The sequence below is a fragment of the Streptomyces sp. NPDC051315 genome, from assembly GCF_044455165.1.
In the GTDB taxonomy this organism is placed as follows: domain Bacteria; phylum Actinomycetota; class Actinomycetes; order Streptomycetales; family Streptomycetaceae; genus Streptomyces.
The window spans coordinates 114,183-170,495 of the sequence record NZ_JBITEN010000007.1 but is presented as its reverse complement, the minus strand read 5'-3'; the positions used below and the strand labels follow the sequence as shown (position 1 = coordinate 170,495).

General features: G+C 72.0%; 47 protein-coding genes, 1 tRNA gene and 3 pseudogenes (1 of these 51 cut by a window edge). 20 read left to right on the top strand and 31 right to left on the bottom strand.

What is annotated here, in order from left to right; genetic code table 11:
- Positions 1–52 precede the first annotated feature (52 nt).
- Entirely contained in the window at positions 53–1,468 is a 1,416-nt protein-coding gene (locus tag ACIBBD_RS15805) for a hypothetical protein (RefSeq protein ID WP_399419955.1), read from the bottom strand.
- Between the two features lie 268 nt (positions 1,469–1,736).
- Between ACIBBD_RS15805 and ACIBBD_RS15800 the strand changes: the two genes are divergently transcribed.
- On the top strand, positions 1,737–2,123 hold the full coding sequence (locus ACIBBD_RS15800) for a hypothetical protein (RefSeq protein ID WP_399419954.1): 387 nt from the start codon (positions 1,737–1,739) through the stop codon (positions 2,121–2,123).
- A 152-nt stretch (positions 2,124–2,275) separates the two neighbouring features.
- A complete protein-coding gene (locus tag ACIBBD_RS15795; RefSeq protein WP_399419953.1) occupies positions 2,276–3,154 on the top strand; it encodes a spermidine synthase in 879 nt (292 codons plus the stop codon).
- A gap of 49 nt (positions 3,155–3,203) precedes the next feature.
- Here the strand turns inward: ACIBBD_RS15795 and ACIBBD_RS15790 are convergent, their stop codons facing one another.
- Positions 3,204–3,734 (bottom strand): hypothetical protein, encoded by a 531-nt coding sequence (locus tag ACIBBD_RS15790; protein ID WP_399419952.1) that lies wholly within the window; start codon positions 3,732–3,734, stop codon positions 3,204–3,206.
- Positions 3,735–3,856: 122 nt separating this feature from the next.
- On the opposite strand from ACIBBD_RS15790, the pseudogene ACIBBD_RS15785 reads away from it, so the two are divergent.
- From ACIBBD_RS15785 to ACIBBD_RS15775, 3 genes and pseudogenes are all read left to right on the top strand, one after another.
- Positions 3,857–4,552, top strand: a pseudogene (locus ACIBBD_RS15785) (response regulator transcription factor); the annotation flags it as partial.
- Positions 4,553–4,677: 125 nt separating this feature from the next.
- Positions 4,678–6,087, top strand: coding sequence for a sensor histidine kinase (locus ACIBBD_RS15780; protein WP_399419951.1), 1,410 nt, complete (start codon positions 4,678–4,680; stop codon positions 6,085–6,087).
- Positions 6,088–6,196: 109 nt separating this feature from the next.
- On the top strand, positions 6,197–7,663 hold the full coding sequence (locus ACIBBD_RS15775; RefSeq protein WP_399419950.1) for a cellulose binding domain-containing protein: 1,467 nt from the start codon (positions 6,197–6,199) through the stop codon (positions 7,661–7,663).
- 197 nt (positions 7,664–7,860) lie between these two features.
- Here the strand turns inward: ACIBBD_RS15775 and ACIBBD_RS15770 are convergent, their stop codons facing one another.
- The 4 genes from ACIBBD_RS15770 to ACIBBD_RS15755 form a co-directional block, all read right to left on the bottom strand.
- Complete coding sequence (locus tag ACIBBD_RS15770; protein WP_399419949.1) at positions 7,861–9,297, bottom strand: GH1 family beta-glucosidase; 1,437 nt, start codon at positions 9,295–9,297, stop codon at positions 7,861–7,863.
- 290 nt (positions 9,298–9,587) lie between these two features.
- On the bottom strand, positions 9,588–10,496 hold the full coding sequence (locus ACIBBD_RS15765; protein ID WP_399419948.1) for a carbohydrate ABC transporter permease: 909 nt from the start codon (positions 10,494–10,496) through the stop codon (positions 9,588–9,590).
- A gap of 11 nt (positions 10,497–10,507) precedes the next feature.
- Positions 10,508–11,518: a carbohydrate ABC transporter permease gene (locus ACIBBD_RS15760; protein WP_399420124.1), complete on the bottom strand. Its 1,011-nt coding sequence runs from the start codon at positions 11,516–11,518 to the stop codon at positions 10,508–10,510.
- Positions 11,519–11,523: 5 nt separating this feature from the next.
- Complete coding sequence (locus tag ACIBBD_RS15755; RefSeq protein WP_399419947.1) at positions 11,524–12,888, bottom strand: extracellular solute-binding protein; 1,365 nt, start codon at positions 12,886–12,888, stop codon at positions 11,524–11,526.
- A gap of 360 nt (positions 12,889–13,248) precedes the next feature.
- Here ACIBBD_RS15755 and ACIBBD_RS15750 point away from each other — a divergent pair, with 360 nt between their 5' ends.
- Positions 13,249–14,304, top strand: a complete 1,056-nt coding sequence (locus tag ACIBBD_RS15750; RefSeq protein ID WP_399419946.1) for a LacI family DNA-binding transcriptional regulator — start codon at positions 13,249–13,251, stop codon at positions 14,302–14,304.
- A 662-nt stretch (positions 14,305–14,966) separates the two neighbouring features.
- On the opposite strand, the gene ACIBBD_RS15745 is transcribed toward ACIBBD_RS15750, so the two are convergent.
- The 5 genes from ACIBBD_RS15745 to ACIBBD_RS15725 all read right to left on the bottom strand — a co-directional run bounded on the left by ACIBBD_RS15745 (position 14,967) and on the right by ACIBBD_RS15725 (position 18,413).
- Positions 14,967–15,503, bottom strand: a complete 537-nt coding sequence (locus tag ACIBBD_RS15745) for a GNAT family N-acetyltransferase (protein WP_399419945.1) — start codon at positions 15,501–15,503, stop codon at positions 14,967–14,969.
- Between the two features lie 42 nt (positions 15,504–15,545).
- Positions 15,546–15,618, bottom strand: a tRNA-His gene (locus tag ACIBBD_RS15740).
- A gap of 75 nt (positions 15,619–15,693) precedes the next feature.
- The gene (orn, locus tag ACIBBD_RS15735) at positions 15,694–16,296 is read right to left on the bottom strand and encodes an oligoribonuclease (RefSeq protein ID WP_399419944.1); all 603 of its coding nucleotides are present in this window, start codon (positions 16,294–16,296) and stop codon (positions 15,694–15,696) included.
- A gap of 141 nt (positions 16,297–16,437) precedes the next feature.
- Positions 16,438–17,694 carry a helix-turn-helix domain-containing protein gene (locus ACIBBD_RS15730; protein WP_399419943.1) on the bottom strand — a complete coding sequence of 419 codons (1,257 nt, stop codon included), beginning with the start codon at positions 17,692–17,694 and terminating at the stop codon, positions 16,438–16,440.
- A gap of 377 nt (positions 17,695–18,071) precedes the next feature.
- The gene (locus ACIBBD_RS15725) at positions 18,072–18,413 is read right to left on the bottom strand and encodes a hypothetical protein (protein WP_399419942.1); all 342 of its coding nucleotides are present in this window, start codon (positions 18,411–18,413) and stop codon (positions 18,072–18,074) included.
- Positions 18,414–18,719: 306 nt separating this feature from the next.
- Between ACIBBD_RS15725 and ACIBBD_RS15720 the strand changes: the two genes are divergently transcribed.
- Positions 18,720–19,247: a universal stress protein gene (locus ACIBBD_RS15720; protein WP_399419941.1), complete on the top strand. Its 528-nt coding sequence runs from the start codon at positions 18,720–18,722 to the stop codon at positions 19,245–19,247.
- A 150-nt stretch (positions 19,248–19,397) separates the two neighbouring features.
- Positions 19,398–19,709 (top strand): annotated as a pseudogene (locus tag ACIBBD_RS15715) (hypothetical protein).
- Positions 19,710–19,859: 150 nt separating this feature from the next.
- Here ACIBBD_RS15715 and glmS read toward each other — a convergent pair.
- Both glmS and ACIBBD_RS15705 read right to left on the bottom strand, forming a co-directional pair.
- Positions 19,860–21,677, bottom strand: a complete 1,818-nt coding sequence (gene glmS / locus ACIBBD_RS15710; RefSeq protein WP_399419940.1) for a glutamine--fructose-6-phosphate transaminase (isomerizing) — start codon at positions 21,675–21,677, stop codon at positions 19,860–19,862.
- 24 nt (positions 21,678–21,701) lie between these two features.
- Positions 21,702–21,959 (bottom strand): hypothetical protein, encoded by a 258-nt coding sequence (locus ACIBBD_RS15705; protein WP_399420123.1) that lies wholly within the window; start codon positions 21,957–21,959, stop codon positions 21,702–21,704.
- A 171-nt stretch (positions 21,960–22,130) separates the two neighbouring features.
- Between ACIBBD_RS15705 and ACIBBD_RS15700 the strand changes: the two are divergent.
- A pseudogene (locus ACIBBD_RS15700) lies at positions 22,131–22,477 on the top strand (phosphoesterase); the annotation flags it as partial.
- 76 nt (positions 22,478–22,553) lie between these two features.
- On the opposite strand, the gene ACIBBD_RS15695 reads toward ACIBBD_RS15700, so the two are convergent.
- The 11 genes from ACIBBD_RS15695 to ACIBBD_RS15645 form a co-directional block, all read right to left on the bottom strand.
- The gene (locus ACIBBD_RS15695; RefSeq protein ID WP_399419939.1) at positions 22,554–23,438 is read right to left on the bottom strand and encodes a DUF4429 domain-containing protein; all 885 of its coding nucleotides are present in this window, start codon (positions 23,436–23,438) and stop codon (positions 22,554–22,556) included.
- Between the two features lie 131 nt (positions 23,439–23,569).
- Positions 23,570–25,339: an IucA/IucC family protein gene (locus ACIBBD_RS15690; protein ID WP_399419938.1), complete on the bottom strand. Its 1,770-nt coding sequence runs from the start codon at positions 25,337–25,339 to the stop codon at positions 23,570–23,572.
- Positions 25,336–25,887 carry a GNAT family N-acetyltransferase gene (locus ACIBBD_RS15685; RefSeq protein WP_399419936.1) on the bottom strand — a complete coding sequence of 184 codons (552 nt, stop codon included), beginning with the start codon at positions 25,885–25,887 and terminating at the stop codon, positions 25,336–25,338. The genes ACIBBD_RS15690 and ACIBBD_RS15685 overlap by 4 nt, the downstream gene beginning before the upstream one ends.
- On the bottom strand, positions 25,884–27,167 hold the full coding sequence (locus tag ACIBBD_RS15680) for a lysine N(6)-hydroxylase/L-ornithine N(5)-oxygenase family protein (RefSeq protein WP_399419935.1): 1,284 nt from the start codon (positions 27,165–27,167) through the stop codon (positions 25,884–25,886). Before ACIBBD_RS15680 ends, ACIBBD_RS15685 begins: the two co-directional genes overlap by 4 nt.
- The gene (gene desA, locus ACIBBD_RS15675) at positions 27,151–28,593 is read right to left on the bottom strand and encodes a lysine decarboxylase DesA (RefSeq protein WP_399419934.1); all 1,443 of its coding nucleotides are present in this window, start codon (positions 28,591–28,593) and stop codon (positions 27,151–27,153) included. The genes ACIBBD_RS15680 and desA overlap by 17 nt, the downstream gene beginning before the upstream one ends.
- 171 nt (positions 28,594–28,764) lie before the next feature.
- Complete coding sequence (locus ACIBBD_RS15670) at positions 28,765–29,616, bottom strand: siderophore-interacting protein (protein ID WP_399419933.1); 852 nt, start codon at positions 29,614–29,616, stop codon at positions 28,765–28,767.
- A gap of 112 nt (positions 29,617–29,728) precedes the next feature.
- Positions 29,729–30,778 carry an ABC transporter substrate-binding protein gene (locus tag ACIBBD_RS15665; protein ID WP_399419932.1) on the bottom strand — a complete coding sequence of 350 codons (1,050 nt, stop codon included), beginning with the start codon at positions 30,776–30,778 and terminating at the stop codon, positions 29,729–29,731.
- A 766-nt stretch (positions 30,779–31,544) separates the two neighbouring features.
- A complete protein-coding gene (locus ACIBBD_RS15660; RefSeq protein WP_399419931.1) occupies positions 31,545–32,705 on the bottom strand; it encodes an acyl-CoA dehydrogenase family protein in 1,161 nt (386 codons plus the stop codon).
- Positions 32,705–33,664 carry a hydroxymethylglutaryl-CoA lyase gene (locus ACIBBD_RS15655; RefSeq protein ID WP_399419930.1) on the bottom strand — a complete coding sequence of 320 codons (960 nt, stop codon included), beginning with the start codon at positions 33,662–33,664 and terminating at the stop codon, positions 32,705–32,707. The genes ACIBBD_RS15660 and ACIBBD_RS15655 overlap by 1 nt, the downstream gene beginning before the upstream one ends.
- Positions 33,661–35,595: an acetyl/propionyl/methylcrotonyl-CoA carboxylase subunit alpha gene (locus ACIBBD_RS15650; protein WP_399419929.1), complete on the bottom strand. Its 1,935-nt coding sequence runs from the start codon at positions 35,593–35,595 to the stop codon at positions 33,661–33,663. The genes ACIBBD_RS15655 and ACIBBD_RS15650 overlap by 4 nt, the downstream gene beginning before the upstream one ends.
- An 11-nt stretch (positions 35,596–35,606) precedes the next feature.
- A complete protein-coding gene (locus ACIBBD_RS15645; protein ID WP_399419928.1) occupies positions 35,607–37,223 on the bottom strand; it encodes a carboxyl transferase domain-containing protein in 1,617 nt (538 codons plus the stop codon).
- Positions 37,224–37,319: 96 nt separating this feature from the next.
- On the opposite strand from ACIBBD_RS15645, the gene ACIBBD_RS15640 reads away from it, so the two are divergent.
- Positions 37,320–37,916: a TetR/AcrR family transcriptional regulator gene (locus ACIBBD_RS15640; protein ID WP_399419927.1), complete on the top strand. Its 597-nt coding sequence runs from the start codon at positions 37,320–37,322 to the stop codon at positions 37,914–37,916.
- 83 nt (positions 37,917–37,999) lie between these two features.
- On the opposite strand, the gene ACIBBD_RS15635 is transcribed toward ACIBBD_RS15640, so the two are convergent.
- Both ACIBBD_RS15635 and ACIBBD_RS15630 read right to left on the bottom strand, forming a co-directional pair.
- The gene (locus tag ACIBBD_RS15635; protein WP_399419926.1) at positions 38,000–38,395 is read right to left on the bottom strand and encodes a DUF2267 domain-containing protein; all 396 of its coding nucleotides are present in this window, start codon (positions 38,393–38,395) and stop codon (positions 38,000–38,002) included.
- Positions 38,396–38,510: 115 nt separating this feature from the next.
- Positions 38,511–38,873 (bottom strand): J domain-containing protein, encoded by a 363-nt coding sequence (locus ACIBBD_RS15630; RefSeq protein WP_399419925.1) that lies wholly within the window; start codon positions 38,871–38,873, stop codon positions 38,511–38,513.
- Positions 38,874–39,113: 240 nt separating this feature from the next.
- Between ACIBBD_RS15630 and ACIBBD_RS15625 the strand changes: the two genes are divergently transcribed.
- On the top strand, positions 39,114–39,512 hold the full coding sequence (locus ACIBBD_RS15625; protein WP_399419924.1) for a hypothetical protein: 399 nt from the start codon (positions 39,114–39,116) through the stop codon (positions 39,510–39,512).
- A gap of 522 nt (positions 39,513–40,034) precedes the next feature.
- Here the strand turns inward: ACIBBD_RS15625 and ACIBBD_RS15620 are convergent.
- Positions 40,035–40,457: an Hsp20/alpha crystallin family protein gene (locus tag ACIBBD_RS15620; RefSeq protein ID WP_399419923.1), complete on the bottom strand. Its 423-nt coding sequence runs from the start codon at positions 40,455–40,457 to the stop codon at positions 40,035–40,037.
- A gap of 414 nt (positions 40,458–40,871) precedes the next feature.
- On the opposite strand from ACIBBD_RS15620, the gene ACIBBD_RS15615 reads away from it, so the two are divergent.
- The 5 genes from ACIBBD_RS15615 to ACIBBD_RS15595 all read left to right on the top strand — a co-directional run bounded on the left by ACIBBD_RS15615 (position 40,872) and on the right by ACIBBD_RS15595 (position 45,120).
- Positions 40,872–41,294, top strand: coding sequence for an Hsp20/alpha crystallin family protein (locus ACIBBD_RS15615; RefSeq protein WP_399419922.1), 423 nt, complete (start codon positions 40,872–40,874; stop codon positions 41,292–41,294).
- A 46-nt stretch (positions 41,295–41,340) separates the two neighbouring features.
- On the top strand, positions 41,341–41,520 hold the full coding sequence (locus tag ACIBBD_RS15610) for a hypothetical protein (protein ID WP_399419921.1): 180 nt from the start codon (positions 41,341–41,343) through the stop codon (positions 41,518–41,520).
- An 834-nt stretch (positions 41,521–42,354) separates the two neighbouring features.
- Positions 42,355–43,512 carry an acyl-CoA dehydrogenase family protein gene (locus ACIBBD_RS15605; protein WP_399419920.1) on the top strand — a complete coding sequence of 386 codons (1,158 nt, stop codon included), beginning with the start codon at positions 42,355–42,357 and terminating at the stop codon, positions 43,510–43,512.
- Positions 43,513–43,546: 34 nt separating this feature from the next.
- A complete protein-coding gene (locus ACIBBD_RS15600) occupies positions 43,547–44,413 on the top strand; it encodes an acyl-CoA thioesterase (RefSeq protein ID WP_399419919.1) in 867 nt (288 codons plus the stop codon).
- A 305-nt stretch (positions 44,414–44,718) separates the two neighbouring features.
- On the top strand, positions 44,719–45,120 hold the full coding sequence (locus tag ACIBBD_RS15595) for a hypothetical protein (RefSeq protein WP_399419918.1): 402 nt from the start codon (positions 44,719–44,721) through the stop codon (positions 45,118–45,120).
- A 96-nt stretch (positions 45,121–45,216) separates the two neighbouring features.
- Here the strand turns inward: ACIBBD_RS15595 and ACIBBD_RS15590 are convergent, their stop codons facing one another.
- Both ACIBBD_RS15590 and ACIBBD_RS15585 read right to left on the bottom strand, forming a co-directional pair.
- Complete coding sequence (locus tag ACIBBD_RS15590) at positions 45,217–46,005, bottom strand: phosphatase (RefSeq protein ID WP_399419917.1); 789 nt, start codon at positions 46,003–46,005, stop codon at positions 45,217–45,219.
- Between the two features lie 90 nt (positions 46,006–46,095).
- Complete coding sequence (locus ACIBBD_RS15585; protein WP_399419916.1) at positions 46,096–47,556, bottom strand: helix-turn-helix domain-containing protein; 1,461 nt, start codon at positions 47,554–47,556, stop codon at positions 46,096–46,098.
- Positions 47,557–47,918: 362 nt separating this feature from the next.
- Here ACIBBD_RS15585 and speB point away from each other — a divergent pair, with 362 nt between their 5' ends.
- Both speB and ACIBBD_RS15575 read left to right on the top strand, forming a co-directional pair.
- Positions 47,919–48,899: an agmatinase gene (gene speB, locus ACIBBD_RS15580; RefSeq protein WP_399419915.1), complete on the top strand. Its 981-nt coding sequence runs from the start codon at positions 47,919–47,921 to the stop codon at positions 48,897–48,899.
- Positions 48,896–50,581 (top strand): thiamine pyrophosphate-binding protein, encoded by a 1,686-nt coding sequence (locus tag ACIBBD_RS15575; protein WP_399419914.1) that lies wholly within the window; start codon positions 48,896–48,898, stop codon positions 50,579–50,581. The genes speB and ACIBBD_RS15575 overlap by 4 nt, the downstream gene beginning before the upstream one ends.
- A gap of 444 nt (positions 50,582–51,025) precedes the next feature.
- On the opposite strand, the gene ACIBBD_RS15570 is transcribed toward ACIBBD_RS15575, so the two are convergent.
- The gene (locus tag ACIBBD_RS15570) at positions 51,026–51,829 is read right to left on the bottom strand and encodes an endonuclease I family protein (protein WP_399419913.1); all 804 of its coding nucleotides are present in this window, start codon (positions 51,827–51,829) and stop codon (positions 51,026–51,028) included.
- 237 nt (positions 51,830–52,066) lie between these two features.
- On the bottom strand, positions 52,067–54,370 hold the full coding sequence (locus tag ACIBBD_RS15565) for an ArnT family glycosyltransferase (RefSeq protein WP_399419912.1): 2,304 nt from the start codon (positions 54,368–54,370) through the stop codon (positions 52,067–52,069).
- 155 nt (positions 54,371–54,525) lie between these two features.
- Here ACIBBD_RS15565 and ACIBBD_RS15560 point away from each other — a divergent pair, with 155 nt between their 5' ends.
- Together ACIBBD_RS15560 and ACIBBD_RS15555 are read left to right on the top strand one after the other, a co-directional pair.
- On the top strand, positions 54,526–55,380 hold the full coding sequence (locus ACIBBD_RS15560; RefSeq protein WP_399419911.1) for a serine hydrolase: 855 nt from the start codon (positions 54,526–54,528) through the stop codon (positions 55,378–55,380).
- 73 nt (positions 55,381–55,453) lie between these two features.
- A protein-coding gene (locus tag ACIBBD_RS15555; RefSeq protein WP_399419910.1) for an esterase-like activity of phytase family protein crosses the window boundary here: on the top strand, positions 55,454–56,313 show its 5' portion. Its footprint extends 175 nt past the window's final position; the window shows 860 of its 1,035 coding nt (coding positions 1–860); it begins with the start codon at positions 55,454–55,456; its stop codon lies off the right edge, out of view.

Sequence of the window (56,313 nt, the reverse complement as noted above, 5' to 3'; positions counted from 1 at the left end):
CCTCGCCCTCGCCCGGGCGGGGCGCCCGCTCGCCCCGCCTGCCCGACCGTCCCTAGACCGTGCGGGGCGTCGACGCGTGCCGTTCCAGGAACGCCGACACCCCCGACGCCCGCCGATGCGGCAGCAGCACCCGCGCGGTGCCCGCCAGCATCGTCTGGATCCGGGACGACTGCACCTGCTCCAGCAGATCCAGCACCCGCATCCCCGCCGCCGCGGCTTCGTCCGGCCGCCCGCCGCGCGCGAGGTCGTCCGCCAGCTCCGCGGTGTACAGCGCGATGTTCCGGGTGAAGTGGGGATCCTGGAGCCGCGCCGCCCGCCGCGCGTGCCGGGCCGCGCGCGGCCAGTCGCCCAGGGCGGACCAGCACTGCGCCTCCAGCCCCTCCAGCTCGGCCTCCCCGTAGAAGCTCATCCACTCGGGGTCGGCGTCACAGGGGCCCCGCCCGTAGAGAACTTGGGCACGCGCGAGTGCCCGTTGGCAGCCGGTGCGGTCGGCGAGCCCGGCCCAGCCGCCCGCCTCGCGCAGCGCGAGCAGCGACATCAGCCGGGACGAGCCGAGGGGACGTGCGACGCGCTGGGCGGCCTGGGCCGCGCGCACGGCCTCGCGCGGCCGGCCCGCGTCGCGTGCGAGGAACGCCGTGTTGCAGAAGGCGTGCGCCTCCAGCGCCTGGTCGCCGGTCATCCGGGCGGTCGCCAGGGCCTCCGCGTAGTGCGAGCGCGCGTCGTCGAACCGGCCCGAGTCGTGCGCCAGCCAGCCCACCGAGATGGCGAGCTCACCGGCCCCCGAGTGCAGTCGGTCGGCGGTCGCCTGCCGGGTCGCGCCGGCGTCCAGCAGCGCGTACGCGGCGCGCAGCGGCGTCGCCGCGCGCCGGTAGAGGCCGTCGGCGCCGTGCCGGTCGTCCAGCAGCCGGATCCTGCGGACCGCTTCTTCGAGGGCGCTCGCCTCGCCCGCCCCGGCGCGGCGCACGGGACGTTCCGCCGCCGATGCGTCCAGGGCGAGCCCGATGGGGCCCAGCGAGGCGGCGGCCACCGTGGCGCCTCCGCCGGTCATGAATGCGCGACGCAGCACGTCGCTCTCCTCGTGGTTGTGGTGCGTGTCGTACGGGTCCTGCGTGTCATACGGCTCGTTCGCTCCGCTCGTCTCATCGGCGCCCGGCGTGTCCCCGGCGCCGCGCGCCCCGCGTCCGCGTACGGACGAACGGGGCGCGAACCCCAGATCGGTGAGCGTGCGGCCGGGGAACATGTGCAGAAACACCCGCTCGTACGCGTAGTTGGGGCACCGGATCTCCCCGGCCTCGACCCGGCCGATGTAGCGCGCGTCGCAGCTGACCCGCTCGCCGATCTCGCGGGCGGCCCGCCGTACCAGCGCGGCGAACTCGGTCGGCGAGCGCTGTCCGCGCAGCTGCCGGAAGGCGAGGTTGGGCCGTGGTGGCTGGTTGGGCCGGGGCGGGGGCAGCGTGGACGACGCCATGGCCGGGTCCTCTCGTGCGAACCGTCGAACCATGCCGGATCCAGTCTGGGTTGACCGTTGCTTTTCGGGGCGCCCACCCTGGTCTCCGGCGGGCAAGAACGTACCTTCTGCGACCGGGCCGCCACGCAGTGTTTGGCTACAAACCGGATATCTCATCCAGCATCTGCCATGAACTGCCATCCTTTGCGGCGGACTTCCGCCGTAGCCGTTGACGGCGTCCCGCGTTGAACCCTGTGGACTGCAAGAGGGCTGCGTGGTGGAGGCCGGCATGGTGACCAGCCAGAGCAACGATCCTTGTGCGCCGTCGGTGACGGCCTGTGAACTCGTGACGGTGCCGACCCGGCACGGGCTGGAGGCGGTCGACATCCTGCTCCGGGGACCCGGGGACACGGTGGGGCCCGTGCTGCACGACGACGGGGGCGGCACACTCGCCTTCCTCGTGCCGCCGGGCACCGCGGCCGCCTGGGACGTCCCGGGAAGCACCTGCACCGAGACCGACGGCAGAGGACTGAGACTCGACCCCGAGCCCCCGGTCGAGGGCTCGGACTGGCTGGTCCCGCCCGGCGAGACGGACCTCGCGACGGATCCGGCGGTACTGCGTCGGGCGTTGGGGGAAGCGGCACGGACGATCGAGGCGGCGGACAACTGCCGGTAGGGCCGGCCGCGGGCGGACCGTCGTCGGTCACGGACGCCGTACGCCGCCGGGCAGGTACCGGCGGGCGGGCAGGTACCGGCGGGCGGGCAGGTGCCCGTGGGCGCGGTCGGCCGCCGCTCGGTGCGGGGTGCCCCGCCTGCGAAAATGCCCGTATGGGAAAGTCCAGGAACACCCGGCGGGCCCGGCGGGAGCGGGAGGCCGACGCCACCGTCGCCGAGACCGTCGACGGCGGGCTCGCACAGCTCGTACCCGACCGGGACCGGACGCGGGCCCGGACCCTGCTCATCGACGGCGCGCCCCAGTCGCACGTGGACCTCGACGACCCGTCCTTCCTCTCCTTCGAGTACCAACGGCGCCTCGGACACGTCATCGACCTCGCCGCACCGCCCGGCAAGCCCCTGCACGTCGTCCACCTCGGCGGCGGTGCCCTCACCCTCGCCCGGTACGTCGCCGCCACCCGCCCCCGCTCCACCCAGCAGGTCGTCGAGCGCGACGCCGCCCTCGTCCGACTGGTCCGCCGCGAACTGCCGTGGGACCCGGGTGCGCGCATACGGGTCAGGTCCGTCGACGCCCGGGAAGGGCTGGCCAAGGTGGCCGACGGGTGGGCGGACCTGGTCATCGCCGACGTGTTCAGCGGGGCCCGGACACCCGCGCACCTGACCTCGACCGAGTTCCTCGACGAGGTCCGCCGCGCCCTCAGGCCCGGCGGGCTCTACGCCGCCAACCTCGCCGACGGCCCGCCGCTCGCCCACCTGCGCGGCCAGATCGCCACCGCCGCCGCCCGCTTCCCGGAACTCGCCCTCGTCGCCGACCCGACCGTGCTGCGCGGCAAGCGGTTCGGCAACGCCGTCCTCGTCGCCTCCGACCTGACCCTGCCGGTCGCCGAACTGACCCGCCGGGCCGCCTCCGACCCGCACCCCGGCCGGGTCGAGCACGGCAAGCCGCTCACCGACTTCACCGGCGGGGCCGTACCGGTCGTGGACGCCTTGGCGGTGGCCTCACCGGCCCCTCCGCCGTCGGCGTTCGGATAGTCCCGATGGTTCCGACCAGCCGGCCGGCCCCGGGGGCGCCGACCCGGCGTCAGTAGGTGCCGACCTCCACCCGCGGCGGCCCGTCGTGCCACGTGCAGAACACCGACACCCGGTCCGCGCCCGAGGAGAACTCCACCCGGATCCAGGTCTCCGTCTTCCACACCTGCATGGACCAGCCCGCGCCCGGCGTGGCCGAGACGAGGCTCGCGGAGGTCCTCCCGAGGTCGAAGACCACCCGGCCGCCGTCGGTGTCGTAGCTCTTGACCTGGCCGGTGGAGCTCGGGGGAGCGGAGGCCTCCGGCTCCGCGTCCGACGGGGAGGGCGGGCGTGGGGTCCGGCTCGGCGTCGGGGGCGGGCTGTCCGACGGGCTCGCGGAGGGAGCGGAGGGGGTGGGGCGGCCGGTGGCCGGTGCCGGGGACGTCGGCTCCCGCGTGGTCATGTCCCCCGCCGTCAGCGGCAGGGCGCGCGGCGGGTCGTACGCCGTGCCGGTCATGACCGTGTGGACACCCCACCACGACAGCGTGACCGCCGCGCCCGTGGCGAGCGACCAGGCCAACAGGTGTACGAGTCCTCTGCGCATCGCGGGCCATCTTGCCCCACGGGCCTCACCCGTGTCGCACGGACGGTCCACCGGTTGTCCACAGGGGGCGAGTTGTCCACAGGCTCGAATGCCCCTCGCCCGCATGGCGTACGGTGCGGCGCATGGCAAGTGTGCTCGTGGTCGAGGACGACCAGTTCGTACGCTCGGCGCTCATCCGGCACCTGACCGACGCCTCGCACACCGTGCGCAGCGTCGGGACGGCACTGGAGGCGCTGCGCGAGGTCGCCCATTTCCGCTTCGACGTGGTCATCCTGGACCTCGGACTGCCGGACCTGGACGGCTCCGAGGCCCTGAAGATGCTGCGCGGCATCACGGACGTGCCCGTCATCATCGCCACCGCCCGCGACGACGAGACGGAGATCGTCCGGCTGCTGAACGCGGGCGCGGACGACTACCTGACCAAGCCCTTCTCCGTGGAGCACCTCTCGGCACGCATGGCGGCCGTCCTGCGCCGCTCCCGCGCCGGCACCGGGGACGCCCCGCCGTCCACCGTCCTGCGCGTCGGCGGCCTCACCGTCGATCCGCTGCGCCGCCAGGCCGAGCTGGACGGTGTCCGTCTCGACCTCACCCGGCGCGAGTTCGACCTGCTCGCCTTCCTCGCAGGCCGGCCCGGTGTCGTCGTCCCGCGCCGGGAGCTGCTCGCCGAGGTCTGGCAGCAGTCCTACGGCGACGACCAGACCATCGACGTCCATCTGTCCTGGCTGCGCCGCAAACTGGGCGAGACGGCGGCCCGCCCGCGCTATCTGCACACCCTGCGGGGCGTCGGCGTGAAACTGGAACCGCCCACCGTGGAACCGCCCTCCACCGAACCGTCCGTCACCCGACCGCCCTTCGCCGGGCCGCCCTCCGTCCACCCCCCCACCGCCCGACCGCCCTTCGCCGGGCCGTCCACCACGGCGCCTCCCGGAGGGGAGCCGCAGCGATGAGATGGGCACTGGTCAAGGTCTGTCTGGCGGTCACCACGATGGTCGTGGTGGCGTTCGCCGTCCCCCTCGGGCTGGTCATCAAGGAGATGGCCCGCGACCGTGCCTTCTCCAACGCCGAGCGGGAGGCCGCGGTCGTGGTCCCCGCGCTGTCCATCACCACCGAACGCGACCAGTTGGAGCGGGTCGTCGCCGCCGCCGGCTCCGACGACGGGATGGCGGTGCACATCCCCGCGAGCGACGGCCGGGCCGCCGTCGACCTCGGCCGGCAGCGCGCCGCCGCCGCCGACGTCGCCGCCGTCCGCGACCTGGGCCGCGTCTCCACCACCGAGGTGCCCGGCGGCTCCGCCCTGCTCCAGCCCGTCGCGCTCAGCTTCGGCACCGTGGTGATCGAGGTGTACGTCCCCGAGTCCGAGGTGAGCAACGGCGTGGCCACGGCCTGGGCGGTGCTCGCCGCGGTCGGTGTCGCGCTGGTCGTCGGTTCGGTCGCCGTCGCCGACCGGCTGGGCGTACGGATGGTGCGGCCCGCCCGGCGACTGGTCGAGGGCGCGCACGAACTGGGGGAGGGGAAGCTGGGCGCACGCGTGCCGGAGGACGGCCCGAAGGAACTGCGGCTCGCGGCGGTCGCGTTCAACGCCATGGCCGACCAGGTCGTCCAACTGCTGGCCAACGAGCGGGAGCTGGCCGCCGATCTCTCCCACCGGCTGCGTACGCCGCTGACCGTGCTGCGGCTCAACGCGGCCTCCCTCGGCGACTCCCCGGCCGCCGAGCAGACCCGGGCCGCGGTCGCCCAGCTGGAGCGCGAGGTCGACACCATCATCCGCACGGCGCGCGAGGCGAAGCCGCAGACCGCGGCGGCCGGGCCGGGCGCCGGATGCGACGCGGCCGAAGTCGTGCGGGAGCGGATGGCGTTCTGGTCGGCGCTCGCGGAGGACGAGGGGCGCAAGGTGCGGGTGGCCGGCGTCGACCGCCCGGTGCGCATCCCCGTGGCCCGCGCCGACCTCGCGGCCGCGCTGGACGCCCTGCTCGGCAACGTCTTCCGGCACACCCCCGAGGGCACCGCCTTCGCGGTCGACGTGCACAACGCGGAGGACGCGGTGATCATGCTGGTGTCGGACGCGGGCCCCGGCATACCCGACCCCGAGGCGGCGATGGCCCGCGGCCGGGGTTCCGGAAGCGCCGGGTCGACCGGGCTCGGCCTGGACATCGTGCGCCGGCTCGCGGAGTCGACCGGCGGGGACGTACGGGTCGGGTCGTCGGTGCTGGGCGGGGCCGAGGTGCGGATATGGATCCAGCTCGACGGACGGGCCGGGCAGGGGCCGGTGCGCAGGGGGCACCGTGGGGCGGTGCGCAGACGTCGGCCGGGCAGGCCGGCCTCTCCCTTTAACCGGACCCGATCCCTCCCTTAAGCGCGCCCTAAGATCGCCGACCCCCGCCCCGATCAGGCGTTTTGTCCGCTTGGGGCTCGCTAGCGTGCTGCCGCACCCCACCCCCGTGAACAGCGAAGGCAGGCACGCCATGAGCACGCACCGGCGCAGGATCAGTGGCAGGAACAAGGCGATCGGCGGCGCGGTCGCCGCGGCCGTGGTCGGTGGCGGAGCCGTCCTGCTCACCGGCACCGCGCAGGCCGCCGGTGTGGGCGCCGCCTACACGAGGACCAGCGACTGGTCGACCGGCTACACCGCCCAGTACGTCGTCACCAACAACAGCGGGCAGGCGAAGGCCGACTGGACGCTGGAGTTCGACCTGCCGGCCGGGACCGGGCTCGGTTCCCTCTGGAACGCCGAGTCGAGGGTGGGCGGGCAGCACATCACGGTGACGCCCCCGAAGTGGGACACCGACGGTCTGGCCCCCGGCGAGTCGGTCACCGTCGGCTTCGTCGTCAACGGCACGGGCGATCCGACCGGTTGTCGCGTCGACGGCGTCACGTGCTCGGTGGACGACGGCGCGACACCCGAACCGAGCGGCCGCCCGACCCAGACCCCGACCCCGACCGCGCCCACCACCCCGAGCGCCACCGCCTCCGTGACGGCGACCCCCACCCGGACGGCCACCGCCTCCCCGTCGCCGAGCACCGGCACCGGCACGCCTGCCTCCGCCGCCTTCACCCCCTACGTCGACACCTCCCTCTACCCCGCCTTCGACCTCCTCGCGAGCGCGAGCGCGACCGGGGTGAAGAACTACAACCTCGCCTTCGTCACCGACGGCGGTGGCTGCACGCCCAAGTGGGGCGGGGTCACCGACCTCGCGAGCGACGCGGTGGCCGCGCAGATCGGCGCCCTGCGCGCCCAGGGCGGTGACGTCCGGGTCTCGTTCGGCGGCGCGGCCGGCGCGGAACTGGCCACGGCCTGCTCGTCGGCGGACGCGCTGGCGGCGGCGTACGGCAAGGTCGTGGACGCCTACGACCTGACCAAGGTGGACTTCGACGTCGAGGGCGGCGCCCTGCCGAACGCGGCCGCGAACACCCGGCGCGCCCAGGCCGTCGCCAGGCTCCAGCAGAGGCACCCGGGCCTGGACGTCTCCTTCACGCTTCCGGTGATGCCGGAGGGCCTGACCCAGGACGGCGTGAACCTGCTGGCCGACGCCAGGGCCAACGGCGTGAGGATCACCACCGTCAACATCATGGCGATGGACTACGGTCCGGCGTACAGCGGCGACATGGGCACCTATGCCGAGCAGGCGGCCACCGCCACCCAGGCCCAGGTCAAGAGCGTCCTCGGGCTGAGCGACTCCGCCGCCTGGAAGACCGTGGCCGTCACGCCGATGATCGGCGTGAACGACGTGACGTCGGAGATCTTCACGGTCGAGGACGCCACCCAGCTCGTCGAGTTCGCCGAGACCAAGGGACTCGGCTGGCTGTCGATGTGGTCCGCGACCCGCGACAAGCAGTGCCCGGGCGGCACCAAGCCCTCGGCGGACGCGACCTGCAGCTCCATCCTCCAGGACCCGAACGCGTTCTCGAAGGCGTTCGCCACGTTCCGGTAGTCACGGCTCGAACGGCCGTCCGAAGCGTCCGTCGATCGTCCCCGGGCGGCTCTGGTCCCGGCGCCCACCCACCACCACGCCCTCCCCGTCGTCGCCGCGCTCGCCCACACCGAGGACGTGACCGGCGCCGGCGAAGCAGCGGGGCGCGGCACGCCCCCACGACGTGCCGCGCCCCTTCCCCCGCTCCCCCGGGAGGGTCAGGCGGTCTCGAGTGCCGGCAGGGATCCCGTGCGGGCCGCCTGGCCGTACCAGAGGGCGCTCGACTTGGGGGTGCGGGCCAGCGTCGCGTAGTCGACGTACACCGCGCCGAACCGCTTCTCGTAGCCGTACGCCCACTCGAAGTTGTCCAGCAGGGACCACAGGAAGTAGCCGCGGACGTCGGCGCCCTCGGCGATCGCCCGGCGGACGGCCCTGAGGTGGCCGTGCAGGTAGGCGATCCGGTCGGGGTCGTGGACCCGGCCGTCGGAGTCGGGCTTGTCGTCGTAGGCCGCGCCGTTCTCCGTGATGTACAGCGGCAGGCCCGGCGCCTCCTTGGTGTAGCGCATGATCAGCTCGTGCAGGCCCGTCGGGTCGATCGTCCAGCCCATCTCGGTGCGTTCGCCCGGCGTCTGGTGGAAGGCGACGTCGTCCGCGGCCGGCCAGGGGGAGTGGTCGCTGCTGCCGTGGCCGTCGGCCCGCGGGCCCTTCGGGTCGGCGTCCGCCGCCGAGACCAGGGTGGGCGTGTAGTAGTTCAGGCCCAGCGCGTCCAACGGCTGGTTGATCGCGCGCAGGTCGCCGTCGAGGACGTACGACCAGTCCGTCAGCGACGACGTCGCCGTCAGCAGGGTCTCCGGGTACGCGCCCCGCAGCAGCGGGCCGTGGAAGACGCCGTTGGCCAGGTCGTCGATCTTCCGGGCCGCCGCGAGGTCGCCCGCCGTCTGCGAAAGGGGCCGTACGACGGAGGAGTTGAGGCTGATCGCGACCGAGTTGCGGGCCGGCATCACCGACCTCAGGGCGGACGCGCCCAGGCCGTGCGCCAGGTTCAGGTGGTGGGCCGCCCGCAGCGACGCGGCCGGGTCGGTACGGCCCGGCGCGTGCACGCCGGACGCGTAGCCCAGGAACGCGCTGCACCAGGGCTCGTTGAGCGTGATCCAGTGCTCCACGCGGTCGCCGAGCGCCTCGCCGACGATCCGCGCGTACTCGGCGAACCGGTACGCCGTGTCGCGTTCCGGCCAGCCGCCCGCGTCCTCCAGCTCCTGCGGGAGGTCCCAGTGGTAGAGGGTGATGGCCGGCTTGATGCCCTTGGACAGCAGCTCGTCGACCAGCCGGCGGTAGAAGTCCAGGCCCACCTGGACCGCCGGACCGCGGCCGGTCGGCTGGACCCGCGACCAGGAGACGGAGAAGCGGTAGGCCGACAGGCCCAGCTCCGCCATCAGCGCCACGTCCTCGCGGTAGCGGTGGTAGTGGTCGACAGCGATGTCACCGGTGTCGCCACCGGCGGTCTTGCCCGGCGTATGGCTGAAGGTGTCCCAGATCGACGGGGTGCGGCCGTCCTCCCGCACCGCCCCCTCGATCTGGTACGCGGACGTCGCGGCGCCCCAGAGGAAGGCGGGAGGAAAGGTCACCGGATTCACCGGCTGTGCGGACTCGGTCATGGAAGCGCTCCCATGGGTGGTCGTCGAGGTCATCGAGACCGACGAAGGATGGGGGGAAGAGGTGCGGGGGGTGCGGAAGGGGCCGAGGCGGCGGTGACCCGGCCCCTGGAAGGTGTCGCTGGGTCGGTGGGACGAGAGTCCCGGGCGGCCGGGGACGAGAGCCCCGGCCGGCGGGACGTGAGCCCCGGCCGGCGGGACGTGAGCCCCGGCCGGCGGTGGACGTGAGCCCGTACGGCGCCGGGCGCGATCCCTGACGCCACGGGGCGTGCGTCTCCGTACGGCGCGGCGCGTCAGCCTTTCACCGCGCCCTGCATGATGCCGCCCACGATCTGCTTGCCGAAGATCGCGAAGACCAGCAGCAGCGGCAGCGTGCCCAGCAGCGCGCCCGCCATGATCAGGGACTGGTCGGGCGTGTACCCGCGGCCGAGGCCCGCGACCGCCACCTGCACGGTCGGGTTGCCGGTCTGGCTCAGCACCAGGAACGGCCACAGGAAGTCGTTCCAGGTCTGGACGAACATCAGCATGCCGAGCACCGCCATCGCGGGGCGCGCGGCCGGGAACACCACGTGCCACACCACACGCCAGCTGCTCGCGCCGTCCACCCGGGCGGCCTCGATGATCTCGTCCGGCAGTGCCTGGATCAGGTACTGCCGCATGAAGAACACCCCGAAGGCGCTCACCAGCGACGGCAGGATCACCGCCTGGAGCTGGTCGGTCCACTCCAGTTTCGCGACCATCATGTACAGCGGGATCACACTCAGCTGCGGCGGCACCATCATCGTGCCGATGACGATCAGCATCATCGCGCCCCGGCCGCGGAACCGCAGCTTGGCGAAGGCGAACCCGGCGATCGTGGAGAGGAAGACGATCGTCGCGGCCGAGGTCCCGGCCACGATCGTCGTGTTCACGAACGCCGTGCCCAGGTTGGCGTCGTTCCAGGCCACGTCCAGGTTGTGGAAGAGGTTCGAGCCGAACCAGAACGGCGGCGGGGTCTGCGCCAGCCGGTTGTTGTCGCGGGACGCCGCGATCGCCGTCCACACCAGCGGGAACAGCGAGCCGACGGTGAACAGGGCCAGGATCACGTACGCGATCGGCCCGGCGTGCATCTGGCCGCCGGCCCGCGCCGACTTCGGGCGGCGCACCCGGCGGGCCTCGGGAACGGCATCCCGCGGCTCGGGCTTCGTCAGGGTCGTCGTCACGGCCGTACTCCTTAACTACTGGCGCGCAGCCGGCGCGAGATGACGTAGTTGACGATGCCGATCACGATCAGGATCAGGAACATCGTCCAGGCGATCGCGGAGGCCCGGCCCAGGTGCTGGTTCACCCAGCCCTGCTCGTACAGGTACAGGCCCAGCGTCTGGAACTGGTGCTCCGCACCGCCCGAGGCGCCCTTGTTCGCGTCGAACAGCAGCGGTTCGCCGAACACCTGGCTCGCGCCGATCGTCGAGACGACCACCGTGAACAGGATCGTCGGCCGCAGCGACGGCAGCGTCACGTGGAAGAACTGCTGCCAGCGACTGGCGCCGTCCAGCGCCGCCGACTCGTACAGGTCCTGCGGGATCGCCTGCATCGCCGCCAGGTAGATCAGCGCGTTGTAGCCGGTCCAGCGCCAGACGATGATCGAGGAGACCGCGATCTGCGACGGCCACTTGTCGTTCTGCCAGTCGATCGGGTTGATCCCGACCATGTCCAGCACCCAGTTGATCATGCCGTAGTCGCGCCCGAAGAGCAGCACGAAGACGAGCGAGGCGGCCGCGATCGACGTCGCATAGGGGGCGAGCATCGCGACCCGGTAGAAGGTCGAGGCGCGCAGCTTGTAGTTGAGGATGTGGGCGAGCCCCATCGCCATCAGAAGCTGCGGCACGGTCGAGATGATCCCGATCGTGAGCGTGTTCTCCGCCGCGTTCCAGAAGAAGTCGTCGTCGAAGATCCGGGTGTAGTTGCGCAGCCCCACCCAGCTCATGTCGGTGGGCGCGGTCATCTCCACCTGGTGCAGCGACGCCCAGCCCGTGTAGATCAGCGGGAACAGGCCGAAGGCGAGGAACAGCAGGAAGAACGGGGAGACGAAGGCGTAGGGGCTCCAGCGGATGTCGCGCTGCCAGCGCCGGGAGAGCCGGGCCCGGCGCCGTTGTTCCGCCTCCGTGGGGACGGCGGACGGGCGGCCCGGGGCCGCGCCCCCCTCCTTGACGGGGGGCGCGGCGGTGTCGTGGCGGGTGGCCATACGGGTCACTTGTCCAGGTTGTTGTCGATGGTCTTGGTCGCCGTCTTCCAGGCCTCCTCCGCCGACTTGCCCTTCGTCACGAGGATGACGCCGTTGTCGGTCAGACCCTGCTGGATGATCTGGTCCTTCGGGCCGATCACCTGGACCGGGGCGGCCTTGGCGGCCTCCGCGAAGATCGTGCCGATGTTGGCGTCACCGGTCATGTCGTTCTTGGCGGTGGTGACTTCGGGCATCGTGTACGCGCTCGGCGCGCTCGGGAAGGAGCCCTGCACCTTGAACAGCTTCGCCTGCTGCTCGGGCGCGGTCAGCCAGGCGACCAGCTTCTCGGCCTCCTTCACGTTCTTGCCGCTCGAGGGCACGCTCAGGAAGGAACCGCCCCAGTTGCCCGACTTCGGCGCCACCGCGACGGCCCACTTGCCGAAGGACTCCGGCTTCGACTTGCCCTTGAGGGTGCCGAGCATCCACGGCGGGCAGGCCACCGTGGCGAACTTGCTGTTCGCGATCGTCTGGTCCCAGGCGGGCTGGAACTGCGTCTGCGCCTGGACCAGGCCCTCCTCGGCGGCCTTCGCGGTCAGGTCGAAGGCGTTCTTGACGGCCGGGTTCGACTTGTAGATGACCTCGCCGGCGGAGTCGTAGAACTTCTCCTTCTCACTGCTGAGGATCGCGTTGATCAGACCGCCGGGGGAGTCCATGAAGAAGGTGCCCTTGGGCGCCTTCGCCTTGTACTGCTCACCGACCGAGACGAACTTGTTCCAGTCGCCCGCCCACAGCTTGCCGACCTCCGCCGGGTCGGTGGGCAGACCGGCCTGCTGGAAGAGGTCCGTGCGGTAGCAGATGGCCATCGGACCGACGTCGGTGCCCAGACCGATCGTCTTGCCGTCCTTCGTCGTGGCCTGCGCCCACTTCCAGTCCAGCCAGTTGCTCTTGTTCACGCCCGAGACCTTGGACAGGTCCTGCAGCTTGGCGCTCTGGGTGGCGGTGACCTCGGCGATGTTGGCGACCTCGACCGCCTGGATGTCCTGCAGACCGCTGTTGGTGGTCAGGTGGTTGACGAGCGCCGGGTAGTAGTTCTCGTTCCGCTCGATGACGTTCTCGGCGATCTTGATGTTCGGGTTGAGCTTCTCGTACTCGGCGTAGAGGCCGGCCTCCTTGAAGCCCATCGTGCCGAAGAGCCCCAGCGTGATCGTGGTCTTGCCCTTGCCATCGCCGGACGACGACCCGTCGGAGCTGTCGTCGCCGCCGTCGTCGGCACAGCCGGCCAGCAGCCCGGCGCCCAGCGTCGCGACGGCCGCCAGGACCAGCGCCTTGCGGGCGATGGGGGTGCCCCCGCTCGAGCGAAGCCGAGAATGGGGGAGGGTACGTGCTCGCATTGCGTCCTCCTGTTGCCCTGACGTGCCGACCCCCCGGCCAACTGCATTGTTGGGCCCGTTAGTTTCTCGCTGCGGCTCGGGCGGGGAACGTGCGGGATGTGTATGTGTCAGGTACCGTGGGAGCGCTCCCACAGGTGATGTGTTGAAGAGTCGTCGGTTCGGGCGGGGGTGTCAAGGGTGGGGGCGCGGAGAGATGCGTTCAGTTATCCGGCTGTTAGCTAACTCCATGGCGATGCTTTTCGGCCGGGGGGCGCCGGCCCGCGGTGCGCGCCCCGCGACCTCCGGTGCGCGGACGTGCGAACAGGCGGGACTGTTAGATTCCAGGCCAGCGGGATGACGAACGGCGGGAAGGCGGAGCCCATGGCAAGCCACGGAGCGCGGGGCCGGAGCGGTGGCCGGCCGACCCTCGAAGAGGTGGCCGCACGCGCCGGCGTGGGCCGGGGCACGGTCTCCCGGGTGATCAACGGCTCGCCCCGGGTCAGTGACGCCACCCGCGCGGCCGTGGAGGCCGCGGTCGCCGAGCTCGGGTACGTCCCCAACACCGCCGCCCGCGCCCTCGCCGCCAACCGCACGGACGCCATCGCCCTCGTCGTCCCCGAGCCGGAGACACGCTTCTTCGCGGAGCCGTACTTCTCGGACATGCTGCGCGGTGTCGGCGCCGAACTCGCCGACACCGAGATGCAGTTGCTGCTGATCTTCGCCGGGAGCGACCGCGAACGGCAACGGCTGGCCCAGTACCTGGCGGCGCACCGGGTGGACGGCGTCCTGCTGGTCTCGGTCCACGCGGACGACCCCCTGCCGGACCTCATCGCCCAGTTGGAGATCCCGGCCGTGATCAGCGGCCCCCGCTCCGCCGCGGAGACGCTCCCCTCGGTCGACTCCGACAACTACGGCGGCGCCCGCTCCGCCGTGGAGCACCTGCTGGCGCGGGGCCGCCGGCGCATCGCCCACATCACCGGCCGCCTCGACGTCTACGGCGCCCAGCGCCGCGTCGACGGCTACCGGGACGCCCTGCGCGACGCGGGGTACGAGGCGGAGGCGGGCCTCATCGAGCCGGGCGACTTCACCGAGGAGGGCGGCCACCGCGCGATGACCGACCTCCTCGCCCGCACCCCCTCGCTCGACGCGGTCTTCGCCGGCTCCGACGTCATGGCGGCCGGCGCCCGCCGGGCCCTGCGCGAGGCGGGCCGCCGTATCCCGGAGGACGTGGCCCTGGTCGGCTACGACGACTCCGCCATAGCCCGCCACATGGACCCGCCCCTGACCAGCGTCCGCCAGCCCATCGAGGAGATGGGGCGCAGAATGCTGGACCTCCTCCTCACGGAGATCGCGGATCGCCGTCCGGCGGTGTCGCGGGGGCTGGAGCGCAGGCAGGTGGTCCTGGCGACGGAGCTGGTGGGGCGGGCTTCGTCGTAGGGCGCCGGTGTCAGGTGGCCGGCCCCGTCGCGGCTGCGGTGACGTCGGGGGAACACCGGTCGGCGCCCTGCGCGCCGCGCGCCTGCGATTGAGCGCCCGGCACTTCGCCCGGTACCGAGCCCGCAGAGGCGGCCCGTGCCGTAGTCCGTCCCGCCAGGCGCCGTGCGCGCCGTATGCCCGGGGTCGAGTGCCCGGCTCTCCGCGCGAACCGAGTCCGCGGGGCGGCCCGTGCCGGAATCCGTCCCGCCCGGCGCCCTGCGCGCCGCGCGGCCGCAGTCGAGGGCCCGGCTTTCCGCCCGGTACCGAGCCCGCAGAGGCGGCCCGTGCCGTAGCCCGTCCCGCCAGGCGCCGTGACCGGCACCCCGTGCCTGCCCGCGCCTGGTCGGCGCGCCTGCGTCAGCGGCTCGTGCTTGATTGCGCCCTGAGCGGGAGCCTGGAGAGCGGAGCGGCCGGTCCTGGGCCGGTGAGTCGGCCGGTCCTGGGCCGGTGAGTCGTCCGGCCGGTGTGCCGGGGAGCGGCCTGTGTCTGACTTCGTCCGGCCGGTGTGCCGGGGAGCGGCCTGTGTCTGGCCCGGTGCCCGACTGCGCCCGGCCCGGCTCCGCGCCGGCCCCGACGCGCGCCCACCCGCCGACCTCGTCCGACCGCCCCCGTGAGGGCCGGCGTCAGCGCAGCTGACGGCGCCACCGCACTTCCCCGTCCCGTTCCACCCCGGTCGGCGTCAGCCCCGCCGCCGCGGCGACCGCGGCGGACGCGTGGTGGTCGGGGTGGATGTGGGCGATGACCGTGCGGACGCCCCGGGTCCGGAGCCGGTCCACGAGTCCCCGGGCCGCCTCCGAGGCCAGGCCGCGGCCCTGCCAGGGGGTGCCGATCACCCAGGCGATCTCGGCGGTGGTGGCCCGGTCGGTGAGCGTGGCCTGGACGGTGCCGGTGAGCGGGGCCGGGGCTTCGCGCAGCCGCAGGACCCAGTTGCACCAGGAGACGGCCGGGTCGGGGGAGCCGGCGGTGAGCCGGTCGTAGCGGGCGCGGAGGGCCGCGGGATCCAGCGGGGCGCCGCCGATGAAGGTGTGGAGGGCCGGGTCGGACAGGACAGCGGCCATCTCCTCGGCGTGTTCGACGCGGAGGGGGAGCAGGTCGAGGCGGGGGGTGCGGATCGGCTCGGCGTGCGGGGATGCGGGGATGGCGGCCTCCCGGAAACGCATCAGCCGGTGACCTTCTCGGAAGGTCACCGGCTGATGACTCAGGGTGAGTGACGGGACTCGAACCCGCGGCATCCTGGACCACAACCAGGTGCTCTACCAGCTGAGCTACACCCACCATGTCGGCGGCTCGGGTTTCCCCGACCGGCCGAGAAAAAGTGTACAGGGTCCGAAGGGGTGCTCGCGCACGCCTTTACCGGGCGGGCAGGACGTGCCTCGCGGCGATCGCCTTCGCGGTGTCGGAGTCCGGTCCCGGCTGCGGTACGAAGATGGCCTCGCGGTAGTAGCGCAGTTCGGCGATGGACTCGCGGATGTCGGCGAGGGCGCGGTGGTTGCCGTTCTTCTCGGGGCTGTTGAAGTAGGCCCGCGGGTACCAGCGGCGCGCCAGCTCCTTGATGGAGGACACGTCGACGATCCGGTAGTGGAGGTAGTCCTCCAGCGTCGGCATGTCACGCAGCAGGAATCCGCGGTCGGTGCCGACGGAGTTGCCGCACAGGGGAGCCTTTCCGGGCTCCTTCACGTGCTCGCGCACATAGGCCAGCACCTGCTCCTCGGCGTCGGCCAGCGTCGTGCCGCCCGCGAGTTCGTCGAGCAGCCCGGACGCGGTGTGCATCTGACGCACCACCTCCGGCATCGTCTCCAGCGCCGAGTCCGGCGGCCGGATGACGATGTCCACACCTTCACCGAGCACGTTCAGCTCGGAGTCGGTGACGAGGGCGGCAACCTCGATGAGCGCGTCGTCGGACAGCGAGAGGCCGGTCATCTCGCAGTCGATCCACACCATGCGATCGTTCATGCGACCACCCTAAGGCTGACGTCCGCCGATGGGATGCCCCCCCCGTCGGTGCGGACGACCCCGGGGACCGCACGTGATCCGGCGCGGACGCACACGGGCAGGGGCGGCCGGGGGCGGAACCCGCCTCCGGCCGCCCCACCCTCACATCCCGCTACGCGGTCCCGGCAGCCCTGCCCGCGACCCGGCGTACGCGTCCCGCGCGTGGTCCGACAAGGAGGACGCGGACGACGCGGACGAGCCCACCGCCCCCGCACCGGCCCCCGCCGTCCGCCGCAGCTGCGGCGGCACGCCGGTCTCCGGATGCAGCGCCGGACCCATCTGCGCCGGGGGCGCCGCGACCGGCGCCGACGGCTCGGCGTCGACCGGCGGGCGTTCGCCCTGTGGCCGGCGGGCCCGGTACGCCGCCCGGTACGCGGCCGGCGACGAGCCCAGCTGGCGCCGGAAGTGGCCGCGCAGGGCCACCGGCGAGCGGAAGCCGCAGCGGCCGGCGACCTCGTCGACGGAGTAGTCCGACGTCTCCAGCAGCCGCTGTGCCTGCAGCACGCGCTGAGTGATCAGCCACTGCAGCGGCGCGCTGCCGGTGAGCGAGCGGAAACGCCGGTCGAAGGTCCGCCGGCTCATGTACGCGCGGGCCGCCAGCGTCTCCACGTCGAACTGCTCGTGGAGGTGCTCCAGCGCCCAGGCGACGACCTCGGCGAGCGGGTCGGCGCCGATCTCCTCCGGTAAAGACCGGTCGAGGTAGCGCTCCTGCCCGCCCGACCGGCGCGGCGGTACCACCAGGCGCCGGGCCAGCGCGCCCGCCGCCTCGTTGCCGTGGTCCGTGCGCACGATGTGCAGGCACAGGTCGATCCCGGCCGCCGTTCCCGCGGACGTCAGCACGTCGCCGTCGTCGACGAACAGCTCCCTGGGATCCACGTGGACCGACGGATAGCGCTTGGCCAGCGTTGGTGCGTACATCCAGTGCGTGGTGGCCGGGCGGCCGTCGAGCAGGCCCGCCGCCGCCAGCACGAAGGCGCCGGTGCACAGGCCCACGATGCGGGCGCCCTCCTCGTGTGCCCGGCGCAGCGCGTCGAGCGCCTCCGCCGGTGGCGGGGAGGTGATCGAACGCCAGGCCGGCACGACGACGGTGCCCGCCCTTGAGATCGCCTCCAGGCCGTGTGGTGCGGTGAGTTCCAGGCCCCCTGTGGTCCGCAGCGGGCCGTCCTCGCCGGCGCACACCAACAGGCGGTAGCGCGGCACGCCGGCGTCCTGGCGGTCAATCCCGAACACCGACAGCGGAATGGAACTCTCGAAGATGGGGCCGCCGCTGAACAGCAGCACCGCGACGATCTCCTTGCGACGTCGCCCGGACAGTTTCCGGGCCGCGGCTTCCGGCGCGGCAGTGGAGTCGTGGCTCATCCTGCTAAGCCCCCCTCGGTGGTCGCGGCTCCTCGGTTGTGTCGCTCCTGCACGTTTCCCCTCGGTCCTGCACGAGTCCCCCGCCGTAGACAGTCAAGATCGAATCTACTGTGTCGCGTGATGCCGGAGTGGCCAGTTCAGCACCCGGCACATTGTCGACATGGCAACTTGGCGTGAAGCATTCGATCACGAAGCGTTGCACTCGTGGGGGGCGCAGGGAAGTGCGCCTTGTCGCGGTGGCCAATCTCCGTAGGGTGCGCAGGCCCCCTGAGGTCCTTTCCGTGCAGGTGGAACGGGGGGTGGGGGGTGGTTGCGGCAAGAGATGCGCGGTATCCGGAAGTTGGCTGAAAAGCTACGGACGCGTGCGTGAAAACCGGTCAGCCGACCGGTGTGCTTCCGCCGCTGTGACGACCGCCACGGTGTGACCCCGTTCCGGTGCGATGATGGCGTCCGCGGTGGGGTGCGCACGGTGTGTGCGGGCCGTCGTGGTCGCCGGCGGGCGGCCGGGACGCGCAGCGTTCGGACCGGCGCAGCAGCAGCCGGCAGGCGGCCGTGACGGCGGCGAGGCCGAGGGCGGTGCCGGCGGCGCCGGCCAGGGAGGTGCCGTACCAGAGGAGGACCACCGGGACGAGGACACAGCTGAAGGCCGCCCAGCGGATCAGGTCGGTGGTCCTGTCGTCGCCGGCGCGGGCCTTCGGGGTCGGGCGGGATGAGGGCATGGGGCGGGCTCCTCCTGGGCGGTGGTTCACGGAGATCAACGCCCGTTCGGCGGGTCGGTCACTCACCCGGTGCGTCCGGCACGAGCGAAGCCCGCGCAAACCGCCTGTACGGGGCAGCAACCATTGCGTTACGGGCGCCCCCTCGTGCATGCTCCCTGGAACCCCCACGGACCACGCGCGGGATCTGGGCCGACGAGGCGTGCCGCCGTACCCTTGGGGGTATGGGGTTGGGAAGATGATTCCCGGACACAGCTCCGCCGCTCCAGCTCGTCCCACCCGTATAAGGATCGATACGCCGAGACAGCCATGGCCGGTCACGAATTCTTCGAACCCGCGGACCGCAAGCGGCCGGTCGCCGACCCCACGGCGGCCGATCCCCTGGCGGCGGAAGAGACACGCCCCGCCTGCGATCCCGCCTTCCAGCACGGTGTCGTCGTCGGCTTCGACGGCTCCACCTCCAGTGAGCGCGCCCTCGCGTACGCCATCGGCATGGCTCATCGCTCCCGCTCGGGTCTGATCATCGTGCACGTCGCCAACCGGCTGCCCACCACGGTGTGGGCCGGCTGTGAGCCGCCGGTCTTCGTCGACGTGCCGGACCACCGCACCGAGGTGCTCGGTCTGGAGCTCGCCTGCGCGGACTACCTCGCCGAGGTGCCGTGGATCCTGGTCGAGCGCGGCGGTGACATCTGTCACGAACTCGAAGAGGTGGGGCGGGAGTACGAGGCCGACGCGATCGTCGTCGGCTCCACGCACGGCATCGTCGGGCGGATCTTCGGCTCCGTCGCCGGGCGGCTCGCCAAGCGGGCCAAGCGGCCCGTCATCGTTATTCCGTAACTCGCTCTTGCCCCAGGCCGGATGAGCCCTGGGTGCCCTCAACTCCCTTTGTGCGCCGCATGAATCCACCCGCGCGTAGAGGTGTTTGTGCCTTTGTGAAGGGCATATATCGCTCACCGCGCCACCGCGCACGCGTGAAGGGAGCCCACCGTGGACGACGACGTCTCTGCGCCGGGCACCACCACGATGGTCGGCCGACTCGCCCTGGCCGTGCCCCTGTTGGCGTTCGGACCCGGGTACACCGACCTGATCGACGGCGGGCGGCGGCGGACGCCGTATCCATCACCCACCACGTCGGCGGGGTCACGCTGTTCGCCGCCGGTGACGGCCTCGCGCGGGCCGGACCGGTGCGCGGTCGCCGCCGGCGCGGTGGCCTGGTACGCGGCGACCGCGGCGCCGGCGCACCGGCCCGCGGCGTTCTCGCGGCGCGCTGCCCGCCCGGGTGTGACGGCCACGGGTTGATCGGCAGCGGTCGCCGGGGAGTCGGGCGTCCCCGGTGACATGAGCGGACCCCCCGTGAGTGGTGGCCTCACGTGGGGGTCCGTTCCGGTGTTCAGTCTCTGCGGGCGCGAGGGGGCTCGTCGCGCGGTTCCCCGCGCCCGCCGAGGCCGGCTATTCGACGGTGACCGACTTGGCGAGGTTGCGCGGCTTGTCGATGTCCCGGCCCAGGGCCTTCGCCGTGTAGTAGGCGAGCAGCTGGAGCGGGATGCCCATGAGGATCGGGTCGAGCTCGTCCTCGTTCTTCGGGACGACGATCGTCTGGTCGGCCTTCTCCTGCTCCTGGTGGGCGACCGCGAGGATCTTGCCGCTGCGGGCCTTGATCTCCTCCAGGGCGGCGCGGTTCTTCTCCAGCAGGTCGTCGTCGGGGACGATCGCGACCGTCGGCAGGGCCGGCTCGATCAGGGCGAGCGGGCCGTGCTTGAGCTCGGAGGCCGGGTAGGCCTCGGCGTGGATGTAGGAGACCTCCTTGAGCTTCAGGGAGGCCTCGCGGGCCACCGGGTAGCCCCGGACGCGGCCGATGAAGAGCATCGAGCGGGCCTCGGCGAACTGCTCGGCCAGCTTCTTGATGTCCTCCTCGCCCTTCATGATCTCCGCGATCTGGGCGGGCAGCCTGCGCAGACCCTCGATGATCCGCTTGCCGTCGCGGACCGAGAGGTCGCGGGTGCGGCCGAGGTGCAGGGCGAGCAGGGCGAAGGCGACCGTCGTGTTCGTGAAGCACTTGGTGGAGACGACGCAGACCTCGGGGCCGGCGTGCACGTAGATGCCGCCGTCGGCCTCGCGGGCGATCGCCGAGCCGACCACGTTGACCACGCCGAGGACCCGGGCGCCCTTGCGCTTCAGCTCCTGGACGGCGGCCAGCACGTCGTACGTCTCACCGGACTGCGAGACGGCGATGTACAGGGTGTCGGGGTCGACGACCGCGTTGCGGTAGCGGAACTCGGAGGCGGGCTCGGCGTCGGCGGGGATGCGGGCCAGCTCCTCGATCATCTGGGCGCCGATCATGCCCGCGTGGTAGGAGGTGCCGCAGCCGAGGATCTTCACCCGGCGGATCTGGCGCGCCTCGCGGGCGTCCAGGTTGAGGCCGCCGAGGTGCACGGTGGAGAAGCGGTCGTCGATGCGGCCGCGCAGCACGCGGTCCACGGCGTCGGCCTGCTCGTGGATCTCCTTGTGCATGTAGGTGTCGTGGCCGCCCATGTCGTAGGAGGCGGCCTCCCACTCGACGGTGGTGGGCTCGGCCGTCGTGCGGGTGCCCTCCGTCGTGTACGTGCGGAAGTCGTCGGCCTTGAGGGTGGCCATCTCGCCGTCGTCCAGCGTGACTATCTGCCGGGTGTGGGCGACCAGGGCGGCGATGTCGGAGGCGACGAACATCTCCTTCTCGCCGATGCCGAGGACGACCGGGGAGCCGTTGCGGGCGACGACGATGCGGTCGTTGAAGTCGGCGTGCATGACGGCGATGCCGTAGGTGCCCTCGACGACGCGCAGCGCCTCGCGGACCTTGTCCTCGAGCTTCTCCGCCTGGGAGCGGGCGACGAGGTGGACGAGGACCTCGGTGTCGGTCTCGGAGAGGAACTCGACGCCGTCCGCCTCCAGCTTGCGACGCAGGTCGGCGGCGTTGTCGATGATGCCGTTGTGGACGACGGCGACCTTGAGGTCGGCCGACATGTGCGGGTGGGCGTTCACGTCGGAGGGGGCGCCGTGGGTGGCCCAGCGGGTGTGGGCGATGCCGGTGGTGCCCTTGAAGCGGGCCGGGACCTTGGCCTCGAGGTCGCGGACGCGGCCCTTGGCCTTGACCATCTTCAGGCCGGCTGTCTTCGGGGAGGTGACGACGATGCCCGCGGAGTCGTAGCCGCGGTACTCCAGGCGCTGGAGGCCTTCCAGGAGCAGCGGGGCGACGTCACGCTTCCCGATGTATCCGACGATTCCGCACATATACAGGTATCCCCAAGCTTCGGCTCAGCCGTAGACGATGCGCCGCAGTTGCCGGAGCGAGAGCTCCGGCGGGGCCACCGCACGGTATTTCAGGTCCGCCTCGATCCGTTCGAAGATCTCCGCGTTGACCAGGCCCTGGGCCTGGAGCTCGCGGTGGCGGCGACGGACGTAGTCCTCGGTCGTCTCGTCGAAGAAGGCGAGCACGTCCTGGATCACCCGCAGCGCCTCGCCCCTGTTCAGGGGCGAGGATCGCGTCAGATGATCTACAAGTTCGTCGTGCACCCGGTAGATCCTGAGGTACCGGAGCGTCTTTCGCAAGATTCCTGCCCGATTTCGGGCAGGCACCTGTCAAAAATCTTTGGGTGAACGTTGAACCTCTCATGAGTGTCCGGCCCCGCGCCGTCCACTCGCGCGCCCGCGGTTCGTCGCCCGAGGAGAGCGGCTTCGCAGGCCATGGGCATGCCTCGCACGGGCCTGCCCGAGCGGCTCGCCGACCGCATGAGCATGGCCGGGCAGCACGAGTACTCGCGCTCCGCGTTCTCGCGCCGCACGACGATCGGAGGCGGCGCGGTCACCCTGGGCGCCGTCACCGGTGGCGCGTTCGTCACCGGCGCCACCGCACAGGCCGCGCCCCGGACGGTCGCGAGCACCGAGAAGGCCGACGCACCCCCGTCGCCCCCTTCGGCCGCCACTCGCACCCGCGCGCCGAGATGACGATCTCCTGGCTGGTCCCGGTCGCCGTCGAGAAGCCGTTCGTCCGCGTCGGCACCCACCCGCGGGACCTTGCCGAGCGGGTCGACCACCTCACCGTGGCGCGCCCGGCCTCGTAGCACCCGGTGTGCCCGGCAGGCGGGGCGCACCGGCGGCGGGCGGCCCTCACATCCGCTTGAGGACCGCCTGTTTGGCCATCGTGAACTCCTCGTCCGTCAGGACCCCTTCCCGGCGCAGTTCGCCCAGCTCCCGCAGCCGCCTCAGCAGCGCGTCGTGGTCGTCCTCGGCGGCAACGGCGGCGAGGGCGCGCGGGGTGGCCTCCGGCGGCCGTACGGCCTCCTCGGCGGCCGCGGCCGGGTGCGGGAGCCGGGCCTGGACGGCGGCCGCCACCAGCGCCATCAGGGCGTCCTTCTTGAAGCCCCACAGCTCCACGGCGTTGGGGTCGTACTTCGGCGGGGCCTTGGTGGGCGCGCCGCGCACGGTGAAGCGCAGGTGACCGTTCTCCAGGCCGACCGCCGGATGCCACTCCACGGCCGTGATCTCGGCGAGGGGGAGGCTGCGCGCGCCGGCGGCGGCCTTGGCGTCCTCCGTCTTCCAGTTCCACTCCAGGCGCACGTGCTCGCCGTCGAAGCTCGCGGTGCCGTCCCCGGCGGACACCGACAGCGGCACGGACGGGCCGGGCAGCAGATAGGCGTCCACCGGATCGGAGGGCACCCGGTCCAGCAGCAGCGCGTTGCGCACCTCGTCCACGAAGTACTCGGCGACGCCGTAGCGGTCGGACTCGACCAGCAGCTGGTAGGGGTCGTGGGGCTCGGTCAGCCGCCCGCCGGTCGCGTGCAGCAGCGGGTCGGCGCCGTCGCGCAGCCGCAGCCTGAGCCGCCCGGTCTTCTTGCCCTGCTCGAACGAGACGCCCGCCAACGCGCCCAGCGAGACGAGGAGTTCACCCAGCGTCCTGCGGAGCAGGCCGACGTTCTTGTCCCGTCCCGGAGTCAGCCGCAGGGCGTCGCCGTCGAAGACCCAGGTGCCGTCCTTCTGGATGATTTCCGCCATGGAAGGATTGTTCCATCAGCTGTTTCCCCGAGTCGGGGACCACGTGCGGGAACCAGCCGGTGAAGCAGGCCGCAGACGCAACGACGGGCGCCCCCCGAGGACCGTACTCGGGGGGCGCCCGCCCGTCCGCATCAGAACCCGGCGATCGGGTTCTTCAGGGAGCCGACCAGCTGGAGGGCGCCCGACGGGTCCGCCAGGTCGACCATCTGCCTGTTGTTGCGCAGCTGGAGCCGGTTGAGGCAGGACAGCGAGAACTCCGGGGCGAACATGTCGTACTGCCGGAACTTGTCGGCGAGTTCGGGCGTCGCCTCCTGGTACGCGCGCGTCACCTCGGCGACCGTGCGCCAGAAGTCGTCCTCCTCCAGGATCCCCTCGGCGGCCAGGCCGGCCGCCAGGAAACGGAAGAAGCAGTCGAAGACGTCGGTGAAGATCGACAGGAGCTTCTTGTCCTCCGGGACCTCCACGCGGATGCGCCGCACCTCCGGCGGCAGCACCGCGTCCGGGTCCATGACCGCGATCTCCTCGGCGATGTCCTTGTAGATCGCCCGCTGCACGACCCCGTCCCTGAGGACCAGGATGGTGTTCTCGCCGTGCGGCATGAAGACCAGGTCGTAGGCGTAGAAGCTGTGCAGCAGCGGGGTGTAGTACGCCTGGAGGTAGGCGCGCAGCCACTGGGTGGGGGACTGGCCCGACTGCTCGATCAGCGCGCCGGCCACCGACCTGCCCTCGTGGTCCACGTGGACCAGCGAGGCCATCGTCGCGAGCGACTCGCCGTCCTGGAGGGACGGGACCGGGCTCTCCCGCCACAGCGCGGCCAGCATCTTGCGGTACGGCGAGTAGCGGTCCGTCGCCGCCTCGTACTCCAGGTGCCGGTAGCCGACGGCCGCCCGCTCCCGGATGATCGACAGGCCGGTCGACTTCAGCACCGGGTCGTTGTCGATGAGCTGGGCCAGCCAGTCGTTGATCGCCGGCGTCGCCTCCATGTACGCCGCCGACAGGCCGCGCATGAACCCCATGTTGAGGACGGACAGGGCCGTCTTCACGTAGTGCTTCTCGGGGTGCGACCGGTTGAAGAAGGTCCGGATGGACTGCTGTGCCAGGTACTCGTCGTCGCCCTCGCCCAGGCACACCAGGTTCCTGCGGGCGACCTCGGCGGCGAAGGTGACGCTGAGCTTGTTCCACCACTGCCAGGGGTGGACGGGGATGAGGAGGTAGTCGGCCGGGTCCAGGCCCTGCTCGCGCAGGGTGCCGTGGAAGCGCTCGACCGTCGCCTCGCCCAGCTCCTCCCGCAGGAACACCTCGTACTCGATCCCGACGCCCGCCGTGAACGCCGCCCGCGAGCGGTGCGCGGCCAGCCACACCAGGCGGACCGGGCTCGCCGTCTCCGGCGCGTACGACAGGTACTCGTGGACGCCGAAGCCGAGCCGCCCGTTGTTGGCGACGAAACAGGGGTGGCCCTCGGTCATCCCGGTCTCGATCGCCTGGAAGCCGGCCCGCGCCAGCTCCGCCGACCGCAGCTGCGGCTTGGTCAGCTTGTAGCAGGTGCCGGAGAGGGTGGAGGAGATCTCCTCCAGGTACACCGGCAGGATCTCGTCGCTCAGTCCCAGCGCCTGCCTCAGCTCGACGAAGAAGTCCAGCGCCTCCAGCGGGAGTTCGGCACCGTCGCGCACCCGGGTGATGGAGTCGGCGTCGACCTGCCAGTGGTCGAGGGCCCGGCGCACGGCGGTGTAGCGGTAGGACGTCAGGCCGTCGTCGCTGCGCACGACGTACTGGTCGCCCTGCCGCTCGGGGGTGATGAGACGCTCGTGGGCGAACTCGGCGAGCGCCTTGCGGATCAGGAGGCGGTTGGCCTGCTCCCAGCGGTCCGGGGAGAGGTGGTTCACGGCGTCGGCGAGGCTCATGCGCGCACCCCCGTGGCGGCGACGAACTGCTCCCGGGTGCAGAAGCTCAGCAACGCCTTCTTCTCCGGCTTCTGGATCTCCCGCTCGGGCACGAAGCCGACGGCCTCGTTGAGCGTGTGGACGGCCTTGTTGGAGACGTCCGGCTCGACCACCACACGGGCCGTGGCCGGGTCCGCGAACAGGTGCGCCATCACGGCGGTGATGACCGCGCGGGTGAAGCCGTGCACGGGACGGTCGGTGGGGGCGACCAGGAAGTGCATGCCGACGTCACCGGCAAGCGGCTCGTACAGGCCGACGAGCTCGCGGTGGGCCGGGTCGTAGTACTCCATCAGGAAGGCCGGTTCGCCGTCGTGCAGACCGAGCAGCGCGTGGTGGTGCTCGTCGGCGGCGATCTCCATGTACGCGCGCTCGACGTCCTCCAGTTTCGCGTCCTGCATCATCCAGTAGGCCGCCTTCGGGTGCGTCACCCAGGCGTGCAGCAGCTCGGCGTCCTTCAGGGGGTCGAGGGGGCGGAGGGTGAGGGGGCCGATGGCCGTGGTGGTGCTCATACGCTGAACTCCTGGAACGCGATGGTCTTCTCGACCGGGTAGTACTCGCTGCCGAGCAGCTCACGGATGATGTAGCTGTTGCGGTAGGCGCCCATGCCGAGGTCCGGGCTGGTGATGCTGTGGGTGTGCACGCCCGCGTTCTGCAGGAAGACACCGCGGCCCGTGGTGTCGATGGTGTAGTTGCGGGCGACGTCGAAGTTGCCCTGCGAGTCGTAGCGCAGTCTGTCCCGGACCGGCTTGAGGAACTCCGGCTCGGCGTACTTGTAGCCGGTGGCCAGGACCAGCCCCTGGGAGCTGAGCTCGAAGTCCTTGCCCTGCTCCTCCTGGCGGAAGGAGAGGGTGTACGTGCCGTTGTGGTACGTCGCGCTGTTCAGCGAGGAGTTGGTGAGCAGCCGGGTGGGCACGGGGCCGCCGAGGTTCTTCTGGTACAGCAGGTCGAAGATCTCGTTGATCAGGTCGCCGTCGATGCCCTTGAACAGGCCCTTCTGCTGGGCCGTGAGCCGGTAGCGGGTGGCCTCCGGCAGCTCGCGGAAGTAGTCGATGTACTCCGGCGAGGTCATCTCCAGCGTGAGCTTGGTGTACTCCAGCGGGAAGAAGCGCGGGGAGCGGGTCACCCAGTTCAGCTGGTAGCCGTGGACGTCGATCTCGCTGAGCAGGTCGTAGTAGATCTCGGCGGCCGACTGTCCGGAGCCGACGAGCGTGATCGACTCCTTCTTCTGCAGCTCCGCCTTGTGGCTCATGTAGCGGGAGTTGTGCAGGAAGTCGCCGTCCAGGCCCTGGCACGCCTCGGGGATGTAGGGCGGGGTGCCGGTGCCGAGGACCAGGCGGCGGGCGCGGTACGCGTCGCCGTCGGTCGTCCTGACGACGTACACCTCGTCCGCCTCGTCGTACGTCACCTCTGTGACGGTGGTGCCGAAGCGGACGCTGCTCAGCTTGTTCGCGGCCCAGCGGCAGTAGTCGTCGTACTCGACCCGCAGGGGGTAGAAGTTCTCGCGGATGTAGAACGAGTACAGCCGGCCCTTCTCCTTCAGGTAGTTGAGGAAGGAGTACGGCGAGGTCGGGTCGGCGAGGGTGACCAGGTCCGACATGAACGGGGTCTGGAGGTGGGCGCCGTCGAGGAACATGCCGGCGTGCCACTCGAAGTCGGGCTTGGACTCGAGGAAGACGCCGTCGAGTTCGGTGATGGGTTCGGTCAGGCAGGCGAGGCCGAGGTTGAAGGGGCCGAGCCCGATGCCCACGAAGTCGTAGGTCTTTTCCGTGGTGTCAGCAAGCGCGGTCAAGGGACTCTCCCAGGTACTGCTCGGCGTGGCCGGCGATCAGGTCGAGGACGGCGGCCATGTCGGCCGTCGTGGTCTCGGGGTTGAGCAGGGTGAACTTCAGGTAGTGGCGGCCGCCCACCTTGGTGCCCGCGACGACCGCGTCACCCGAGGCGAACAGGGCTTTGCGGGCGTAGAGGTTGGCGCGGTCGATCTCGGCCGGGTCGGTGACGGCCGAGGGGATGTAGCGGAAGACGAGGGTGGACAGGGACGGTGCGACGACCACGTCGAAGCGCGGGTCGGCGGCCAGCAGTTTCCAGCCCTCGACGGCCAGGTCGCAGACCTCGTCGAAGAGCTGGCCGATGCCGTCGGCGCCCATCACGCGCAGGGTCATCCACAGCTTGAGCGCGTCGAAGCGGCGGGTGGTCTGCAGGGACTTGTCCACCTGGTTGGGGATACGTTCCTGCACCATCCGGCGCGGGTTCAGGTACTCGGCGTGGTAGGTGGCGTGGCGCAGCGTGGCCGCGTCCTTGACCAGCACGGCGGAGGAACTGACCGGCTGGAAGAAGGACTTGTGGTAGTCGACGGTGACGGAGTCGGCGCGCTCGATGCCGTCGATGCGGTGGCGGTACTTCACCGAGGCGAGCAGGCCGCAGCCGTAGGCCGCGTCGACGTGCATCCAGGCGCCGAACTGTTCGCACAGCTCGGCGATCTCGGGCAGCGGGTCGATGGAGCCGAAGTCGGTGGTGCCGGCGGTGGCGACGACGGCCATGGGGATCAGGCCGTCCTTCGCGCAGCGCTCCAGCTCGTGGGCGAGCGCGACGGTCTGCAGGCGCTTGTCGTGGTCGACCGGGATGGTGACCACCGCGTCCTGGCCGAGGCCCAGCAGTTTCGCCGACTTCTTCACGCTGAAGTGGCTGACCTCGGAGGCGAAGATGCGCAGTTTCGACAGGTCGTCGTCCTTGGCCTCCTCACGGGCCAGCAGCAGTGCCTGGAGGTTGGACTGCGAGCCGCCCGAGGTGAACACGCCGTCGGCGGCGGGACCGAGGCCGATGCGGGCGGCCGTCCAGTCGATCAGTTTGCGCTCGATGAGGGTGCCGCCGGCCGACTGGTCCCAGGTGTCGAGGGAGGAGTTGACGGCGGAGAGGACCGCCTCGCCCAGCACGGCGGGGATGACGACCGGGCAGTTGAGGTGGGCGAGGTAGCGGGGGTGGTGGAAGTAGATCGCGTCGCGGAGGTAGACCTCCTCCAGCTCGTCCAGGGCCGCGGAGCTGTCGCCCAGCGGCTTGTCGAGGTCGATCTGCTCGATGCGGGGAGCGAGGGCGTCGACCGTGACGCCGGTGAACGGACGGTCGGTGGCGGCGAGTTTGGCGGCCACCCGCTCTACTCCTTCGGTCACGGAGCGGCGGTACTGCTCCGCGGTCGTGTCATTGAGCAGGTGCGAGCGCATGGTGGGGGTCCTCCGATGGGGACGGTCCGCTGCGGGACGGACTCAGGGGCGGAGTCGCGGATTCAACTTAGGTTAGCCTAACCTAAGTAACCTGTTCGCGACCCGGCCCCTGCGGTGACAGTGATCACGTTTGTACCCGCCGTCAACTTCCTTGACGGGTAGGGCGGTTGCCTACTCCTGCTCGCGCAGCTGTTCCTCGGTCAGGCCCTGGCGCCAGTACCCGACGAAGGTGATCCTGCGCCGGTCGATCCCGCGCTCACCGACGAAGTGCCGGCGCAACTGCTTCACGTGGGCCGATTCGCCGGCGATCCACACGTACGGCCGTTCGGCGGGCGGGAGCGGGGCGTCACGAAGGGCGGCGAGGGCCATGGGGGACCCCTCGCCGTCGTCGCCGTGGCCGTCGCGCACGAGCCAGGTGATGTCGGCGTCCGCCGGCGTCGCCAGGTCCTGGACGGTGCCGGCGTCGTGCACCTCCAGCCAGGCCCGCACACGCAGACCGGCCGGCAGCGACTCCAGGATCGACGAGATGGCCGGCAGGGCCGTCTCGTCGCCCCACAGCAGAACCAGGTCGGTGTCCTCGGGTGCGCGGAAGCGGATCGCCCGGTTGTCGGCGATGGCCGGCCCCAGCAGCACCACCCGGTCCCCGGCGGTGGCCCCGGCGGCCCACCGGGAGGCGGGCCCGGCCGGGGTGTGCAGCACGAAGTCGATGTCGATCCCGGTGGTTCGGCCCAGCGCGTCGCGGCGCAGCGACCGGAGCGTGTACGAGCGCATCACCGCCCGTACGTCGTCCGGGAGTTCACGCCAGGCCTGCCACCAGCCGTCGCCGAGGTGGTAGGGGATCTGCGGTTCGCTCTGTCCCGGGTGCGGCAGGAACAGCGACAGGGACTGGTCGTACCCGTCGGAGCAGAAGTACCGCAGGTCCTCCCCGGCGAGGCTCACCCGGACCAGGGACGGCCCGAGCCGCCGAGTCCGTACGACCTGGAGGGAGAAGAAGCGGAAGGGGGCGGCGACGGCCGTGGTCATGGGGTGCTCCTGGGACGTGGGGGAGGGTGACCGACCTCAGGGGCGCGCGGGGAACCGCGCGACCAGCCACGAACGGCCCGCGGTTCGCCCACGCCCCTCGACACCCTGGGTGTCAGGCGACCTTCTTCGCGTTCTCGAGGGCCTCGGCGAGGGTCTCGAGAAGCGGCACGCACTTGTCGTACGACAGGATCGGCTCCGGCGAACGGGAGATGATCTGCCCGGCCTTGACGGCGGGCAGCTGCTTCCACGTCGCCTTGGTGATGGCGGCCGGCTGGATGGTCGAGGAACGGTCGTCCATCATGATGATGTCGGCCTTGTACTTGTCGACGTTCTCCCAGCTCAGCGACTCGTACCAGCCGCCGCCCTCCTTCTTGGCGCTCTCCGGCGGCTCGATGAAGTTCACGCCGAGGGCCTTGAAGTACTCGAGGTCGATGGAGAGGTTGGTGCCGGAGACGTAGAAGAGCTGGTCGCTCGCGGAACCGGCCATGACCTTGATGTCGGGCTTGGCCTTGGCGGCGGCGCGCAGGCGGGTGGCGGCGGTCTCGAAGCGCTTCTTGGCGTCGGTGACCTTGGCGGCGGTCATGTCGGCGCCCAGCGACTCGGCGAGCTCCCACATGCGCTCCAGCGGCGCGGTGAGCTGGCGGTCGTAGACGGAGACGGCGACGCTCGGGGCGAGCTTGGCGATCTTGTCCTTGGAGGCCTCGGGGACGTACCAGAGGGTGCCGGCGCTGTCGAAGGTCGTGGAGATGAGCACGTCGGGCGCGAGGGCCGCGTACTTCTCGACGTTGAACTCGTCCCAGACGTTGCCCAGGATCTCGACCTTGGTGATGTCCATGTCGCCGGCCTGGACGTCGGCCTTGCCGTCGGTGGTCTTGGTGGGGCCGAAGACGCCCTTGACCTGGATGCCGTAGTCGTGCAGGGCGGCGCCGACACCGGTGAACGCGACGATGTTCGCCGGGATCTTGTCGAGCTTGACGGTGGTGCCGCGGTCGTCCTTGAACGTCCAGGGGCCGGACTTGGCAGCGGCGCCGGCCGTCGACTCCGAGCCACCGCTTTTCGCGTCGTCGTCCCCGCAGGCTGCGAGCACGGCACCGAGGCCGAGGGCGCCACCGGCGGCGAGAATGCCGCGGCGGGTGAGGTGGGTGGCTCTGGCGTTGGACATGTGTGGCTGCTTTCGAACGTGCGGATCACCGCCGGACAATTCGAAGGTAGGTTAGCCTAACCTCAGATCTTGTCCAGGGGTGGGGCGGTGTGATCCACATCCTGTTTGAATGTCCGAGCCCGGGTGCCCTTCGGTCAGTTCGTCGCCCGGAAAAGGGAGTTGGCGAGAATTCGCCTCTCGCTGGGTCGTCTCGGGGCGCTCAATGGTCTCCGCGTGGTCACGGCCTGCCCGGCCTGCACGGCCTGACAGGGAACTCGTGGAGACGCAGGAAAGACTTGGCCCACCGCTGCCGGCGCGGCCGCCACCTACCGGCCGCGGTCCCGCCGTCGCTCTCAAGGTGAGCAGGCGGTTGTTGGGGTGGGGGAGGCGGCCGCGTGAAGAAGTGCGCACCTTCGAATTCCACCGCAGCGGGTCCGGCGACACCGTGAACATGATCGGCGGAGCGAACAGCCGAGGCATCGTCAAACGCGGGCAGCTGTCCTCCGTCGGCCAGGCGATCGAGGGACTGCGGAGCCAACCCCGGCAGGTGCGCGAGGAGTTCGGTCCGGGGGCCGCGCGGTCCGTCGGCGACAACCGTCCGGTCGTCGCCGACGGCACGCGCATCCCGGCGGAGCGCCGCGCGCGGTCCGCGCGGCCCGCCCTGCCTCCTCGTACCGGCCGAGCTCGCCATCTCGGGCGTCGTCGCGGCCCTCGGGGCGGCGGCCGCCCCGCTGACGGACCCGATCGACGGAGTACGGTCGCTGCTCGGCGGGCAGCGGCGCCGCCCTCAGCCCGCCAGCCCCAGCTCCCGTGCGATCAGCATCCGTTGCACCTCGCTCGTGCCCTCGCCGATCTCCAGGATCTTGGAGTCGCGCCACATGCGGGCGACCGGGTACTCGTTCATGAAGCCGTAGCCGCCGTGGATCTGGGTGGCCTCACGGGCGTTGTCGACGGCGATCGTCGACGAGTACAGCTTCGCCAGCGCCGCCTCCTTCTTGAAGGGCTCCCCGGCCACCAGGCGGGAGGCCGCGTCGCGCCAGGCCAGGCGGGCGGTGTGGGCCCGCATCTCCATGTCCGCGATCTTGAACTGGATGGCCTGGTTGGCACCGATCGGCCGGCCGAAGGCGTGACGCTCCTTCGCGTACTTCACCGACTCGTCGACGCAGCCCTGGGCGAGGCCGGTGGCGAGCGCCGCGATGGCGATGCGGCCCTCGTCGAGGATGCGCAGGAACTGGGCGTAGCCGCGGCCCTCCTCACCCAGCAGGTTGGCCGCCGGGACCCGGACGTCCGAGAACGACAGCTCGCGGGTGTCGGAGGCGTTCCAGCCGACCTTCGAGTAGGGCGCCGCGACCGTGAAACCGGGGGTGCCGGACGGGACGATGATCGCGGAGATCAGCGGCCTGCCGTCCGGCTTGCGGCCCGTCACCGCCGTGACCGTGACCAGGCCGGTGATGTCGGTGCCCGAGTTGGTGATGAAGCACTTGCCGCCGTTGATCACCCACTCGTTCGTCGTCTCGTCGAGGCGGGCCGTCGTACGGGTCGCGCCCGCGTCCGAGCCGCCGTCGGGCTCCGTCAGACCGAAAGCGCCCAGGATCTCGCCGGAGCACAGGCGGGGGAGCCACTCGCGCTTCTGCTCCGGCGTGCCGAACAGGTGGACCGGCATGGCGCCCAGCGAGACACCCGCCTCCAGGGTGATCGCCACGGACGAGTCGACGCGCGCCAGCTCCTCCAGCGCGATGCCGAGGGCGAGGTAGTCGCCGCCCATGCCGCCGTACTCCTCCGGGAACGGCAGGCCGAACAGGCCCATGCGGCCCATCTCGCGGACGATCTCGTACGGGAACTCGTGCCGCTCGTAGAAGTCGCCGATCTTCGGCGCGACGACGTCGTGCGCGAACTCCTCGACCGTGCGGCGGAGTTCTTCGAGTTCGGGGGAGAGACGGTGGTCCATCACTGCTCCTTGAGGTCCTCGTCGGCCTTGTGGGCCAGGGCTCGGACGGTTCGGGACGGGCTGGGCCGGCCCAGCCGGCCGGCCATCCACGCGCTGGTGGCGACGAGACGGCCGAGGTCGACCCCGGTGTCGATACCGAGGCCGTGAAGCATCCACACGAGGTCCTCGGTGGCGAGGTTTCCGGTGGCGGACTTGGCGAACGGGCAGCCACCCAGGCCGCCCGCGGAGGCGTCGACGGTGGTGACGCCCCGCTGGAGCGCGGCCAGGGTGTTGGCGAGGGCCTGGCCGTAGGTGTCGTGGAAGTGCACGCCCAGCGCGCCCACGGGGATGCGCTCCTCGTCGAGCGCGGTGAGCAGGGCGACGACATGACCCGGGGTCGCCACCCCGATCGTGTCGCCCAGGCTCAGTTCGTCGCAGCCCATGTCGAGCAGCGCCCGGCACACCCGGACGACCTGCGGCACCGGGACCGCGCCCTCCCAGGGGTCGCCGAAGCACATGGAGAGGTAGCCGCGCACATGCACGCCGTCGGCCTTGGCCCGCTCCACCACCGGGGCGAACATGGCCAGCGCCTCGTCCACCGTGCGGTTGAGGTTGGCCTTGGCGAACGACTCGGTGGCGCTGGCGAACACGGCGACCCGGCGCGCGCCGAGCGCCAGCGCCCGGTCCAGCCCGCGCTCGTTCGGCACGAGCACCGGCAGCTCCACCGGCAGGTCGGCCACCATGGGGAACAGCTGCTCGGCGTCGGCGAGTTGGGGCACCCACGCGGGGTGGACGAAGCTGGTCGCCTCGATCGTCGTCAGCCCCGCCCCGGCGAGCCGGCGCACGAACTCCGCCTTCACCTCGGTCGGCACCGTCGACGGCTCGTTCTGCAGGCCGTCGCGCGCGCCCACCTCGTGGATCCTGACCCGCTCGGGCAGGCCGGGCGCCGGCACGGTCATCGGAAGCCCTCGCACGGTCATCCCTCCTCCCCGTGCGGCGCGATCACGGCCAGCACCTGGTCCATGGCGACGGTCGCGCCCGGGGTGACGTCCAGTTCGGCGACCGTGCCGGCGTGCGGGGCGGAGATGACGTGCTCCATCTTCATCGCCTCCACCACCAGCAGGCTCTGACCCGCGGTCACCTCGTCGCCGACGGCGACCTTCACCACCGTCACCGTCCCCGGCATGGGCGCGGTCAGCGAGTCGGCGCCGGAGTGCGCGGCCCCGGTCAGGGACGCGGCGACCGGATCGTGGTCCCGCACCTGCCAGGCGTCGCCGTCGCGGCCCAGCCAGTCGCCCGCCCGGTGGAAGGTGTGCCGGACACCGTCGAGGGTGACGTGGACCCGGTCGCCGGTGACGGTGTGGGCGCCGCGCATCCGGTGGGTGACGGGTTCGCGTCCCGGCGCGCGCAGGGGGAAGGCGACCGGCCGGTGCGTCCCGCCCAGCCGCCAGCCGCTCGGCACGGAGAAGGGATCCGTCCACCCCTGCCCGCTCGGCTTCAGCGCCTCCAGCCGAACGGCGGCGGCGGCCTCGTAGACCTCCTCCGGTACGTCGGCCGGGACCAGCTCGTCCACCACCCGCTCGACCAGGCCGGTGTCCAGCTCGCCCGCCACGACCGCCGGATGGGCCAGCAGCCGGCGCAGGAACCCGGCGTTGGTCTGCACGCCCAGCGTGACCGTCTCCGCGAGGGCGGCCCGCAGCTTCCTGAGCGCCGTCGCCCGGTCGGGGCCGTACGCGATCACCTTGGACAGCATCGGGTCGTACAGGCTGCCCACCTCGGTGCCCTCGTCGAGCCCGGAGTCGGTGCGGACGCCGTCGCCCTGCGGTTCGTGCAGCCGCAGCACGGTGCCGCCCGACGGGAGGAAGCCCCGCGCCGGGTCCTCCGCGCACAGCCGCGCCTCGACCGCGTGGCCGGTCAGCCGGACGTCGTCCTGCCCGAAGGACAGCGGCTCCCCGGCCGCCACCCGCAGCTGCCACTCCACCAGGTCCAGCCCCGTGACCAGCTCGGTGACCGGGTGCTCCACCTGGAGCCGGGTGTTCATCTCCATGAAGTGGTACGACGTCGGATCCCCGCCGGGGACGATGAACTCCACCGTGCCCGCGCCCCGGTACCCGCAGGAACGGGCCGCCTGCACGGCCGCCTCGCCCATCGCGGCCCGCGTGGCCTCGTCGAGGAGCACGCTGGGCGCCTCCTCGATGATCTTCTGGTGCCGGCGCTGCAGGGAGCACTCGCGCTCGCCCAGGTGGACCACGTGCCCGTGGCCGTCGGCGAGGACCTGGATCTCGATGTGCCGGGGCCGGTCGATCCACCGCTCGACGAGGAGCGTGTCGTCGCCGAAGGAGGCGCGGGCCTCACGGCGGGCGGCGGCGATCTCGTCCTCCAGTACGGCGGGGTCGCGCACCAGCCGCATGCCCTTGCCGCCACCGCCGGCACTCGGCTTCAGCAGCACCGGCACACCGATCCGACGGGCCGCCTCGACGAGCTGGGCGTCGGTGAGCCCGCTGCCGCTGGACCCGGGCACGACGGGCACGCCCGCCGCCCGCACGGTCTCCTTCGCCCGGATCTTGTCGCCCATCAGGGAGATCGCCTCCGCCGGCGGCCCGATGAAGACGAGCCCCGCGTCGGCGCACGCGCGCGCGAAGCCCGCGTTCTCCGCCAGGAAGCCGTACCCGGGGTGGACGGCCTGGGCGCCGGTGCGGGCGGCGGCCTCCAGCAGCCGCTCCACGGACAGATAGCTCTCGGCGGCCGGCGCCGGACCGAGCCGTACGGCGGTGTCGGCCTCGCGGACGTGCCGGGCGTCGGCGTCCGCGTCCGAGAAGACGGCCACCGAGCGCACGCCCAGCGACCGCAGGGTGCGGATGACGCGTACGGCGATCTCGCCCCGGTTGGCCACGAGCACGGTGTCGAACACGGTTCCCCTCCTCACATCCGGAAGACGCCGAACTGGGGGTCACCCAGTGGCGCGTGGGCACAGGCGGTCAGGGCCAGGCCGAGCACCTGGCGCGTGTCCAGCGGATCGATGACGCCGTCGTCCCAGAGGCGGGCGGTGGCGTAGTAGGCGTTGCCCTGACGCTCGTACTGCGCCCGGATCGGGTCCTTGAACGCCTCTTCCTCCTCCAGCGGCCACTCCTGGCCGCGCGCCTCCAGCTGGTCGCGCTTGACGGTGGCGAGGACGGAGGCGGCCTGCTCGCCGCCCATCACGGAGATCTTGGCGTTCGGCCACATCCACAGGAAGCGGGGGGAGTAGGCGCGGCCGCACATGGAGTAGTTCCCGGCGCCGTACGACCCGCCCACGACGACCGTCAGCTTCGGCACGCGCGTGCAGGCCACGGCGGTCACCATCTTGGCGCCGTGCTTGGCGATGCCGCCGGCCTCGTAGTCCCGGCCGACCATGAACCCGGAGATGTTCTGCAGGAACACCAGCGGGATCCCGCGCTGGTCGCACAGCTCGATGAAGTGCGCGCCCTTCTGGGCGGACTCGGAGAACAGGATGCCGTTGTTGGCGACGATCCCGACCGGGTGCCCGTGGATCCGGGCGAAGCCGGTGACGAGGGTCTGCCCGAACTCGGCCTTGAACTCGGCGAACCGGGACCCGTCGACCACGCGCGCGATGATCTCCCGTACGTCGTAGGGGGTACGGGAGTCGACCGGGACGGCGCCGTAGAGGCCGTAGGGGTCGACCTTGGGCTCGACGGCGGGCCGCACCTCCCAGGGGAGCGCCGGGCGGGCAGGAAGGGTGGACACGATGGTCCGCACGATCCGCAGCGCGTGCGCGTCGTCCTCGGCGAGATGGTCGGTGACACCCGACACGCGCGCGTGGACCTCACCGCCGCCGAGCTCCTCGGCGGTGACGACCTCACCGGTGGCGGCCTTCACGAGCGGGGGCCCGCCGAGGAAGATCGTCCCCTGGTCGCGGACGATGACGGCCTCGTCGCTCATGGCCGGGACGTACGCCCCGCCCGCCGTGCAGGAGCCGAGCACGGCGGCGATCTGCGGGATCCCGGCGCCCGACATCCGGGCCTGGTTGTAGAAGATCCGCCCGAAGTGCTCACGGTCGGGGAAGACCTCGTCCTGCATGGGCAGGAAGGCGCCGCCGGAGTCGACGAGGTACAGGCAGGGCAGCCGGTTCTCGAGCGCGACCTCCTGGGCCCGCAGGTGCTTCTTCACCGTCATCGGGTAGTACGTCCCGCCCTTGACGGTGGCGTCATTGGCGACGACGACGCACTCCCGCCCGCTCACCCGCCCGATCCCGGCGATGACCCCGGCGGCCGGGGCCTGCCCCTCGTACATCCCGTCGGCGGCGAGGGGCGCCAGCTCGAGGAACGGGGAGCCGGGGTCGAGGAGGGTGTCGACCCGGTCGCGGGGCAGCAGCTTCCCACGCGCGGTGTGCCGCGCCCGTGCCTTCTCGCCGCCTCCCAGCCGGGCGGCGGCGAGCTTGGCGCGCAGCTCCTCGACGAGTGCGAGGTGGGCTTGTTCATTGGCCCGCCAGGCCTCCGACGCGGGGTCCGCCGCGCTCGTCAGCTCCGGTGCCTCTTCCATCCTTGCGGTCCCCTCACCCAGTGATCGACTGTTAATGAGCGTTAACCATTTCCTTCAGGTTAACGACCGCTAACCTCCCTGTCTAGAATTGCTTCCATGGCCACGAGAACCGACGCCCCCACCCGCCGCGAGCAGATCCTCAAGGAGGCCGCGCGGCTCTTCGCCGAGCGCGGGTTCCACGGCGTCGGGGTGGACGAGATAGGCGCCGCCGTCGGCATCAGCGGCCCCGGTCTCTACCGGCACTTCCCCGGCAAGGACGCGATGCTCGCCGAACTGCTGGTCGGGATCAGCGGCCAGCTGCTCAACGGCGCGCGGCGCCGTCTGCAGGAGGCCGACGGCGTCGGCCCCGAGGCGGTCCTCGACTCCCTCATCGAGGGCCACATCGACTTCGCGATCGACGACCGCCCCCTCATCACCCTGCACGACCGCGAGCTGGACCGCCTCCGCGACAGCGACCGCAAGCTGGTGCGGCAGCTGCAGCGGCAGTACGTGGAGCTGTGGGTCGGGGTGGTCCGTGAGGTGTACCCCGAGCTGACCGAACCGACGGCGCGGTCGGCGGTCCACTCGGTGTTCGGACTGCTGAACTCGACCCCCCATCTGGGGAGGGCGGGTTCCCTCCCGGGCCGCGGTGCCACGGCGGCCCTCCTGCACCGAATGGCCCGCGGGGCGTTCGGCTCGGCGGGCGAGCGGTAGGCCTGCGGGTTCGGTCCCACCGGCACCGTCCGTGACCCCGGGCGGGGGTGGTTGTCCCACCCGCACCGCCCGTGGCCGCTTTGTCAGGTGGGTCGGGGGCGGCCGAAGAGGAGGTCATACCCTGCCGGGAGCTGGAGCAGGACCTGGTTGAGGAGGTCGTCCCCGGCAGCGTCCGCGACTGTGCTGAGGACGGCGCCGACGTCCCAGGCCGCGGTCTGCTCGGTGGCCCCCTCGATCCAGGCCGCCGTCGCCCGCACGAACCGTTCCGGCGGCAGCGGCTCGGCGCTCTGCAGCGGGTTGAGCAGGATCAGGGCGAAGCCTTCGGGCAGACGCGCCGCCAGCCGGGCGCGTACCTCGCCGACCAGATGCGCGCCCAGCAAGGCGAGGACCACGCGCGCCGCGCGTTCTGCTTCCTGCTCACTCTCGTACTCGCCGCGTTCCTTCACGTGGTCGAGGAACGCTTCGCGTCGCAGGGTCACGTCGGCCGCCACCACCCTTCTTCGGCTTCTTCGCTTTGGTGGGGGCGCAGCCGACGAGGGGGAGATCAGGTGCCCGTCCTCCGCCGCCGGTCGGCCCCTGCCGCTCGTCTCCGTCTCACCGGCCGGGAACCCACCGGACCGGACCCGCACGCAGCGGCGGCTCGGGACGGACGTCCCCGAGCACCACGACGTGAGCCCACGCGGGCCGCGCGGGCACGGTGCGGGCGGCCTCCCGATCGGACGCCGGCAGCGTGTGCTCGTGGCGCTGGTCGTAGGCCGCCCGCAGGACCGGGTCGCGCAGCGTCTCGTACGCCGCCCGTACCTCACCGAACCGTGCGGCGGTGGCCGCGTCCACGCGGGTGTCGGGGCGCAGTTCCCGCACCCGGGCGCGGAAGGCCGAGGTGATCATCTCGGCCGTCGCCGAGGGCTGCAACCCCAGCACCGCGTACAGGTCCCCTCCCGGCTCCCGCGTCGGCACGTCCGGCCACCTCCTCGGCCAGGGTGAGCTGCGGTTTCCCATCCGGCTTGCCTACGTTCCCGAAATAGGACGTGAGTCTTGCCTTGTCAAGTCCTGGAGGCGTACAGGGGATGTGTCCGCGGTACTCCGGTCCTGCGGAAAGCGGTGCCGTGGACGAAGGAGTCGGACGAAGGGATCGGGGCCGCCGACCGCGGGCGGCCCGCGCAGGCACTGAGAGGCAGCGAACGAGACGGACAGGAGGTGAGTGCAGTGATCACCGAGCTCGCCGTCGAGCGTGTGGAGTTCACTTGCGGCTCGTGCTGGCACAGCTGGAGCGTCGACTACGACGTGCAGCGCTACCGGGACGAGACCGGGGACGAGTGGGAGGTCTTCTACCGCGACAACACCGCTGTTCCCGACCCCTACACGCCGCAGGGCGCGCCGTCCTGCGAGCACTGCGGCCGCCGCTGGGTCGGGCGCCTGGTGGCGCGTCGGCCCGTGCCGTTGTCCGGTGACGGTGAGGCGCCCCGCAGCCGTGTCCCGGCCGAGGGCGGCCATCGTCCCGAGCGGCACACCGCGCCGATGCTGCGCGCCGCCGGTCACCCGCAGCCGCCATCCGGCGCACGAGCCTCCCGGCCGTCCACGGAGCCCTCCGGGTGATCCGCACCGGTGCGCGCCGCCTTCAGGGGCGTGCGCGCACTGTGTGCCAGGACGATGCCGCGCGCCGACCGAGTGCGGCCCGCGGCACCACGGCGCTGCGGGCATCCGCGTAGGAAGGCGGACATCACTCGTGCCTGGCCAGTGTGAGCTGCGGCATTGCCGGTCCGAACGGACGGCTTCCATGATGAGCGGACCAGTCACGTCAAGGAAAGCGGCTCCTCATGGGTGATCATGTGCATGTGCGGCTCAGCCAGGGGATGAGTGTGTCGGACGAAGGGGAACTGATCGAGCACTCACGCTGCCGGTGCGGGGCTACCTTCACCAGGGTGTTCGACGCCGACGGCGGGGAGCCGGAGCGCCCGTCCCGCTCGTGACTCGCGCCCGGCGCCGCAACTGACACCCTTCCCCCGGGCACCGCACTCCACCGCGGAGCCACCCTCGGCACGGCCACAGGACGCCGACGGATCGACAACAGGCCCCGGGCTGATGCCCGAGGCCTGAAGGGGCGGTGTCGCTGTGGCGTCAGCTGCCCAGTTCCTTGCGGTCGCTGCCGCCACTGATGGCGATCTTGCGCGGCTTGGCCTGTTCGGCGACCGGGATCCGCAGCCTCAGCACACCGGCCTCGTAGGAGGCTTCGATCTTCTCGGTGTCGAGGGTCTCGCCGAGGAACAGCTGCCGGCTGAACGTCCCCGCAGGCCGCTCGGTGATCACCGTGTCACTGTTCTCGCCGTACGCCGGCTTGCGTTCGGCCTTCACGGTCAGGACGTTGCGCTCGACGTCGAGGTCGATGGACTCCGGGTTCACGCCCGGCAGGTCCAGCTCCACGAGGAACGTCTCACCTTCACGCCAGGCGTCCATCGGCATGCCCGCCGGGTGCGCGGCAGTGCCCCAGACCCGATCGACGAGCCGGTCGAGCTCGCGGAAGGGATCCGTACGCAGCAGCATCTGTCATCCCTCCTGGATGTCGTTCCCGCATCCTTCGCTGTCCTCTGATATATCACCGCGCCGGAAAGTTGACAATTAAAGGCTCAACTTTTTGCCAGCCGAGACCGGTCGCCGCCGCGTGTGCCGCAGCTCGTGCCGCCTCCGCGTGGCGGGCCCAGCTTCAGGCATCCGTCAGGAGGGCTCAGGCGCCATGCCGCGGGTTCGGGGCGGCCGAGCGCCCGGACCGCCCGCCGCGGCCGGAGAGGTCGACCCATCGAATGCTCACCGCGGCGCCACAGGAGTTGAGTTGTTCAGTGTCAACTTCCTGCAGTCGCTACTTGTCAGTGATTCTCCGGTCGGCTATTACGGATAGGCGGTACTCGATCGTCGGGCCGCAGTCACTGCGACCTGCCTCAGGAAGGGAGAAAACCGGACATGCTCGCGCGTACGGGCGTTCTGGGCGACCTCGACCGGCTCACGCATCAGCTCACGCGTGCCGACGCCTCGGGCGGCACCGTCATCCCGGCGGATGCCTGGCGCGACGACGAAGCGCTGTACCTGCAGTTCGATCTGCCCGGCATGGACCGCTCCGCCATCGAGCTGACCACGGAGCATCACACGCTGATCCTGACCGCCGAGCGGCCCTCCCCGATCCCGGCCGACGCCCGTCCCGTACTGACCGAGCGGCCCACCGGCCGGTTCACCCGCCGCCTGACCCTGTCCGACGCCCTGGACACGGCCGCCGCGGAGGCGGCCTACGACAACGGCGTCCTCACCCTCCGCATCCCGCTGGCCCCCCACGCCAAGCCCCGAAAGATCGCCATCTCCGGCGGAGCGCCCAGGCAGCTGACCGCCTGAGAGCCGCCTGCCCGTCCGTCCCGTCGCATCGAAGGAGGCTGAAACCGTGGGCGCCCTGCTGTGGCTGCTCATCCCCCTCACCGCCGGCATCGCCGTCGGCGTCCGGGCCTGGGACACCGGACGCCGCAACCCCAGCCCGCCCGACCACGACACCTGGGAAGACCTCGACCGCTACCAGCGGCTGCGGACCGTCCTGAGCGCCGACGAGCACTGCGAGGCGGTATGAGCGAGGTGGTCTGCGGATCCCCCAACTGGTGCGTCCGCCGGGGCCGGCGGCGCCGGTCCGCAGGGGAGGGCGGTGCCGGCCGTCCTGCCGCTGTCCCGTCCGGATACGGGCCCACAGCGTGAGAACAGCTGACCGGACTCCCCTTTTGTCCGGAGCTCTTGGAGCCCCGGACAAAAGGGGAGCGCGAGCCGGGCGCCCCTTTCGTTCGGAGCTCCAAGCGGCCGGGGCGGCGACGACGGTTCCCCCACGAGCCTCGTGCACCGACCTGCTCGCCACCCGGAGACCCCCGCCCCGACCGCAGGGCACGTCCTCACCGAACGAACAGCTCCACGGCGTGGACCGCGTGATGCGAAGGGCCGTCTGACGGCCCCTCCGACGGCAGGCTGACCGAGAACGACCTCTGGTGAGAGGCCGGCGTCAGCCGGGCCACGACGCACCGTGCGGCCCCGTCCGCGCGGAGTGGGAGAACCGCGCCCGACCGAAGGACCGTCAGTACCAGGGTCGGCGGGGACGGGTGAGGCTCGCGGAGGGTGCCTCGGGGCCGCGTGAGGCCCATGCCCCGAGAGGTGCGGGGGAGGAGCCCCGCGGGACCGGGGGCGGAGCCCCGGGGTGGGACTTCTCGGCCGAGCGAGTCGGGCGGGGCGGGGGTGGCAAAGCCCCGCCCCACCCCGCCCCGCCCGGCGTCAGCGTCAGCGTCAGCGTCAGCGTCAGCGTCAGCGTCAGCGTCAGCGTGACGAGCGTTACCACTCGCCCACCCTGGACGCACCTCGTACTCGCCGGTACGGTGCTGTGAGCAAGCGCTTAGACAGGCCGAGGTACGTGGAGGTGGGCGGCGTGCGCCGTACGGTGTTCAACGAGGATCACGAGGCGTTCCGGGAGACCCTTCGCGCCTTCATCGAGGCCGAGGTCGTCCCCGTCTACGACGAGTGGTTCGCAGCCGGCCAGGCGCCGCGCGAGTTCTACTACAAGCTCGGCGAGCTGGGCATCTTCGGCATCAACGTGCCGGAGGAGTACGGCGGCGCGGGCCTGGACAGCCACAAGTTCGAGGCCGTCCTCTACGAGGAGACCGCCCGGGCGGGCGTGCAGTTCGGCGGTTCCGGCGTGCACGTGCTGCTCGCCCTGCCGTACATCAAGATGCTGGCGACGGACGAGCAGAAGAAGCGCTACCTGCCGAAGTTCGTCACCGGCGAGGAGATGTGGGCCATCGCGATGACCGAGCCGGGCACCGGCTCCGACCTCGCGGGCATGAAGACCACCGCCAAGCTCTCCGAGGACGGCACGCACTACGTCCTCAACGGCGCCAAGACCTTCATCACCGGCGGCGTGCACGCCGACAAGGTCATCGTCTGCGCCCGGACCTCCGCCCCGACCGCCGAGGACCGCCGCTTCGGGATCTCCCTCTTCGCCGTGGACACCAAGTCCGAGGGCTACTCCATCGGCCGCAAGCTGGACAAGCTGGGTCTGCGCACCTCCGACACCGCCGAGCTGGCGTTCGTCGACGTCAAGGTGCCGGTCGAGGACCTGCTCGGCGAGGAGAACAAGGGCTTCTACTACCTCGGCCACAACCTGGCCTCCGAGCGCTGGGGCATCGCCTTCGGCGCCTACGCGCAGGCCAAGGCCGCCGTCCGGTTCGCCAAGCAGTACGTCCAGGAGCGCACCGTCTTCGGCAAGCCGGTCGCCCACTTCCAGAACACCAAGTTCGAGCTGGCCGCCTGCCAGGCCGAGGTGGACGCGGCCGAGGCCGTCGCCGACCGCGCGACGGAGGCCCTCGACGCCGGTGAGCTGACCCCCGCCGAGGCCGCCAGCGCCAAGCTGTTCTGCACCGAGGTCGCCCACCGCGTCATCGACCGCTGCCTCCAACTGCACGGCGGCTACGGCTACATGAACGAGTACCCGATCGCCCGCCTCTACGCGGACAACCGCGTCAACCGCATCTACGGCGGCACCAGCGAGATCATGAAGACGATCATCGCCAAGGACATGGGCCTGTAAGACCGCCGCAATCGCCGGTCGGTACAACAGTCCCATGAGCCAGGCACTCCACGATCTCCTCGATCTGCTCGACCTGGAGCAGATCGAGGAGAACATCTTCCGCGGCCAGTCCCGCTCCGCCGTCGTCCCGCGTGTCTTCGGCGGTCAGGTGGCGGCGCAGGCGCTGGTCGCCGCCGGGCGCACGGTCCCCGCGGACCGGCCCGCCCACTCCCTGCACGCGTACTTCCTGCGCACGGGAGACCCGGGCGCGCCCATCGTCTACAACGTCGAACGCATACGCGACGGGCGTTCGTTCACCACCCGCCGCGTGGTGGCGGTCCAGCACGGACGGCCGATCTTCGCCCTGTCGGCGTCCTTCCAGACGTACGAGGACGGGCTCGACCACCAGGCCGGGATGCCGCCCGCGCCCGACCCGGTGACCCTGCCCACCTCCGAGGAGCGCCTGCTCGGCTACGACCACCTGGACCGGGCCGTCGTCGAGCGGTTCCTGGAGGCCCGCCAGGCGATCGACCTGCGCTACGTCGACGAGCCGCCCTACGGGAAGTTCGGCGAGCCGCGCGAGCCGCGCTCGCAGGTGTGGTTCCGCACCAACGGCAAGCTCGCCGACGACCCGCTGCTGCACGTAGTCCTGGCCACCTACGTCTCCGATATGACGCTCCTGGACTCGATCCTCCTCGCGCACGGCCGCGGCGGCTGGGCGGTCGGGGACGTCGTCGGCGCCTCCCTCGACCACGCGATGTGGTTCCACCGCCCGTTCCGCGCCGACGAGTGGCTGCTGTACGACCAGGAGTCCCCGTCGGCGTACGGCGGCCGCGGCCTCGGTCAGGCCCGCATCTACACCCAGGACGGACGGCTCGCCGTCTCGGTGATCCAGGAGGGCGTCGTCCGGGTCCCCCGGTGACGGTCCGGCGCGGCACGTCTCCCGAGATGCCGGTGTGCCGGTGCGCGACTAGGCTCAATGAGTGAATGCCGCAGGCACGGCACGCCCGGCCGACCGGTTCCCGAACGCAGTGGACCAAGGCCCCAGGGATCGCCCGCGACAGTGGTGAGCGACCTGGAGGCGTCGGCGGTCGAGCCCGTGCTCCTTGAGAAGAACACGCGGTGACACTCAAAGACCCTGTCGCAACGCAGAGTTGCGGCTGCGGCCATCCATGCCCGCGCTCCCCCCGGGGACGCGGGAGACGATGGAGCGAAAGGTTATTTCCCATGCGAACTCAACGCGCGAGGCATCTCGCCGCGGTCTCGGCCGCCGGGCTGATGCTGGCCGGTGGCATCGCGGTCGGCACAGCGGGCACCGCTTCGGCGACCGACACCTCCCGGGACTACAGCCACAGTCAGTACTGCGACGACGACTCCTGGTGGGACGACTGCGACGACCACAACGGTCGTGGCGGCAACGGTGACCACGACGACCACGACGACGACAACGGTCGTGGCGGCAACGGTGACCACGACGACCACGACGACGACAACGGCCGTGGCGACTACGACGACCACGACGACGACAACGGCCGTGGTGGCAACGGCGACGACCACGACGACGACAACGGTCGTGGCGGCAACGGCGACCACGACAACGGCCACGACGGCAACGGTGGCAGGGACTGACAGGACACCGGCGACAACGCGATGTACGGCACCCGACGGGGCCGTACATCGCCTCGTCCCATCGCCTCGCCTCCGGGTGACGGGCAGTTAACCCGCCTACGCCAGGCCCGCCTCGGCCAGCAGGTACGCCGTCATCGGGTCGTAGTGGCGCGGGCTGACGACGTGGTCGTCGAGGGGCACCGTCACCTGGACCGTGCCCTCCGCCTCGGCGATGAACAGCGCCGGGTCGTTGCAGTCGGCGTAACCGACGGAGTCGACGCCGTGCTGGCCGGCGTAGCCCGCCCAGCCGTGGTCGGCGACCACCAGGTCGGGCAGCGGGCGGCCCGCGCGCTCCAGCGCCGTCAGGATCGCCTTCATCGGCTCGCCCGAATGGGTGTGCCAGAGGGTGGCGCCGTGCTCCAGCACCGCCACGTCCGCGAACTGCATGACGTACCCCTCGTCGGTCTGCAGCCCGTCCGGGATGACGACGATCTCGCAGCCGGCCGCGCGCAGGGCGGCGGCGGTGGCGCGGTGGACGTCGAGCAGACCGCCCGGATGGCCGGTGGCGAACAGCACCCGCTGCCGGTCCTCGGCCGCCTTGCGCAGCCGCCCCGCCAGCCGGTCCAGCGCGTCGACGGTCAGCTGGGGGTCGATGGTGTCCTGGCCGTACCGGTACTCCGGGTCGTCGTTGACACCGACCCGCTCCGCCATCACCGCGAGCACGTCCTGCTCGTCGGTCCAGCGGTCGCCGAGCTCCAGGCCGAGCCAGAAGTTGCGGACACCGTTCGCCAGCTGACGGTAGTGGGAGAGGTTGTTCTCGCGCGGCGTGGCGACGTCACCCGCGATGCGGGTCCTGACGAGGTGGTCGACGAGCTCGGCGCGGCTGGGTGTCCCGGGTATCGGCATGGTGTCCATTGTGAGGCAGCCGCCGGTGGGAGTCTGCGGTGTCCCGGACGCTGGGACGTGGGTCACCCGTCCCCGCCCGGGCCCCCGAACTCACCGTCGCCGCAGGGCGAACCACAGTTCCATTCGCACGTCGGGATCGTCCAGGTCCGTCTCCAGCAGGGCGGCGCAGCGCGCGATCCGCTGCCGCACGGTGTTGCGGTGGACACCCAGCGCCACCGCCGTACGGTCCCAGCCGCCGTGCAGCGACAGCCACGTGCGCAGGGTGTCGGCGAGGGCCGGGTTCTGCCCGAGCGGCGCGAGGACCGCACGGGAGTGGGCCTCGGCCTCGTCGGGCGGGAGGAGGTCGGCGAGCGCGGCACGGGCGCCGTGCCGGACGAGGGGCGCGCGGGTCGCCCGGGCCCGGGCCAGGGCGCGGGCCGCCTGGGTGTCGGCGGCCGGCCAGTCGGCGGGCCCCACGACCGCGCTGGCCCCCAGCGTCCACCCCGGCTGCGCGGCCGGTTCCCGGTCGGCGGGGACGAGGACCCGTACGACGCCTTCGCCCAGGTCGACCAGCGGTGACCCGAGGGCGGCGCCCAGCGCGGAGGCGGCCACGGCGTCCGGCGCCCCCCGTGCCTCCGGCCGCCCGTGCACCACCCGCCACCGTCCGCCGCCGAGCAGCGGGGCCACCGTCTCCGGCGCGGCCCCCAGCAGCAACCGTACGAGCGCCGAGGAGCGGGCCGCGCCGGTGCCGCTCCGGTGTTCGCCGGTGAGGAGGGAGAGCAGGACGGCGGCGACGGAGGCGATGGTGTGGTCCCCGGGCTCGCGCCGGGGCGCGGCCACCCCGAGCACGAAGCCGCGGCCCGCGCCGAGGGCGTAGGCGGCGAGGTGGGTGCCGGCGGGGGTGGTGTCGCTGGCGGTGACGGAGCCCCGGGTGGTGAGCACCCGGGCGAGTTCCGCCAGCGGCCCGTCCACCGGCTCGGCCGGCCCGCGCCCCGCCGCCGCGATCTGCGCGCCCTCCGGTCCGTACAGCACCGCCCGTCCGCCGGTCCGCTGGGCCAGCCGTCGCAGCACCGAGGGCACCGGGTCCGGGCGGGAGGCGGCGACGGCGAGGCTCTGCTGGGCCTCCGTCACCCGGCGCAGTTCGGCGTGCCGGGCCTGGGCCATGAGCTGCCAGACCGCGCGGGCCACGCCCGAGAAGGTGGTCTGCGGCGGCACCTCCAGGAGCGGCAGCTCGTACGCCTCGCAGGCGGCGACCAGGGCGCGCGGCACCGTGTCGTGGACGGGCGCGAGACCGAACCCGAGCGCCGCGCCGCCCGCCGCCACGATCCGCGCGACGTAGTCCTCGAAGTAGGTCCCCGACCCCGCCGCCTCCGGGATGTGCACCCCGGCCGTCAGCAGCAGCTCGCCGCCCAGCAGGTACGGGTACGGGTCGGCCATCTCCGAGGTGTGCGCCCCGTGGACGACCAGGCCGGGGTCGGACGGTCCGGCGATCTGGCGCAGCGCCAGGTCCTCGCGGGCCAGCAGCGCGGCGAGCGGGACCGGCGGGGTGGGCGGGACGGCGGGTTCCGGCACGGTGTGCGTTCCTTCCGTTCCGTACGGCTGCAGTGGATGAAACGTACACTTCGCAGCCGCTTTCCGGCAGCCTAGGGTCGGTCCCGGCCGACAGCCGCGGGGTGCGGGCGGACGGCCCCACGAGCCGCTGCCGATCACCCCCTGGTTCCGGCACGGCACGCCACCGGAAGTGCGTGAAGGAGGCCCCATGGCCGTCGGCCACACCGTGATCGTCGACCCGGCCGCCCGCGCCTCCCGGCGCGCCCGCCTCGCCGGGCAGACCCCCGAACTCGTGTCCGACCCCGTCCCGGCACCCCAGTAGAGTCGTACCCATCGGTACAGAGCAGTACATACGCGACGACGCGTAGGAAAGTAGGCAGTGCATGAGCAGCAACGAGACGCCCCGCGGCCCCGTCGACTCCTCGCGGATCCCGCGGTACGCCGGCCCCGCGACCTTCGCCCGGCTGCCCCGCCTCGACGAGGTCGGCCGCGCCGACGTCGCCGTCGTGGGCGTGCCGTTCGACTCGGGCGTCTCGTACCGGCCGGGCGCCCGCTTCGGCGGCAACGCGATCCGTGAGGCGTCCCGGCTGCTGCGGCCGTACAACCCCGCGCAGGACGCCTCCCCCTTCGCGCTGGCCCAGGTCGCGGACGGCGGCGACATAGCGGTGAACCCGTTCAACATCAACGAGGCCGTCGAGACGATCGAGGCGGCGGCGGACGACCTGCTGGGGACGGGCGCCCGTCTGATGACGCTCGGCGGCGACCACACCATCGCGCTGCCCCTGCTGCGCTCGGTGGCGAAGAAGCACGGCCCGGTCGCGCTGCTCCACTTCGACGCCCACCTCGACACCTGGGACACCTACTTCGGCGCGGAGTACACGCACGGCACGCCGTTCCGCCGCGCGGTGGAGGAGGGCATCCTCGACACCGAGGCGCTGTCCCACGTCGGCACCCGCGGCCCGCTGTACGGCAAGCAGGACCTGACGGACGACGAGAAGATGGGCTTCGGCATCGTCACGTCCGCGGACATCTACCGGCGCGGGGCCGACGAGGTCGCCGACCAGCTGCGGCAGCGCATCGGCGACCGCCCGCTCTACATCTCCATCGACATCGACTGCCTGGACCCCGCCCACGCGCCGGGCACTGGCACCCCGGAGGCCGGCGGCATGACCTCCCGCGAGCTGCTGGAGATCCTGCGCGGCCTGGCCTCCTGCAACCTGGTCTCCGCCGACGTCGTCGAGGTGGCCCCCGCGTACGATCACGCGGAGATCACGTCCGTGGCGGCGTCGCACACGGCGTACGAACTGACCACGATCATGTCCCGCCAGATCGCCGAGGCCCGCGAGGAGAACGACGGCAAGTGACCCACGACCACGACCTGGTACTCCGCCCCACCGTCGCGCAGACGGAGGCCGCCCTGAACCCTCCCCCCGGCCGCAACGGCGGGGACCTGGTCGTGGAGACCCTGGCCGGGCTCGGCGCGACCACCGTCTTCGGCCTGCCCGGCCAGCACGCCCTCGGCGTGTTCGACGCGCTGCGCCGCTCGGACCTGCGCTACGTCGGCCTGCGGGTGGAGAACAACGCGGGCTTCGCGGCGGACGCGTACGGCCGCGTCACGGGCGAGGCGGCGCCGCTGCTGCTGTCGACGGGCCCGGGAGCGCTGACGTCGCTCGCCGCGCTGCAGGAGGCGGCCGCGGCCAGCGCGCCGGTGCTGGCGATCAGCAGCCAGGTCCCGACCGCGGGCCTGGGCGGCGGCCGCCACGGCTACCTCCACGAACTGCCCGACCAGGCGGCCTCGTTCCGGGGCGTGGTCAAGTCGGTCCACACGGTCCGCACCCAGTCCCAGATCCCCTCCGCGCTCGCGGAGGCCTGGACGTCGGCGCTGACCGCCCCGCACGGCCCGGTGTGGGTGGAGATCCCCCAGGACGTGCTGCTCGCGCGGACGTCGATCCCGGTGGTCACGGCACCCGACGCGCTCCCGGAGGACCTGCCCCCGCGCCCCGAACTGACCGCCGTCGCCGCCGACCTGCTGTCCCACGCGTCCCGCCCGGCGATCATCGCGGGCGGGGGAGTGGTACGGGCGGACGCCTCCAAGAAGCTGCGCCGGCTGGCGGAGCTGCTCCAGGCCCCGGTGGTGACGACCTTCGGCGGCAAGGGCGCGTTCCCCTGGGAGCACCCGCTGTCCCTGCAGTCCTGGCTGGAGGACCGGCACACCACGGACTTCCTGGAGGACGCGGACGTCCTGCTGGTGGTCGGCTCCGGCCTCGGCGAACTCTCCTCCAACTACCACACGTTCAAGCCACGGGGCCGCGTCATCCAGATCGAGGCGGACCTCGGCAAGCTGGAGTCGAACCACCCCGCCCTCGGCATCCACGCCGACGCCCGCCTCGCGCTGCAGGCGCTGTTGGAGACGGTGGAACGGCGGGAGGACGAGACGGCGCCGGAGCGGGTACGGGACCTGCTCGCGCGCGTCCGCGCACGCATCGCCTCCCAGGAACTCACCCTGGAGCAGCATCTGTTGGCGTCGATCCGCAGGGCGCTCCCGGCCGACTCCCCGTCCTTCTGGGACATGACGATCCTGGCCTACTGGGCCTGGTCGGCCTTCGATCCGAAGGGCCCCAACCACATGCACTCCGCCCAGGGCGCCGGCGGCCTCGGCTACGGCTTCCCGGCGGCCCTGGGCGCGGCGGTCGCCGACCCGACCCGCCCGGTCCTGGCGGTCTCCGGCGACGGCGGAGCCCTCTACTCCGTCGCCGAACTGGCCACGGCCAGGCAGTACGGCCTCGACGTGACCTGGCTCATCGTCGACGACGGCGGCTACGGCATCCTCCGCGAGTACATGACCGACGCCTTCGGCCGGGCGACGGCGACGGAGCTGACCCGGCCGGACTTCGTGGCGCTGGCCGAGTCGTTCGGGGTCCCCGGGGTGCGGACGAGTCCGGAGACACTGGAGGCGGACCTGGCGAAGGCGCTGTCCGAGCCGGGCCCCTCGGTGGTCGTGCTCCCGGCGGTGCTGCGGATGTTCGCGCCCACGCATCTCGGGTGAGGGCCTGGGGCGCGGACGACGGGGTCTCGGCCCGAGGTGACAGGTGATCGTCGATACGGTCCCGGTATGTCCGGAGCAGCCGTGTCCCGTGACCCCGTTACCGCCTCCGACGTGGAGTCCGCCGTCCGGCCGGCGGTGACCGTCGTGCGGGATGCGCGGGCGGCGGACCGGGAGGTCAAGGCCGGTGCGCCGGAGTGGAGTCGCCGGGAGACCGTCGAGCACCTGCCCGACGACCTGTTCTCCTGCGCCGCCCGACCGGGCCCGCGCGTCCCGCCGTCGGGCAGGGAGGTGCCGTTCGTCCGGAGCCGGAGGAGGCGCCGGTACGGCGCCCCGGCGGCCGACGCCGGACGGTGGGCGGCGCCAGCAGGCCCGCCGGGCCTCCCCGGAGAGCCGGGAAGGCCCTGCGTGCCCGGCCGCTGTGCGAGGGGGCCGGTCGGACCGTCCCTACCAGATCGCCTCGACCCACTCCGGGTGGTCGATGAACGGGTTGCGGTTGTGCTGGTAGGTGTCGTAGATGACCTGGTTGCGGCGCTCCTCGAAGGCGTCCGGCGGGTCCTCGTCGTTCCAGGCCTTCAGGACCGACAGCCGGCCGTGGTACGGGACGCTGCTGTTGGTGACGAGGTCGTTGGGCTCCAGGTTCGGCCAGCCGTCGTCGCCCTCGTAGCGGACGGCCATGTACAGGATCATGCGGGCCACGTCACCCTTGACGGCGTCGCGCGGCTCGAAGGAGTTGGAGTCGGTGAGGCTGCCGCCGGAGTTGGTGAAGCTGCTGCCGCCGTTGTCGAAGTCCTTGTTGCCGCGGATGGAGTTGACCGTCACGTCCTCGGGGCGGATGTGGTGCAGGTCGGTGCCGGGGCCGGCCGAGGTGCCGAAGTCGCCGTGCGACTGGGCCCACACGTGCTCACGGTTCCAGTTGCCGGTGCTGCCCCCGTTGAGGGTCTTGCTGCGGGAGATGCCGGAGTAGAGCAGCTTGACGTTGCCGGTGTTGTTCGGGTCCTGGTCGGTGACCTTCAGCGCTTCCCAGAGAGCCGCGTAGGAGAGCTTCGTCTGGGGGCTGATGATCGTGTGCAGGGCCGACTTCAGGCTCGTACCCGTCTTGCCGACCGCGTTCTTGTAGTACGTCGAGTCGTACGCCGTCGTGGTCGCCGCGGCGGGGGTCGCGGTGAGGGCGGGAGCGGAGAGTCCGACCAGGACGGCAGCGGTGGTGAACGCCACCGACTTCCATCGGCGTATGCGTGTCGCCAGCATGTGGGGTCCCATCTACGCGGGTTGATTGGAGGCGGCACTCGGGAGAGTGACATGGACATGCGGCCATGGCAATGAATCAGACATGTCGATTGGGTGACGGGAACCGGCAAGTCGGATGTTGTCCACGCGAGTTGACCTCCGGCGGGGGAGGCCGGCGCACGGGAGCGGCCCCCGACCGGGTGGGTCGGGGGCCGCTCGGGTGGCTCGGTACCGCCGGGGTGGCCGGAGGCGCGCCGGTCAGCCGACGTCCGAGGCGTCCAGGCGGTAGACCGTCGACTGGCTGCTCCGGGAGCCGGAGTCACCGCTCGCACCCGACGCCGAACCCGACGCCGCATCCGAAGCCGTGCCGGACGTCGACGTGGAGCCGGACGACGAGCTGTAGTCGCTCTCCTTCACCGCCGTCCCGTTCTTCTGCACCCACTCCGTCACCTCGGAGCTGACGGTGGAGTCGCCGCCCATGCCCCCGCCCATGCCGCCCCCGCCGATCTGGACGTAGTGCAGCTCGCCCTTCTTCACCAGCTCCTTGAGCCTGGCCAGCGTCATCGCCTTGTCGCTGCCGGACCAGCCCCACATGGAGATGACCGGCTCGCCGCTGCTGAGGATGAGCTGCGCGGCACTCTGCGAACCGGACACCGCCAGCAGCCACGTGGCGCCGTCCTGGTGCTTCTTCAGGTACGCGATGAGCTCGCTGCTCGCGCCGCCCATGCCCTCGCCCATGCCCGTGCCACCACCGGCCCCGGAAGCCGTGCCGCCGCCGGGCGCGCCGGTACCGCCGCTCTCCCCGGTGCCGTCCGGTGCCTGCCCGCCCGGCAGTTCGCCGGTGCCGCCGCCCGGCACCATCCCGCCGCCGGGCGCCTCGCCGCCGCCCTGCGGGGTGCCGCCGGGGAAACCGCCCGCGGCCTCTCCGCCGGCCTGGCCCTCCCGCTGCTGCCCGCCGGGGAAGCCGCCGCGGGCGCCGCCACCGCCCCCGGGGCCGCCTCCGAAGCCGCCGTTCCCCGTGGTGGGCCCGGCCGTCGGGTTCGTCCCGCTCATGCCGCCGCCCGAGCCGGACGGCACCGACCAGGCGTACGCCGCCGGACCCGCCACCGCCGCGGCGACCGCCGCCGCCACGGAGGCGGCCAGCAGCCGCGCCCGGGCGCCGGAGCGGAAGAGGAACAGACCCACGATCGCCAGCGCCATCACGACCCCGATGGCCGGCCACAGCCAGGTGTTCCAGCCGGAGGCGCGGCGCAGCAGCACGATCGCCCAGACCGCGGTGACGCCGAGGGCGAGCGGCAGCACCCACGCCCACCGCTTGTCGGCGCGGAACGCGCGCAGCAGCATCACGCCGCCGCCCGCGCACAGGACCGCGATGCCCGGGGCGAGCGCGGTCGTGTAGTACGGGTGCATGGTGCCCTCGGCCATGCTGAAGGTCAGGTAGTGCAGGACCGTCCAGCCGCCCCACAGCACCAGCGTGGCGCGCGTGAGGTCGGTGCGCGGCGCGCGGCGGCCGCACAGCACCAGGCCGGCCACCAGGGCGATGCCCGCGAAGGGCAGCAGCCAGGAGATCTGGCCGCCGAGGACGTCGTTGAACATGCGGCCGATGCCGGCGGTCCCGGAGAAGCCGCCTCCGCCTCCGCCGCCCCCGCCGTTGCCCTCGCCGCCGAAGACCCGGCCGAGGCCGTTGTAGCCCATGATCAGGTTCCAGGCGGTGCCGTCGGCCGAACCGCCGATGTAGGGCCGCTCGGAGGCCGGCACCAGTGAGACCGCCGCCGCCCACCAGAAGCTGCTGATCGCCAGCACCACGCCCGCCAGCAGCAGGTTGACGATCCGCTTCACCAACCGGGGCCTCGCGGCGTACAGATAGACCGCGAAGACGGCGGGCAGCGGGATGTAGCCCTGGAGCATCTTGGTGTTGAAGGCGAGGCCGAAGCAGGCCGCCGAGCCCAGCAGCGGCAGCACCCCGCCGTCGCGCACCGCCCGCAGGGCCAGCGCCGCGCCGGCCGCCATCAGGAACACCAGCAGCGTGTCGGGGTTGTTGTCCCGGTTGATGGCCACGGTGATCGGGGTCAGGGCGAGGACCAGCGCGGCGACGGCCGCGGCGCCGTGGCCCCACACCCGCCGCACGGACGCGTGGACGATCCGGATCGTCGCGAGGGCCACCAGGATCATCGGCAGCATCATCTGCCAGGTCCCGAAGCCGAACACGCGACAGGACAGGCCCATCACCATCAGGGCGAGGGGCGGCTTGTCGACGGTCAGGAAGTTGCCCGCGTCCAGCGAGCCGAAGAACCACGCCTTCCAGCTCTGCGTGCCGCTCAGCACGGCGGCGCTGTAGAAGCTGTTGAGGCCGGAGCCGGAGAGGTTCCAGGAGTAGAGCACCGCCGCCAGGATCATGATCGCGATCAGCGCGGGGAGCGACCAGCGCGGGGCCCGGTCCGGCGGCGGGGCCGCCGAAGCCGTCGCCGGCGGCGGCCGGTCGGGGGACCCGGCGGGCGCGGCCGGCGCGCCGGCCGCGGCGGACACGGTCGTGTGGGGGAGGGGATCGGTGGCAGATGTCACCCTGCGCATGCTGTACGTCCGGTGTGGGTGGCCGCTGTGCCGAAGCTGGCCGTTGCCTGTGAAGACACCCGGGCCGCGGTCGCCGTCTTCGTACGCTCCCCCACAACGCCGGACGGTCGTACAACCTTTCACCCGAACTCGTGTGTCAACACGGCATGACTCACCGGACAGCAAGACGCCCGAGGAGAGTTCTCGCCACCATCCTCGGCGCCGGCATCCTCGTCACGGGCGTGGCCGCGGCCACCCCCGCCGCGGCCGCCACCCCGACCGTCAGCTGCACCTCCGCCAAGGCCGGCCTGGCCGCGAAGCTGAAGAAGGACATCACGGCCGCGCTCGCCAACCGCAAGGGCACCGTCGCCGTCGGCCTCTACGACCGCACCACCGACACCACCTGCACCCTGCGCCCGTCCACCGCCTACGACTCGGCCAGCGTCGTCAAGGTCACCGTCCTCGCCGCGCTGCTGTGGGACGCGCAGAAGACGAACCGGGCCCTGACGAGCCGGGAGAAGAGCCTCGCCACGGCCATGATCACCAAGTCGGACAACGCCTCCACCTCCACCCTGTGGAAGCAGCTCGGCACGACGAAGATCAAGGGCTTCCTCACCGCGGCCAGGATGACCCAGACCAAGCCGGGCGCGAACGGCTACTGGGGCCTGACCCAGATCACCGTCACCGACGAGCAGAAGCTGCTCAGGCTGCTCACCGCGAGGAACACGGTCCTCACCGACGGCTCGCGCTCCTACGTCCGCAAGCTGATGAGCCAGGTCGTCGCCTCCCAGCGCTGGGGCACCCCGTACGGCAGGCCCGCGACCGTCTCCTGGCACGTCAAGAACGGCTGGCTGTCGCGCGCCACGCACGGCTGGCGGGTGCACAGCGTCGGCACCTTCAAGGGCGGCGGCCACGACTACCACATCACCGTGCTCACCCACGGCAACAGCACCATGAACTACGGCGTCACGACCATCCAGGGCGTCGCCAAGGTCATCCACCGCGACCTCGCGGCCTCCTGAGCCCGCCCCACCGGTCGGCGATCTTCAACCGGCGTCCTACCGGCCGTCACCCGCCCGCCCTACGGTGACGGCCATGCGCCTGCGACCCCTCCTCGCCACCCTCACCGCCGGCCTGGCGGCGGCCACCTGCCTCTCCGCCGCCGGGCCCGCGAACGCCCACTCACCGCGGCCCGGCCACGCCTGCTCGCCCACCGTCTCCCTCGACCGCTTCTCCGACGCCCTCGACAAGACGGCCTACCAGGGCGCCTTCGTCGGCAACCTCTCCGCGCTCGCGGTGGACGAGGACGGCTCCCTGGCCGCCCTCTCCGACCGCTCCGCCCTCTTCGGCCTGGACGCCTCCACGCTCGCGCCGACCTCGGTCGTCCCCCTCGCCGACGAGGGCGGCGCCGCCCTCGACTCCGAGGGCCTGGTCGTCGACACCGACGGCACCCGCCTGATCACCTCGGAGACCGAACCGTCCGTACGCCGGTACAGCCCCTCGGGGACGCTCCTGGACCGCCTGCCCGTCCCGGACTCCCTGCGGGTCGCCCCGGCCGGCCGCGCGGTCCCCAACGGCACCTTCGAGGGCCTGACCCTGCTGCCCGGCGGCCGCACCCTGCTGGCGTCGACGGAGTACGCGCTCTCCGGCGACAGCGCGGGCACCGTCCGCTTCCAGACCTGGAGGAGGACCGTCGACGGCCGCTTCGCGCTCGCCGCCCAGTACGGCTACCGCACCGACACCGGCCTCGGCGTCCCGGAGGTCCAGGCGACCCCCGACGGCCGCCTCCTCGTCCTGGAGCGCGGCTTCACCTCGGGCGTGGGCAACACGGTCCGTCTCTACCTGGCCGACCCGCGCCGGGCGACGGACACGAGCCGCGTCGAGAACCTGACCGGCCAGGACGGCGTACGCCTGATCCGCAAGACGCTCCTCGCCGACCTCGTGAGCTGCCCGTC

Excerpts from the sequence above, each read along its gene's own strand:
- ACIBBD_RS15660 (WP_399419931.1), bottom strand. The coding sequence starts at position 32,705 with ATGGACCACCGTCTCTCCCCCGAACTCGAAGAACTCCGCCGCACGGTC.
- orn (WP_399419944.1), bottom strand. The coding sequence starts at position 16,296 with ATGAACGATCGCATGGTGTGGATCGACTGCGAGATGACCGGCCTCTCG.
- ACIBBD_RS15800 (WP_399419954.1), top strand. The coding sequence starts at position 1,737 with ATGGTGACCAGCCAGAGCAACGATCCTTGTGCGCCGTCGGTGACGGCC.
- ACIBBD_RS15600 (WP_399419919.1), top strand. The coding sequence starts at position 43,547 with ATGAGCCAGGCACTCCACGATCTCCTCGATCTGCTCGACCTGGAGCAG.
- ACIBBD_RS15780 (WP_399419951.1), top strand. The coding sequence starts at position 4,678 with ATGAGATGGGCACTGGTCAAGGTCTGTCTGGCGGTCACCACGATGGTC.
- ACIBBD_RS15570 (WP_399419913.1), bottom strand. The coding sequence starts at position 51,829 with ATGCTGGCGACACGCATACGCCGATGGAAGTCGGTGGCGTTCACCACC.
- ACIBBD_RS15725 (WP_399419942.1), bottom strand. The coding sequence starts at position 18,413 with ATGCCCTCATCCCGCCCGACCCCGAAGGCCCGCGCCGGCGACGACAGG.
- glmS (WP_399419940.1), bottom strand. The coding sequence starts at position 21,677 with ATGTGCGGAATCGTCGGATACATCGGGAAGCGTGACGTCGCCCCGCTG.
- ACIBBD_RS15685 (WP_399419936.1), bottom strand. The coding sequence starts at position 25,887 with ATGAGCACCACCACGGCCATCGGCCCCCTCACCCTCCGCCCCCTCGAC.
- ACIBBD_RS15775 (WP_399419950.1), top strand. The coding sequence starts at position 6,197 with ATGAGCACGCACCGGCGCAGGATCAGTGGCAGGAACAAGGCGATCGGC.
- ACIBBD_RS15655 (WP_399419930.1), bottom strand. The coding sequence starts at position 33,664 with ATGACCGTGCGAGGGCTTCCGATGACCGTGCCGGCGCCCGGCCTGCCC.
- ACIBBD_RS15620 (WP_399419923.1), bottom strand. The coding sequence starts at position 40,457 with ATGCTGCTGCGTACGGATCCCTTCCGCGAGCTCGACCGGCTCGTCGAT.
- ACIBBD_RS15690 (WP_399419938.1), bottom strand. The coding sequence starts at position 25,339 with ATGAGCCTCGCCGACGCCGTGAACCACCTCTCCCCGGACCGCTGGGAG.
- ACIBBD_RS15750 (WP_399419946.1), top strand. The coding sequence starts at position 13,249 with ATGGCAAGCCACGGAGCGCGGGGCCGGAGCGGTGGCCGGCCGACCCTC.
- ACIBBD_RS15645 (WP_399419928.1), bottom strand. The coding sequence starts at position 37,223 with ATGGAAGAGGCACCGGAGCTGACGAGCGCGGCGGACCCCGCGTCGGAG.
- ACIBBD_RS15665 (WP_399419932.1), bottom strand. The coding sequence starts at position 30,778 with ATGTCCAACGCCAGAGCCACCCACCTCACCCGCCGCGGCATTCTCGCC.
- desA (WP_399419934.1), bottom strand. The coding sequence starts at position 28,593 with ATGCGCTCGCACCTGCTCAATGACACGACCGCGGAGCAGTACCGCCGC.
- ACIBBD_RS15795 (WP_399419953.1), top strand. The coding sequence starts at position 2,276 with ATGGGAAAGTCCAGGAACACCCGGCGGGCCCGGCGGGAGCGGGAGGCC.
- ACIBBD_RS15640 (WP_399419927.1), top strand. The coding sequence starts at position 37,320 with ATGGCCACGAGAACCGACGCCCCCACCCGCCGCGAGCAGATCCTCAAG.
- ACIBBD_RS15720 (WP_399419941.1), top strand. The coding sequence starts at position 18,720 with ATGGCCGGTCACGAATTCTTCGAACCCGCGGACCGCAAGCGGCCGGTC.
- ACIBBD_RS15755 (WP_399419947.1), bottom strand. The coding sequence starts at position 12,888 with ATGCGAGCACGTACCCTCCCCCATTCTCGGCTTCGCTCGAGCGGGGGC.
- ACIBBD_RS15730 (WP_399419943.1), bottom strand. The coding sequence starts at position 17,694 with ATGAGCCACGACTCCACTGCCGCGCCGGAAGCCGCGGCCCGGAAACTG.
- ACIBBD_RS15595 (WP_399419918.1), top strand. The coding sequence starts at position 44,719 with ATGCGAACTCAACGCGCGAGGCATCTCGCCGCGGTCTCGGCCGCCGGG.
- ACIBBD_RS15805 (WP_399419955.1), bottom strand. The coding sequence starts at position 1,468 with ATGGCGTCGTCCACGCTGCCCCCGCCCCGGCCCAACCAGCCACCACGG.
- ACIBBD_RS15760 (WP_399420124.1), bottom strand. The coding sequence starts at position 11,518 with ATGGCCACCCGCCACGACACCGCCGCGCCCCCCGTCAAGGAGGGGGGC.
- ACIBBD_RS15790 (WP_399419952.1), bottom strand. The coding sequence starts at position 3,734 with ATGCGCAGAGGACTCGTACACCTGTTGGCCTGGTCGCTCGCCACGGGC.
- ACIBBD_RS15590 (WP_399419917.1), bottom strand. The coding sequence starts at position 46,005 with ATGCCGATACCCGGGACACCCAGCCGCGCCGAGCTCGTCGACCACCTC.
- ACIBBD_RS15745 (WP_399419945.1), bottom strand. The coding sequence starts at position 15,503 with ATGCGTTTCCGGGAGGCCGCCATCCCCGCATCCCCGCACGCCGAGCCG.
- speB (WP_399419915.1), top strand. The coding sequence starts at position 47,919 with ATGAGCAGCAACGAGACGCCCCGCGGCCCCGTCGACTCCTCGCGGATC.
- ACIBBD_RS15695 (WP_399419939.1), bottom strand. The coding sequence starts at position 23,438 with ATGGCGGAAATCATCCAGAAGGACGGCACCTGGGTCTTCGACGGCGAC.
- ACIBBD_RS15615 (WP_399419922.1), top strand. The coding sequence starts at position 40,872 with ATGCTCGCGCGTACGGGCGTTCTGGGCGACCTCGACCGGCTCACGCAT.
- ACIBBD_RS15770 (WP_399419949.1), bottom strand. The coding sequence starts at position 9,297 with ATGACCGAGTCCGCACAGCCGGTGAATCCGGTGACCTTTCCTCCCGCC.
- ACIBBD_RS15560 (WP_399419911.1), top strand. The coding sequence starts at position 54,526 with ATGACTCACCGGACAGCAAGACGCCCGAGGAGAGTTCTCGCCACCATC.
- ACIBBD_RS15670 (WP_399419933.1), bottom strand. The coding sequence starts at position 29,616 with ATGACCACGGCCGTCGCCGCCCCCTTCCGCTTCTTCTCCCTCCAGGTC.